General features: G+C 69.7%; 47 protein-coding genes, 1 tRNA gene and 1 riboswitch (2 of these 49 running past the window's edge). Of the genes, 26 read left to right on the top strand and 22 right to left on the bottom strand.

Features of this window, described 5'->3' with window-relative positions:
* On the top strand, nt 1-1,184 hold the 3' portion of the coding sequence (gene pcaF / locus ABDK56_RS12375; protein ID WP_349808610.1) for a 3-oxoadipyl-CoA thiolase. 19 nt of this gene lie to the left of the window's left edge; the window shows 1,184 of its 1,203 coding nt (coding positions 20-1,203); its start codon lies beyond the left edge, outside the window; its stop codon occupies nt 1,182-1,184.
* Entirely contained in the window at nt 1,181-1,624 is a 444-nt protein-coding gene (gene paaD / locus ABDK56_RS12370; RefSeq protein WP_349808589.1) for a 1,2-phenylacetyl-CoA epoxidase subunit PaaD, read from the top strand. The genes pcaF and paaD overlap by 4 nt, the downstream gene beginning before the upstream one ends.
* On the opposite strand, the gene ABDK56_RS12365 is transcribed toward paaD, so the two are convergent.
* The 5 genes from ABDK56_RS12365 to ABDK56_RS12345 all read right to left on the bottom strand — a co-directional run bounded on the left by ABDK56_RS12365 (nt 1,618) and on the right by ABDK56_RS12345 (nt 6,532).
* Nucleotides 1,618-2,070: a DUF2059 domain-containing protein gene (locus ABDK56_RS12365; protein WP_349808588.1), complete on the bottom strand. Its 453-nt coding sequence runs from the start codon at nt 2,068-2,070 to the stop codon at nt 1,618-1,620. The genes paaD and ABDK56_RS12365 overlap by 7 nt on opposite strands.
* A complete protein-coding gene (locus ABDK56_RS12360) occupies nt 2,067-3,065 on the bottom strand; it encodes a chorismate synthase (protein ID WP_349808587.1) in 999 nt (332 codons plus the stop codon). The genes ABDK56_RS12365 and ABDK56_RS12360 overlap by 4 nt, the downstream gene beginning before the upstream one ends.
* On the bottom strand, nt 3,062-4,354 hold the full coding sequence (gene aroA / locus ABDK56_RS12355; protein WP_349808586.1) for a 3-phosphoshikimate 1-carboxyvinyltransferase: 1,293 nt from the start codon (nt 4,352-4,354) through the stop codon (nt 3,062-3,064). The genes ABDK56_RS12360 and aroA overlap by 4 nt, the downstream gene beginning before the upstream one ends.
* An 84-nt stretch (nt 4,355-4,438) precedes the next feature.
* Nucleotides 4,439-6,079: an amino acid permease gene (locus ABDK56_RS12350; protein WP_349808585.1), complete on the bottom strand. Its 1,641-nt coding sequence runs from the start codon at nt 6,077-6,079 to the stop codon at nt 4,439-4,441.
* 75 nt (nt 6,080-6,154) lie between these two features.
* A complete protein-coding gene (locus ABDK56_RS12345; protein WP_349808584.1) occupies nt 6,155-6,532 on the bottom strand; it encodes an HIT domain-containing protein in 378 nt (125 codons plus the stop codon).
* Nucleotides 6,533-6,585: 53 nt separating this feature from the next.
* On the opposite strand from ABDK56_RS12345, the gene ABDK56_RS12340 reads away from it, so the two are divergent.
* The 3 genes from ABDK56_RS12340 (at nt 6,586) to ABDK56_RS12330 (ending at nt 9,074) form a co-directional block, all read left to right on the top strand.
* On the top strand, nt 6,586-7,074 hold the full coding sequence (locus tag ABDK56_RS12340) for an SspB family protein (RefSeq protein ID WP_349808583.1): 489 nt from the start codon (nt 6,586-6,588) through the stop codon (nt 7,072-7,074).
* Between the two features lie 73 nt (nt 7,075-7,147).
* A complete protein-coding gene (gene fumC / locus ABDK56_RS12335) occupies nt 7,148-8,542 on the top strand; it encodes a class II fumarate hydratase (RefSeq protein WP_349808582.1) in 1,395 nt (464 codons plus the stop codon).
* 16 nt (nt 8,543-8,558) lie between these two features.
* Complete coding sequence (locus ABDK56_RS12330; protein ID WP_349808581.1) at nt 8,559-9,074, top strand: DUF4142 domain-containing protein; 516 nt, start codon at nt 8,559-8,561, stop codon at nt 9,072-9,074.
* On the opposite strand, the gene ABDK56_RS12325 is transcribed toward ABDK56_RS12330, so the two are convergent.
* On the bottom strand, nt 9,071-9,580 hold the full coding sequence (locus tag ABDK56_RS12325; RefSeq protein ID WP_349808580.1) for an acyloxyacyl hydrolase: 510 nt from the start codon (nt 9,578-9,580) through the stop codon (nt 9,071-9,073). The genes ABDK56_RS12330 and ABDK56_RS12325 overlap by 4 nt on opposite strands.
* A 32-nt stretch (nt 9,581-9,612) precedes the next feature.
* Nucleotides 9,613-10,164, bottom strand: coding sequence for a DUF2585 family protein (locus tag ABDK56_RS12320; RefSeq protein WP_349808579.1), 552 nt, complete (start codon nt 10,162-10,164; stop codon nt 9,613-9,615).
* Between the two features lie 7 nt (nt 10,165-10,171).
* On the opposite strand from ABDK56_RS12320, the gene ABDK56_RS12315 reads away from it, so the two are divergent.
* Together ABDK56_RS12315 and acnA are read left to right on the top strand one after the other, a co-directional pair.
* The gene (locus tag ABDK56_RS12315; protein ID WP_349808578.1) at nt 10,172-11,218 is read left to right on the top strand and encodes a magnesium transporter CorA family protein; all 1,047 of its coding nucleotides are present in this window, start codon (nt 10,172-10,174) and stop codon (nt 11,216-11,218) included.
* Between the two features lie 90 nt (nt 11,219-11,308).
* Nucleotides 11,309-13,999 (top strand): aconitate hydratase AcnA, encoded by a 2,691-nt coding sequence (gene acnA, locus ABDK56_RS12310; RefSeq protein ID WP_349808577.1) that lies wholly within the window; start codon nt 11,309-11,311, stop codon nt 13,997-13,999.
* Here the strand turns inward: acnA and ygfZ are convergent.
* Nucleotides 13,996-14,703, bottom strand: a complete 708-nt coding sequence (gene ygfZ, locus ABDK56_RS12305; protein WP_349808576.1) for a CAF17-like 4Fe-4S cluster assembly/insertion protein YgfZ — start codon at nt 14,701-14,703, stop codon at nt 13,996-13,998. The genes acnA and ygfZ overlap by 4 nt on opposite strands.
* A gap of 22 nt (nt 14,704-14,725) precedes the next feature.
* Between ygfZ and pyrC the strand changes: the two genes are divergently transcribed.
* Complete coding sequence (gene pyrC, locus ABDK56_RS12300; protein WP_349808575.1) at nt 14,726-15,742, top strand: dihydroorotase; 1,017 nt, start codon at nt 14,726-14,728, stop codon at nt 15,740-15,742.
* Here pyrC and ABDK56_RS12295 read toward each other — a convergent pair.
* A complete protein-coding gene (locus tag ABDK56_RS12295) occupies nt 15,739-16,497 on the bottom strand; it encodes a Crp/Fnr family transcriptional regulator (RefSeq protein ID WP_349808574.1) in 759 nt (252 codons plus the stop codon). The two genes, pyrC and ABDK56_RS12295, sit on opposite strands and share 4 nt — an antisense overlap.
* Nucleotides 16,498-16,637: 140 nt before the next feature.
* Here ABDK56_RS12295 and ABDK56_RS12290 point away from each other — a divergent pair.
* Nucleotides 16,638-16,727: transfer RNA gene (locus tag ABDK56_RS12290), tRNA-Ser, on the top strand.
* 19 nt (nt 16,728-16,746) lie between these two features.
* On the opposite strand, the gene ppc is transcribed toward ABDK56_RS12290, so the two are convergent.
* From ppc to ABDK56_RS12240, 10 genes are all read right to left on the bottom strand, one after another.
* Entirely contained in the window at nt 16,747-19,443 is a 2,697-nt protein-coding gene (ppc, locus tag ABDK56_RS12285) for a phosphoenolpyruvate carboxylase (protein ID WP_502959308.1), read from the bottom strand.
* A gap of 85 nt (nt 19,444-19,528) precedes the next feature.
* A complete protein-coding gene (locus tag ABDK56_RS12280) occupies nt 19,529-20,953 on the bottom strand; it encodes an ammonium transporter (protein ID WP_349808573.1) in 1,425 nt (474 codons plus the stop codon).
* Nucleotides 20,954-20,966: 13 nt separating this feature from the next.
* Nucleotides 20,967-21,305 carry a P-II family nitrogen regulator gene (locus ABDK56_RS12275; protein WP_349808572.1) on the bottom strand — a complete coding sequence of 113 codons (339 nt, stop codon included), beginning with the start codon at nt 21,303-21,305 and terminating at the stop codon, nt 20,967-20,969.
* A 14-nt stretch (nt 21,306-21,319) separates the two neighbouring features.
* On the bottom strand, nt 21,320-22,069 hold the full coding sequence (locus ABDK56_RS12270; protein ID WP_349808571.1) for a TorF family putative porin: 750 nt from the start codon (nt 22,067-22,069) through the stop codon (nt 21,320-21,322).
* A 168-nt stretch (nt 22,070-22,237) separates the two neighbouring features.
* Nucleotides 22,238-23,392, bottom strand: coding sequence for a trans-sulfuration enzyme family protein (locus ABDK56_RS12265; RefSeq protein ID WP_349808570.1), 1,155 nt, complete (start codon nt 23,390-23,392; stop codon nt 22,238-22,240).
* Entirely contained in the window at nt 23,389-24,396 is a 1,008-nt protein-coding gene (locus tag ABDK56_RS12260) for an alpha/beta fold hydrolase (RefSeq protein ID WP_349808569.1), read from the bottom strand. The genes ABDK56_RS12265 and ABDK56_RS12260 overlap by 4 nt, the downstream gene beginning before the upstream one ends.
* A 39-nt stretch (nt 24,397-24,435) precedes the next feature.
* Nucleotides 24,436-24,554, bottom strand: a riboswitch (SAM-I-IV-variant riboswitch).
* A gap of 58 nt (nt 24,555-24,612) precedes the next feature.
* Complete coding sequence (locus ABDK56_RS12255; protein ID WP_349808568.1) at nt 24,613-25,311, bottom strand: GntR family transcriptional regulator; 699 nt, start codon at nt 25,309-25,311, stop codon at nt 24,613-24,615.
* Between the two features lie 64 nt (nt 25,312-25,375).
* Nucleotides 25,376-26,296 carry a prephenate/arogenate dehydrogenase family protein gene (locus ABDK56_RS12250; protein WP_349808567.1) on the bottom strand — a complete coding sequence of 307 codons (921 nt, stop codon included), beginning with the start codon at nt 26,294-26,296 and terminating at the stop codon, nt 25,376-25,378.
* The gene (gene phhA, locus ABDK56_RS12245; RefSeq protein WP_349808566.1) at nt 26,293-27,162 is read right to left on the bottom strand and encodes a phenylalanine 4-monooxygenase; all 870 of its coding nucleotides are present in this window, start codon (nt 27,160-27,162) and stop codon (nt 26,293-26,295) included. The genes ABDK56_RS12250 and phhA overlap by 4 nt, the downstream gene beginning before the upstream one ends.
* Complete coding sequence (locus ABDK56_RS12240; protein WP_502959307.1) at nt 27,159-29,003, bottom strand: 3-deoxy-7-phosphoheptulonate synthase; 1,845 nt, start codon at nt 29,001-29,003, stop codon at nt 27,159-27,161. Before ABDK56_RS12240 ends, phhA begins: the two co-directional genes overlap by 4 nt.
* A gap of 401 nt (nt 29,004-29,404) precedes the next feature.
* On the opposite strand from ABDK56_RS12240, the gene ABDK56_RS12230 reads away from it, so the two are divergent.
* From ABDK56_RS12230 to thrC, 4 genes are all read left to right on the top strand, one after another.
* Nucleotides 29,405-29,527 (top strand): hypothetical protein, encoded by a 123-nt coding sequence (locus ABDK56_RS12230; RefSeq protein ID WP_349808565.1) that lies wholly within the window; start codon nt 29,405-29,407, stop codon nt 29,525-29,527.
* Between the two features lie 101 nt (nt 29,528-29,628).
* Nucleotides 29,629-31,395, top strand: coding sequence for a homoserine dehydrogenase (locus ABDK56_RS12225; protein ID WP_349808564.1), 1,767 nt, complete (start codon nt 29,629-29,631; stop codon nt 31,393-31,395).
* A gap of 5 nt (nt 31,396-31,400) precedes the next feature.
* Entirely contained in the window at nt 31,401-32,357 is a 957-nt protein-coding gene (locus ABDK56_RS12220) for a homoserine kinase (RefSeq protein ID WP_349808563.1), read from the top strand.
* Nucleotides 32,354-33,652 carry a threonine synthase gene (gene thrC / locus ABDK56_RS12215; protein ID WP_349808562.1) on the top strand — a complete coding sequence of 433 codons (1,299 nt, stop codon included), beginning with the start codon at nt 32,354-32,356 and terminating at the stop codon, nt 33,650-33,652. The genes ABDK56_RS12220 and thrC overlap by 4 nt, the downstream gene beginning before the upstream one ends.
* 13 nt (nt 33,653-33,665) lie before the next feature.
* Here thrC and ilvD read toward each other — a convergent pair whose 3' ends face one another.
* On the bottom strand, nt 33,666-35,333 hold the full coding sequence (ilvD, locus tag ABDK56_RS12210) for a dihydroxy-acid dehydratase (protein ID WP_349808561.1): 1,668 nt from the start codon (nt 35,331-35,333) through the stop codon (nt 33,666-33,668).
* Nucleotides 35,334-35,715: 382 nt separating this feature from the next.
* On the opposite strand from ilvD, the gene ilvC reads away from it, so the two are divergent.
* The 11 genes from ilvC (at nt 35,716) to ABDK56_RS12155 (ending at nt 52,440) form a co-directional block, all read left to right on the top strand.
* Entirely contained in the window at nt 35,716-36,756 is a 1,041-nt protein-coding gene (gene ilvC, locus ABDK56_RS12205) for a ketol-acid reductoisomerase (protein ID WP_349808560.1), read from the top strand.
* Nucleotide 36,757: 1 nt separating this feature from the next.
* Nucleotides 36,758-38,449 (top strand): acetolactate synthase 2 catalytic subunit, encoded by a 1,692-nt coding sequence (ilvG, locus tag ABDK56_RS12200; RefSeq protein ID WP_349808559.1) that lies wholly within the window; start codon nt 36,758-36,760, stop codon nt 38,447-38,449.
* The gene (locus ABDK56_RS12195) at nt 38,446-38,700 is read left to right on the top strand and encodes an ACT domain-containing protein (RefSeq protein ID WP_349808558.1); all 255 of its coding nucleotides are present in this window, start codon (nt 38,446-38,448) and stop codon (nt 38,698-38,700) included. Before ilvG ends, ABDK56_RS12195 begins: the two co-directional genes overlap by 4 nt.
* Nucleotides 38,697-40,277 (top strand): 2-isopropylmalate synthase, encoded by a 1,581-nt coding sequence (locus tag ABDK56_RS12190; protein WP_349808557.1) that lies wholly within the window; start codon nt 38,697-38,699, stop codon nt 40,275-40,277. Before ABDK56_RS12195 ends, ABDK56_RS12190 begins: the two co-directional genes overlap by 4 nt.
* On the top strand, nt 40,274-41,371 hold the full coding sequence (gene leuB / locus ABDK56_RS12185) for a 3-isopropylmalate dehydrogenase (RefSeq protein ID WP_349808556.1): 1,098 nt from the start codon (nt 40,274-40,276) through the stop codon (nt 41,369-41,371). The genes ABDK56_RS12190 and leuB overlap by 4 nt, the downstream gene beginning before the upstream one ends.
* On the top strand, nt 41,368-42,813 hold the full coding sequence (leuC, locus tag ABDK56_RS12180; RefSeq protein ID WP_349808555.1) for a 3-isopropylmalate dehydratase large subunit: 1,446 nt from the start codon (nt 41,368-41,370) through the stop codon (nt 42,811-42,813). The genes leuB and leuC overlap by 4 nt, the downstream gene beginning before the upstream one ends.
* Nucleotides 42,810-43,373, top strand: coding sequence for a 3-isopropylmalate dehydratase small subunit (leuD, locus tag ABDK56_RS12175; protein WP_349808554.1), 564 nt, complete (start codon nt 42,810-42,812; stop codon nt 43,371-43,373). Before leuC ends, leuD begins: the two co-directional genes overlap by 4 nt.
* Nucleotides 43,370-47,992, top strand: a complete 4,623-nt coding sequence (gene gltB / locus ABDK56_RS12170) for a glutamate synthase large subunit (protein WP_349808553.1) — start codon at nt 43,370-43,372, stop codon at nt 47,990-47,992. Before leuD ends, gltB begins: the two co-directional genes overlap by 4 nt.
* Nucleotides 47,993-47,997: 5 nt before the next feature.
* On the top strand, nt 47,998-49,428 hold the full coding sequence (locus ABDK56_RS12165) for a glutamate synthase subunit beta (protein WP_349808552.1): 1,431 nt from the start codon (nt 47,998-48,000) through the stop codon (nt 49,426-49,428).
* Between the two features lie 89 nt (nt 49,429-49,517).
* On the top strand, nt 49,518-51,299 hold the full coding sequence (locus ABDK56_RS12160; RefSeq protein ID WP_349808551.1) for a tetratricopeptide repeat-containing protein: 1,782 nt from the start codon (nt 49,518-49,520) through the stop codon (nt 51,297-51,299).
* 157 nt (nt 51,300-51,456) lie between these two features.
* Complete coding sequence (locus tag ABDK56_RS12155) at nt 51,457-52,440, top strand: TIR domain-containing protein (RefSeq protein WP_349808550.1); 984 nt, start codon at nt 51,457-51,459, stop codon at nt 52,438-52,440.
* A 6-nt stretch (nt 52,441-52,446) separates the two neighbouring features.
* Here the strand turns inward: ABDK56_RS12155 and ABDK56_RS12150 are convergent, their stop codons facing one another.
* Entirely contained in the window at nt 52,447-54,699 is a 2,253-nt protein-coding gene (locus ABDK56_RS12150; RefSeq protein WP_349808549.1) for a serine/threonine protein kinase, read from the bottom strand.
* Between the two features lie 112 nt (nt 54,700-54,811).
* On the opposite strand from ABDK56_RS12150, the gene ABDK56_RS12145 reads away from it, so the two are divergent.
* Together ABDK56_RS12145 and ABDK56_RS12140 are read left to right on the top strand one after the other, a co-directional pair.
* Entirely contained in the window at nt 54,812-55,525 is a 714-nt protein-coding gene (locus tag ABDK56_RS12145; RefSeq protein ID WP_349808548.1) for a PP2C family protein-serine/threonine phosphatase, read from the top strand.
* Nucleotides 55,526-55,651: 126 nt separating this feature from the next.
* Entirely contained in the window at nt 55,652-56,317 is a 666-nt protein-coding gene (locus ABDK56_RS12140) for an ABC transporter ATP-binding protein (RefSeq protein ID WP_349808547.1), read from the top strand.
* 926 nt (nt 56,318-57,243) lie between these two features.
* Here the strand turns inward: ABDK56_RS12140 and ABDK56_RS12135 are convergent.
* Nucleotides 57,244-57,671, bottom strand: partial view of a hypothetical protein gene (locus tag ABDK56_RS12135; protein WP_349808546.1) — the 3' portion only. The gene runs 220 nt beyond the window's last position; 428 of the gene's 648 nt are visible here — the last part of the coding sequence; its start codon lies beyond the right edge, outside the window — the gene reads right to left on this strand; it ends in the stop codon at nt 57,244-57,246.

The following is a 57,671-nucleotide window of genomic DNA, read 5'->3' as shown; positions in this document are numbered from 1 at the left end:
GCGATGCCGTCCGCACCCCGATCGGCCGCTTCGGGGGCAGCCTCGCCGCCGTGCGCCCCGACGACCTCGCCGCCGTCCCTCTCGCCGCGCTCAAGGCGCGCAATCCGGGCCTCGACTGGGACGCGGTCGACGACGTCATCCTCGGCTGCGCCAACCAGGCGGGCGAGGATAATCGCAACGTCGCGCGGATGGCGGTGCTACTCGCCGGGCTCGGCGCGGCCGTCCCGGGCACCACCGTCAATCGGCTCTGCGGTTCGGGGCTCGACGCGGTGGGCATGGCGGCGCGCGCCTGTCGGGCGGGCGAGGCGGGGCTGGTCGTCGCCGGGGGGGTCGAGAGCATGACCCGCGCGCCGTTCGTGATGCCCAAGGCCGACGCCGCGTTCAGCCGCGCCAACGCGGTCTACGATACCACCATCGGCTGGCGTTTCGTCAACCGCCGGCTCAAGGACGACTATGGGATCGATTCGATGCCCGAGACCGCCGAGAACGTCGCCGAGCAGTTTGGCGTGTCGCGCGAGGACCAGGACCGCTTCGCCGCGGAAAGCCAGCGCCGCGCCGCCGCCGCGCAGGCGAGCGATCGCTTCGCCGCCGAGATCGTCCCGGTGACGATCCCGCAGCGCAAGGGCGACGCGCTCGTCGTCGATCGCGACGAACATCCGCGCGAGACCAGCGTCGAGAAGCTCGCCCAGTTGAAGCCGATCGTGAAACCCGGCGGCACCGTCACCGCCGGCAACGCCAGCGGGGTCAACGACGGGGCGGCGGCGCTGATCGTCGCCTCCGCCGACGCGGTCGAGCGCCACCGCCTCTCACCCCGCGCGCGCGTCCTCGGCGCGGCGGTGGCGGGGGTCGAGCCGCGGATCATGGGGATCGGCCCGGCCCCGGCGAGCGAGAGGTTGATGGCGCGGCTCGGCCTCACCATCGCCGACTTCGACCTGATCGAGCTCAACGAGGCTTTCGCCGCGCAGGGGCTCGCGGTGATGCGGATGCTCGGGCTTCCCGACGACGCCGCCCACGTCAACCCGAACGGCGGCGCGATCGCGCTCGGCCACCCGCTCGGCATGTCGGGCGCGCGGCTCGCGTTGACCGCGACCGAGGAGTTGCAGCGCAGCGGCGGCCGGCGCGCGCTTTGCACCATGTGCATCGGCGTCGGCCAGGGCATCGCGCTGGCCATCGAGCGCGTGTGACCCACGACGTCGACTCAATCCGCGCGGTGCTGGCGGGGGTGCCCGACCCCGAGATCCCCGCGGTCAGCGTGCTCGACCTCGGCATCGTCCGCGCGATCGCGCCCGAGCGGGTGACGATCACCCCGACCTATTCGGGCTGCCCCGCGACGCTGGCGATCGAGCAGTCGATCCGCGCCGCGCTCGACGCGGCGGGGATGCGCGGCGTCGCGCTCGACACGGTCCTGTCGCCGCCATGGTCGACCGACTGGATCACGCTCGAGGGCCGCGCGAAGCTGGCCACCTACGGGATCGCCCCGCCGAGCGAGGCGCGCGCCGCGCCCTGCCCGCGCTGCGGCTCGTCGGACACCGAGGAGGTCAGCCGCTTCGGCTCGACCCCGTGCAAGGCGCAGTGGCGCTGCCGCTCATGCCTCGAGCCGTTCGACCGGTTCAAATGTCACTGAGCCGGCTGGCACAGCTTCCCGCTCGACTTGCAGAAGGCGGCGGCGACCTCGCCCTTGAAGTCGACCGCGCCGATCGCGCTGGTGGTCTGGACGATGATCGCGGGCATCGCCGCGCGTAGCCGCGCCGCCGCCGGGGTATTCGACGCCGCGACCAGCACGCGAAGGTCCGCGACCGACAGATGGTCGGCGTAGGACCGGGCGTCGGCGGCGAGCAGCCGGTCGCGCCCGGCGGTGAACACCTGGTGCGCGGTGGTGGTGAGCGCCGCCTTGTCCGCCGCGCTGAGCTCGGGATGCGCCGCGATCATCGCCGCGGTCTCCTGCTGTTCGAGCACCGGCAGCATCGCCGCCAGCGTTCCCTTTTCGGCGAGGTCGCGGCCCAGCGCCAGCGCTTCGGCGGTCGGTTGGGCGCTTGATTGGGCGGCGAGTATCAGGGCAAGTGCGATCATCGTCTGTCTCCGTTCTGCGCCCGGTCGAGCAACTTATGGTCGGCGAGCACCAGCGCCATCATCGCCTCCATCACCGGCGCGCCGCGAATCCCGACGCACGGGTCGTGCCGCCCGCGGGTTGCCGCCATCCGCTCCTCGCCCGCCGCGTTGATGCTCGGCACCTCGATCCGGATCGAACTGGTCGGCTTGAACGCGGCGCGCACGACGATCGGCTGGCCGGTCGAAATGCCCCCCGCGATCCCGCCCGCGTGGTTCGCGTCGAACCGCGGGCCGGCGCGCATCGGGTCGGCATTCTCGCTGCCCTTGAGCCGCGCCGCGGCGAATCCGTCGCCGATCTCGACCCCCTTGACCGCGGGAATGCCCATCATCGCCGCGGCCAGCTCGGCGTCGAGCTTGGCATAGACCGGCGCGCCCCAGCCGGCGGGGACGCCGGTGGCGACGCATTCGACCACCGCGCCGAGGCTGTCGCCGTCGGTCCGCGCCTGGTCGAGCATCGCTTCCCAGCGCGCCGCGTCGGGCTCGCCACCGATCTCGATCACCCGCGCCTCGATCGTCACCTCGGGGATGACCAGCCGCGCAATCGCCCCGCCCGCGACCCGCATCGCGGTCTCGCGCGCCGACGACCGCCCACCGCCGCGCGGGTCGCGGAAGCCGTATTTGGCGTCATAGGAATAGTCGGCGTGGCCCGGCCGGTAGGCGGCGTCGACCGGATAATCCTTGCTCCGCGCGTCGACATTCTCGATCAGCATCCCGATCGCGGTGCCGGTGGTGCGCCCCTGGTAGACGCCCGACAGGATGCGGACCTCGTCGGGCTCCTGCCGCGGCGACACGTTTCGCCCGGTGCCGGGCCGGCGCAGGTCGAGGAAGCGCTGGATGTCGGGCTCGGCGAGCGCGAGCCCCGGCGGGCAGCCGTCGAGCACGCAGCCAATCGCCGGTCCGTGGCTTTCGCCCCAGGTCGTCAGGCGAAGGACATGGCCGGTGGCGTTGACGCTCATGCGATCTCCGCCCCAAGCGCGCGCATCAGATCGGCATAGCCGGGGAAGCTGGTCGCGATCATCTCGGGCTCGTCGACCGTCACCGGCGACTGCGCCGCCAGCCCGAGCGTCAGGAACGCCATCGCGATTCGGTGATCGCCGTGGGTGGTGACCGTGCCGCCGCCGCTCACGCTGCCCGGCCCGCGCCCGACGACGTAGAGCGTATCGCCCTCGGCACGCGCCTCGACCCCGCACGCGGTCAGCCCGGCGATCACCGCCGCCAGCCGGTCGCTTTCCTTGACGCGAAGCTCGGCCAGTCCGTCGATAACGCTCGTCCCGTCGGCGAACGCCGCAGCGACGCCCAGGATCGGGATTTCGTCGATCATCGCCGGCACCGCCTCGGCCGCGACGTTGCACGGACGAAGCGCCGAGCCGCGCACGGTGACGTCGGCGACCCGCTCGCCCGACTGGCTGCGCTCGTTGCTAAAGACGATCTGCGCGCCCATCGCCTCGAGCACCTCGTAAAGCCCGGTCCGCGACGGGTTGACCAGCATGCCGTGGACGGTGACCTCGGACCCCGGGACGATCGCCGCCGCGACCAGCGGGAACCCCGCCGAGGAGGGATCACGGCCGACGCTGACCGAAGTCCCGGTGAGCGCGCGCTGCGCGCCCAGCGTGACGGCGCGTGCGCCTTCTTCCTCGGTTACCGCGACCTCGACCCCGAACGCGCCGAGCATGATCTCGCTATGGTCGCGGCTGGGGACCGGCTCGATCACCCGGACCGGCGCGTCGGTGCCGAGCCCCGCCAGCAGGATCGCCGACTTGACCTGCGCCGAGGCGGGAACGTTGACATGGTCGATCCCGCCAAGCTTCGCGCCGTGGATGGTGAGCGGCAGCCGGTCGCCCCCCTCGATCCGCGTGCCCATCGCCGCCAGCGGCGCGGCGACCCGCCGCATCGGCCTGCTCGACAGCGAAGCGTCGCCGGTCAGCGTCGCGACCACCCCCTCGCGCCCGGCAATCGCGCCGAGCAGCAGCCGCGCCGCGGTCCCGCTGTTGCCGCAGTCGATCGCGCCCTCAGGCGTGCCCCACGGCCGTCCGCGAACGACCCAGGCCGACCCGTCGCGCCCGACCTCGGCACCGAGCGCGGCCACCGCGCGCGCGGTCGCCAGCACGTCGTCGCTTTCGAGCAATCCCTCGATCCGCGTCTCCCCCGTCGCCATCGCGCCAAAGATCAGGGAACGGTGCGAACAGCTCTTGTCGCCAGGCACCGCGGCCACGCCGGATAGCGGGCCGCCAGGGGTCGCGGTCATCGTCATCATGCTGCAGTAGCGAAGCGAAACGGAAAAGGGGAGACGTCTCCGCCTCCCCTTTTCCGTCTTTCGCTGGAAATTCGCCTATTCGTTCGGCGATCCCGGCGCGGGCGCCCCCGGCATCGGCGCGACCGAAGAAGGCGGAACCCCCTCGTCTAGCTCGCCGACATCGGTAATCCCGCGCGCCACGTGGCTGTGGCGATAGCCGTAGGAGAAATAGAGCACGAGCCCGATCGCCGCCCAGGTCACGAACAGCAGCTGCGACTGGACGTTGAGGCTGAGGAACAGCACCGCGCAGCCCGCGATCGACAGCGGCGCGATCAGGAACAGCGCCGGGGTGCGGAACGGGCGCTGCCGGTTCGGGTCGGTCCTGCGCAGGATCATCACCCCGACCGACACCGCGGCGAAGGCGAACAAAGTGCCCGCGTTCGAATAGTCGGCCAGCGTCCCGACCGGCAGGAACGCCGCGGCGATCGCCACGAACACGCCGGTGACGATCGTCACCACGTGGGGGGTGCGGAACTTGGGGTGGACCGCCGACAGCCGCTCGGGGAGCAGGCCGTCGCGCGCCATCACGAAGAAGACGCGGGTCTGGCCGTACATCATCAGCAGCACGACCGAAGGCAGCGCGATCGTCGCCGCCAGCCCGATGATCGTGCCAAAGGTCGGATTCGACACCTGCCGCATGACATAGGCCAGCGCTTCCTTCGAGCAGACCAGCGGCGCGTTCGCCGCCTGGCAGGCCGAGGAGGCGTAAAGCTCGGGCGAGCCTTCGATGAACGCCTTGCCGGTGGCCGGGTCGATCAGCGGCTGCGCGCCGTAGCTTCCGATCACCCCACCCGCGACGAGCAGGTAGAAGATGGTGCAGATGCCGAGGCTGGCGATCAGCCCGATCGGGACGTTGCGCTGCGGGTTCTTGGTTTCCTCGGCCGCGGTCGAGACCGCGTCGAAGCCGACATAGGCGAAGAAGATCGACGCCGCCGCACCGAGCACGCCGGTGCCGTCGCCGCCAAGCACGCTGCCCCAGCCGCGCGGGGTGAAGGGGTGGAAGTTGGGGGTATGGCCCGCGATCATCGGCACGGTGACGAGCACGAACAGGGTCAGCGCCGACACCTTGATCAGCACCAGCACCGCGTTGAAGGTCGCGCTTTCCTTGGTGCCGATCACCAGCAGGGTCGTCACCAGCGCGGTCACCAGCACGGCGGGCAGGTTGATGATCCCGCCCGCTTCGCCGCCCTTGAGGAAGCCGAGCTCGATCTGCGGGCCGACGGTGAGCGCATGGGGGATGTGGATGCCGATGCTGTCGAGCACCGGCACGACGTGGCCCGACCAGCCGACCGCGACCGCCGAGGCGCCGAGCGCATATTCGAGGATCAGCGCCCAACCGACCAGCCACGCCATCAGCTCGCCCATCACGGCGTAGCTGTAGGTGTAGGCCGACCCGGCGACCGGGACCATCGAGGCCAGTTCCGAATAGCACAGCGCCGCCAGCGCGCAGACGATGCCGGCGATGATGAAGCTGACCATCATGCCCGGCCCGGCCTTTTGCGCGGCGGTGGCGGTCAGCACGAAAATGCCGGTGCCGATCACCGCGCCAATGCCGAGCAGGGTCAGCTGGAACGCGCCGAGCGACCTTTTGAGCGACTTCTTCTCGGCGGTGGCCAGGATCGCGTCGAGCGACTTGACCCGGCCTACGCCGCCTTGCGGCGGTGCTTGGGTTGCCATTGAAATTTCCTCTCCGATGGGACTTTGTCGCGAAGCCTAGCGGCCAAAATCCATTCGGCAAGCGTCGAAAGCCGATTAGCGCGCCAGCATCGGCCCCAGCGGTTGCCCGCCGAACAGGTGGAAATGGAGGTGCGGCACCTCCTGCCCGGCGCGCTTGCCGGTGTTGGCGAGGATCCGGTAGCCCTGCTGGTCGGCCCCGGTTTCCTTCGCGGTCCGGCCGATCAGCCGCACCAGGTCGACGATCTCGGCGTCGCTCGCCTTCTCGGCGAAGTCGGCGAACGAGACATAGTCGCCCTTGGGGATCACCAGCGCGTGGATCGGGGCGAGCGGGTTGATGTCGTGGAGCGCCAGCGCCTGATCGCTTTCGGCGATCGGCGTGCTCGGCAGTTCGCCGCGCAGGATGCGGGCGAAAATATTCTGGTCGTCGTAGGGCTGCTGGTGATCGATCGGCATGGGGTGAATGACTCCGCTTGACCCGCTTGCCGCCATCGCTACCACGAAAATCGATGGCCGAGGAAACCCCAGAGTCCCTCATTCCGTACGACGAGATCGTGCAGGAGGCGCTGCGCGACGTGGTCGGGCGGGTGCTCAGCGAGGTCGAGGCCGAGGGCGCGCTACCCGGCGGACACCATTTCTACATCACCTTCCGCACCCGTCATCCCGGCGTGTCAATCCCCAAGCACCTGATCGAGCGGTTCCCCGAGGAGATGACGATCGTCATCCAGCATCGCTTCTGGGACCTCAAGGTCGGCGACGATCTGTTCAGCGTCGGCCTGTCGTTCGGCGGGGTGCCCTCGACGCTGACCGTGCCGTTCGCGGCGGTGACCGAGTTCGTCGACCCGGCGGTCGATTTCTCGCTCCGCTTCCAGGCCAACGGCGCCGACGGCGAGCATGAGGAGCATGAAGAGGCCGAGAACGACGCCCCCGCCGCCGCGGCCGAACCGGTCGAGGACGGCTCGAACGTCGTGTCGGTCGATTTCACCCGCAAGAAGTAGCGCGTCTCGACAGGCCCCGGCGTGCAGGCTAGCGGCCTCGCGACCCTGCCCGCCAACGAAGAGGACCGAGACGATGGCCCGCACGACCCGCACCGAAACCGACAGCTTCGGCCCCATCGAGGTCCCTGGCGACAGTTACTGGGGCGCGCAGACCGAACGGTCGATCGCCAACTTCCCGTTCGGCGCGACCGAGCGGATGCCCGCCGAGATCGTCCATGCGCTTGGCTATGTGAAGCAGGCGGCGGCGCGCGCCAACGCCAAGGCCGGCAACCTCGACCCGGCGCTGGCCGAGGCGATCCAACAGGCGGCGGCCGAGGTCGCGCGCGGCGACCTCGACGACCAGTTCCCGCTGGTGATCTGGCAGACCGGCAGCGGCACCCAGTCGAACATGAACGCCAACGAGGTGATCGCCGGACGCGCCAACGAAGCGCTGTCGGGAACGCGCGGCGGCAAGGAGCCGGTCCACCCCAACGACCATGTCAACAAGGGCCAGTCGTCGAACGACAGCTTCCCGACCGCGATGCACATCGCCGCGGGGATCGCGGTCTATCGCCGGCTGCTCCCAGCGCTCGACCGCATCCATCGCCGCCTCGCCGAGCAGGCGAGCCGCTGGGACGCGATCGTCAAGATCGGCCGCACCCACCTCCAGGACGCCACCCCGCTGACCCTAGGGCAGGAATTCTCGGGCTATGCGGCGATGATCGAGGCCGATGTCGAGCGAGTCAAATCGGCGCTTCCCCGCGTGATGAAGCTGGCGCAGGGCGGCACCGCGGTCGGCACCGGGCTCAACGCGCCCAAGGGCTTCGCCGAGGCCTTCGCGAAGGAAGTCGCCAACCTCACCCAGCTCCCCTTCACCTCGGCCCCGAACAAGTTCGCCGAGCTGGCGGCGCACGACACGCTGGTCGAGCTGTCGGGGGTGCTCAACACCATCGCCGTGTCGCTGACCAAGATCGCCAACGACATCCGCCTGCTCGGCAGCGGGCCGCGCTGCGGACTAGGCGAGCTCAAGCTTCCGGAGAACGAGCCGGGCAGCTCGATCATGCCGGGCAAGGTCAACCCCACCCAGTGCGAGATGCTGACGATGGTCGCCGCGCAGGTGATGGGCAACCATGTCGCGGTCACCGTCGGCGGGCTCCAGGGGCACATGGAGCTCAACGTGTTCAAGCCGCTGATCGGCGCGAACGTCATTCGCTCGATCAACCTGCTGTCGGTCGGAATGGAGAGCTTCACCGAGCGCACGCTCGACGGGCTCGAGCCCGACGAGGCGCGGATTTCGGAGTTGATGGCCAAGTCGCTGATGCTGGTCACCGCGCTCGCGCCCGAGATCGGCTACGACAATGCCGCGACGATTGCCAAGCACGCGCACAAGAAGGGGCTGACGCTGAAGGAAGCCGGCCTCGACCTCGCGCTGGTCGACGAGGCGACGTTCGACCGGGTGGTCAAGCCGGAGAAGATGCTGGGACGCTGACGAACAGGAGGGGCAGGTGAACGCAAGACGGCTCGTAATCGGACTCACCGTGATGATGCTGGCGGGCTGCGCCGGGCAGCGCGAACAGCCATCCGCCCCGCCGCCGACGGTGCTGCCGAGCGCGCTCGGCGCCGACCGCTATCTCGAACAGGCTGCCTCGGCCTCGCTGTTCATGATCCGCGCCTCCGACCTCGCCGCGACCCGCAGCCGAAGCGCGGCGGTTCGCGCCTTCGCCGCGAGCGCGCGGGCGGACCATGAGGGAATCGGCGCGCAACTGTCGTTCGCGGGACGCCGGCTCGACCTGCTGCCCTCGGCGACGCTGCTTCCCGCGCACCAGGCGATGCTGTCGGCGCTCGCGGCAAGTCCGGCCTTTGATGGCGACTATCGCCGGACGGTCGAGCGGGTACTGGGCGACGATTATGCGCTCCACGCGGCGTTCGCCCGGTCGGGCTCGAGCCCGACGCTCCGCCCGGTAGCGACGATGGCGACGCCGATCGTCGGGCGCGAGCTCGCCGCCGCGCGCCGCCTCTAGAAGCGGACCCCGAAGCGAAGCCCGATATTGTCGATGCCCGGATTCTCGTGGGAGAAGAGCTGGGCGTGGCTCATGTGCACCCAGCTCGCCTCGATGCTGGTGCGCGGGGTGATCGCATAGCCGACCCCGATCTCGGGCTCGAACAGCACGCGGCTGCCGAAGGCGATCCGGTCGGGCAGCTGATATTGCGCCGACGAGCCGGTGTGGATCGCGAGGCCGACTCCCGGGCGAACGAACAGCCGGTGGCCGAACTTCATCGACAGGCCCGCGGCGGCGTAGCTGGTCTCGCCTTTCGAATTGAGCGCGCCGAACACATAGGGCTGGAGCGGCGTCCCCGCGATCCGATCGAACCGGTAGCCGAGCTGGACGTCGACCCCGCTCTCGCGATCGGCGTCGAGGCTCAACGGGGTCTTCACCGCATGGGCGTAAAGCCCGCCGATCAATTCGCCCGCGGCGGCGGGGGTGGCGGCGAGGAGGGCGGACGCGAACAGGACGAATCGGGTCATTTCAACGGTTTGCGGGACCCCGTCGCGCTTGTCTAGGCACCCGCCTGCCACGCCACGATCGCCGGGCTTGGGGCCAGCAGCATCCAGACGTTAAGCGTCAGATTGTCGCGAATCACCGCCAGCGGGAGCAGTTCGCACCCGACCGCCAGAAGCACCGCCGTCCACACCGGCAACCGCCGCGCGGCAAGGAAGCCCACCGCCATCATCAGTATGTCGCTCATCGAGTTGAGCACGCTGTCGCCGGTATAGCCGAGCGAGGCGGTCGCCGCGCGGTAGCGGTCGATCGTCATCGGGGTGTTCTCGACGATCTCCCACGCGCACTCGACCAGCAGCGCGACGAGGAAGCGGATGCCCACCGGCCACCGCCGCGCGACCAGCCACAGCAGGGCGAAGAACAGGAGCCCGTGGACGATATGACTGAAGCTGTACCAGTCGGCGAGCATCTGGCTCTGCGTCGGCCCGACCGGCCCCCACAGCGCGATCCGTCCGCAAGGGCAGATCGGCGGACGGCCCATCGCCAGCAGGACGATCGCGCTTCCCGCGACGATCGACGCGGCGATCAGCGGCCAACGGCGCTTGTACATTCCCCCCATGACGGATGGGCTAGGCGGGCGCGCGGACCTTGCCAAGCCCGGCCGAAGCCGCCACCACCCGCCGATGCTCCACCTGTTCGGTCCCGGCTGTTCCACCGATCCGGTCGATCCGTCGAAGATCCGCTCGGTCCCCGACGGGGCGGTGTGGCTCGACCTGTTCGAGCCGACCCGGCAGGAAGAGGCGCTCGCCGAAAAGGTCCTCGGCGGCAATATCCCGACCCGCGACGAGATGGTCGAGATCGAGCCGTCGAGCCGGCTCTACGAGCGCGGCGGCGCGGTGTTCATGACCATGTCGGTGCTTCACGGCATCGACGAGAACGACCCCGCCTCGGACCCGGTCAGCTTCATCCTGACCGACAAGCACCTCGTCACCATTCGCTACGTCGATCCCAAGCCGTTCAAGCTGTTCGGCGACCATTGCCGGGCCGAGCCCGAGCTGGTCAGCAGCTCGACCGGCGCCTTCATCCGGCTGGTCGACGCGATCGTCAGCCGCCAGGCCGACGTGATCGAATCGGTCGGCCGGACGATCGAGAACGTGTCGACCCACGTCTTTCGCCGCCGCCAGCCGGGGACCGACCGCCGCTCGACCGACCGGCTCGAGGCGCTGATCCTCAAGATCGGGCGGATCCAGACCTTGCTCGCGCGCATCCGCGAAACCTCGGTCAGCACGACCCGGCTGTTGAGCTTCCTCGACAGCACCGACCTCGCCGACCACGACCGGTCGAAGGCGCACGTCCACCTCCACAGCCTCATCGCCGACTCGGCCGCGCTCAGCGACCAGGCCAATTTCCTCAGCGACAACCTCACCTTTTTGCTCGACGCCGCGCTCGGCCTGATCGGGGTCGAGCAGAATATGGTGATGAAGATCTGGTCGGTGGTGGCGGTGGTGCTGATGCCGCCGACGCTGGTGGCGGGCATCTACGGGATGAATTTCGAACATATTCCCGAGCTCAAGTGGCTCTACGGCTACCCCTATGCGCTGGTGGTCATGCTGGTGAGCGCGGTGCTGCCCTACTGGATCGCGCGAAAGAAGGGCTGGCTCTAGCCCCCTTTGCCCTGACCCGGCTTCCTTGCTAGGGCGCCGCCGAACGCCGCGCCGTCTTGGCGCGCTCCATGACAGCAACGAGGAAAATCGATGATCGCTACCGGCCACGACAGCCTGAACACCCGTTCGACGCTGGAGGCCGGGGGCAAGCGATACGCCTATTATTCGCTCGAAAAGGCGAGCGCCGCGCTCGGCGACGTGTCGCGGCTGCCCTTCTCGATGAAAGTGCTGCTCGAAAACCTGCTGCGCTTCGACGATGGGGTGACGGTCACCCGCGACGACCTCCAGGCGATGGCCGACTGGCTGAAGGACCGGCGGATCAACCGGGAGATCCAGTATCGCCCGGCGCGCGTGCTGATGCAGGACTTCACCGGCGTCCCCGCCGTCGTCGACCTCGCCGCCATGCGTGACGCGATGAAGGCGCTCGGCGGCGACCCGCAGAAGATCAATCCGCTGGTCCCGGTCCACCTCGTCATCGACCATTCGGTGATGGTCGACGAGTTCGGCACCCCCAAGGCGTTCGAGGATAACGTCGCACTCGAATATGCGCGCAACGCCGAACGCTACCAGTTCCTCAAATGGGGCAGCCAGAGCTTCGACAATTTCAAGGTGGTCCCGCCGGGGACCGGCATCTGCCACCAGGTCAATCTCGAGAACCTCGCGCAGACGGTGTGGACCGACGAGGACGCGTCGGGCGAGACCGTCGCCTATCCCGACACGCTGGTCGGCACCGACAGCCACACCACCATGGTCAACGGACTCGGCGTGCTCGGCTGGGGCGTCGGCGGGATCGAGGCCGAGGCGGCGATGCTCGGCCAGCCGGTCAGCATGCTGATCCCCGAGGTCGTCGGCTTCCGCCTAGACGGTAAGCTCAAGGAAGGAATCACCGCCACCGACCTCGTGCTGACCGTCACCCAGATGCTGCGCGCCAAGGGCGTGGTCGGGCGGTTCGTCGAGTTCTTCGGACCCGGTCTCGACGCGCTCAGCCTCGCCGACCGCGCGACGATCGCCAACATGGCGCCCGAATATGGCGCGACCTGCGGTTTCTTCCCGATCGACGAGCGCACCATCGACTATCTCCGCCTTACCGGGCGCGACGAGGACCGCATCGCGCTGGTCGAGGCCTATGCGAAGGCGCAGGGCATGTGGCGCGACGCCTCGGCGCCCGAGCCGCTGTTCACCGACACCCTCGAACTCGACATGGGCAGCGTCGAGCCCTCGCTCGCCGGCCCCAAGCGCCCGCAGGACCGGGTGCGCCTCAGCGAGGTCGACGAGCTGTTCAACGCCGAGCTCGACGCCACCTACAAGAAGCAGGGCGGCGAGCGCGTCGCGGTCGAGGGCGAGGATTTCACCATCGGCCATGGCGACGTGATGATTGCCGCGATCACCAGCTGCACCAACACCTCCAACCCCAGCGTGCTGATCGCCGCCGGGCTGGTCGCCCGCAAGGCCCGCGCGCTCGGCCTCACCCGCCAGCCGTGGGTCAAGACCAGCCTCGCGCCGGGGAGCCAGGTCGTTACCGAATATCTCGACGCGGCGGGGCTTACCGAGGACCTGAACGCGATCGGCTTCAACCTCGTCGGCTACGGCTGCACCACCTGCATCGGCAACTCGGGCCCGCTCGCCCCGGCGATCTCGAAGTCGATCAACGACAACGACCTCGTCGCCGCCTCGGTGCTGTCGGGCAACCGCAACTTCGAAGGGCGCGTGTCGCCCGACTGCCGCGCCAACTATCTCGCCAGCCCGCCGCTGGTGGTCGCCTATGCGCTGTTCGGCACGGTGACCAGGGACATCACCAAGTGCGCGATCGGGCAGGACAAGGACGGCAACGACGTTTTCCTCAAGGAAATCTGGCCGTCGAACGACGAGGTCCGCGCGCTGATCGACGCGCACGTCTCGCGTCAGATGTTCCAGTCGCGCTACGCCGACGTCTTCCACGGCGACGACAAGTGGCGCGGGATCGCGGTGACCGGCGGTGATACCTACGCCTGGCCGTCGGCGTCGACCTACATCCAGAACCCTCCCTATTTCGAGGGCATGACGATGACCCCCAAGCCGCTGACCGACGTCGACGGTGCGCGGGCGCTGGCGCTGTTCGGCGATTCGATCACCACCGACCACATTTCGCCCGCGGGCTCGATCAAGCTCGACAGCCCGGCCGGCGAGTATCTTACCGAGCACCAGGTCCCGCGCGCCGAGTTCAACAGCTATGGCGCGCGCCGCGGCAACCATCAGGTGATGATGCGCGGCACCTTCGCCAACATCCGCATCCGCAACAAGATGCTCGCCAATGAACATGGGGGCGTGGAAGGCGGAATGACCCGCTACGCCCCCACCAACGAAACCGTGCCGATCTACGACGCGGCGATGCAATATGCCGACGACAGGACCCCGCTGGTCGTCATCGCCGGCAAGGAATATGGCACCGGCAGCTCGCGCGACTGGGCGGCGAAGGGGACCGTCCTGCTCGGCGTCCGCGCGGTGATCGCCGAAAGCTTCGAGCGGATCCACCGCTCGAACCTCGTCGGCATGGGCGTTCTCCCGCTCCAGTTCGTCGACGGCGAAAGCGCCGCGAGCCACGGCCTCGACGGCAGCGAGACCTATTCGATCGACGGGGTGGCCAGCATCGAGCCGCGCCAGGACGTGACGGTCAAGGTCACGCGCGCCAATGGTGAGGCGTTCGACATCGTCGCGCGGTGCCGGATCGACACCTACAACGAGCTCGAATATTTCCGCTCGGGCGGAATCCTCCACTACGTCCTGCGCAAGCTCGCCGCCTAGGCGAGCGCGGCGGCCAGCCAGTCGGGGATGATCGCGCGCGCGGGCACCGCGTCGATCCGCGCGTGGACCACGCTGAGCCCCAGCTCGGGATAGGTCGCGCGCGCGCCCTCGACGAGGTCGTCGACCACGAACAGGCGGCGGTTGACCTTCTGCCGCCAGTTCATCCGCGCGGTATTTTCCTGCCCGACGAAGCAGCCCTTGGTGAAGCTGACCCCGTTCAGCTCGGCGGCGTTGGCCTCGAGCCACAGCAGGTCCTTGACCTCGTCGCCCTCGCACACGCCGTGGCGAAGGCGATGCTCGCGCCAGCCTGACGCGGGTGCAGCCGGCGGCGCGAGCCAGCGGCGGCCGAGCGCGGGAAGCCGCGGGTCGACCGTGCCGTCATCGCCCGCCGGCGACCAGTGGACCGCGAGGCTGTCGTCGCGCGCGATCGCGATCGCACGACGTAGTCGATAGATCGACAGCCGCTTGGCGAGCGCCTCGGCATCCGCCGCGGCGCAGTCGAGCAGCAAATCGTCACCGTCCGCCCAGACCAAAAAGTCGAACAGCGCCTTGCCCTGCGGCGTCAGCAGCCCGGTCCAAACCGGCAGGTCGCCGCCGACCTCCTGTGTCACCAGCCCGTTGAGGAAGCCGCGGACGTCCTCGCCGCTCATTCGGATGACGGCACAGTCGGCAAGGGTCGTCGATTGGGGTGTGGTGGCGGCCATGGGCTTCAGTTAGGGAGCGGGGGTGACCGACACAATCACCATCCGCCGCCCCGACGACTGGCACGTCCACCTGCGCGACGGCGACATGCTCGCGCGCGTCGCGCCCTATTCCGCCCGGCAGTTCGCCCGCGCCATCGTCATGCCCAACCTCAAACCGCCAGTGACGACGGTCGTCGCCGCCAGCGCCTATCGCGAGCGCATCCGCGCCGCTGCCGGCTCGGGCTTCGAGCCGCTGATGACCGCCTACCTCACCGACAGCATCGATCCCGACGAACTGGCGCGCGGCCATGCCGAGGGCGTGTGGGTCGCGGCCAAGCTCTACCCCGCGGGCGCGACCACCAACAGCGACAGCGGCGTCACCGATATCGCCAACATCCGCCCCGCGCTCCAACGGATGCAGGACATCGGCATGGTCCTGTGCGTCCACGGCGAGGTCACCGGCGAGGAGGTCGATGTGTTCGACCGCGAGGCGGTGTTCATCGACCGAATCCTCGCCCCGCTGGTCCGCGATTATCCCGACCTCAGGATCGTGCTCGAACACATCACCACCCGCGACGCCGCGCAGTTCGTCGCCGCGGCCCCCGCCACGGTCGCTGCGACGATCACCCCGCAGCACATGATGCTCGGCCGCAACGCGCTGTTCGCGGGGGGCCTGAGGCCGCATCATTATTGCCTGCCGGTGCTAAAGCGCGAGGAACATCGCGCCGCGGTCCGCGCCGCCGCCACCTCGGGCAGCGCGAAATTTTTCCTCGGCACCGACAGCGCCCCTCATGCCCGCGCCGACAAGGAAAGCGACTGCGGCTGCGCGGGGGTGTTCAACGCCCCCTTCGCGCTCGAAGCCTATCTCCAGATGTTCGACGAAGACGGCGCGATCGATCGGTTCGAGGCGTTCGCCAGCCTCAACGGCCCGGCCTTTTACGGCCTGCCGCCGAACGAGGCGCGGATCACCCTCGCGCGCCGACCGACCGGGGTGCCGCCAGAGGTCGACGGGCTGGTTCCGTTCCTTGCCGGCGGGATGCTCGACTGGGCGCTCGCCTAGTCGCCGCAGCTTTCCGAGGGGTGGGCGCCAAGCCCGCCTTCGCCGATGACGTCGCCGAAATGCCGCTCGACCGCCTCGTAGCAGTAGCAGCTCCGGCGAAGCAGCTGCGCGCGATCGCGAAGCTCGATCGACCCGCGCCGGATGGTGATCGCGCCGTCGTCCTGGAGCGAGCGAACCACCGCGTTGAGCGTCGTCCGCTGGACACCGAGCAGCCGGGCGAGCTGTTCCTGAGTCAGCTGGAGCCGCGGGCCGGCGCGGTCGATCGCGGTAAGCAACCAGCGCGCCGCCCGCTGCTCGATCGAATGGAAGCTGTTGCACCCGACCGACTGCATGATCTGGGCGAGCAGATAGTCCGAATAGCGGCAGAAGATGTTGCGCAGGTGCCCGCTACCGGCCTTGGCCTCCTCGACCTTGTCGCGCGCGACGACGATCGCCGGACCCGCGACGATCACCTCGGCACGGGCGAACGCCGGGTAGTGGCCGCAACTGACGATCCCCCCGATCGCTCCCTCGCTGCCGATCGAGGCGACCTCGATGCTCCGCCCGCCGTCGATCTCGGCATTGAGCGACACGGTCGTCTCGCCCAGCGGGAAATAGGTCCGGAGGAGGTTGACGCCGGTCCGCACGACGATCTCGCCCTCGGGCATCGCCACCAGCTCGGAATCGGCCAGCAGCCGCGCGCGCAGGGCGTCGGAAAAGGTGCGAAGCAGGCGATTCTCGGCGAACCGGCCTTCAAGATCGGAGCTGTTCGGCATCAACTGGCCCTTTGATTGACGACGCGCCGCGGTCGCGGCGCAATCGTTATGGCGGCACAACAACTAATGATTCAAGGGGGCAATTCCGGCGGTTGAACCCGCGCCAAGCCTTCGCTAAGGCCGCGCGACAAGCCGATCCCGGAGACGTGGGTGAGTGGCTGAAACCAACGCTTTGCTAAAGCGTCATACGGGAAACTGTATCGAGGGTTCGAATCCCTCCGTCTCCGCCACCGATCGACGAAAGCCCGGTCAGCCCGAATTGCGCAGCGCGGTGGCGATGGCGTTGATCGACAGCTGGATGCCCGCCGAAATGCGCGGATCGCGTTCGCCCGACCGATGGCGCTTGAGCAGCTGGATCTGGAGCAGGTTGAGCGGCTCGATATAGGGCAGCCGAAGCTTGATCGACGCGTCGAGCGCGGGGCTGTTTTCCAGAAGGCGCGGCTGGCCGGTAACCGCGAGTAGCCCGTCATGCGCGCGGTGCCACTCGGCGCCGATCCGCCCGAACAGTGCGTCGCGCAGCGCCCGGTCCTCGACCAGCTCGGCATAGCGCGCGGCGATGGCGAGGTCGGACTTGGCCAGCACCATTTCGAGGTTGGCGAGCGTCACGCGGAAGAAGGGCCAGCGCTCGTGCATCTCCTGCAGCAGCGGCAGGTCGCCGAACCCGGCGAGCGCGCTCCCGACCCCGTACCAGCCGGGCAGCATCACCCGCGCCTGCGACCAGCTGAAGACCCAGGGGATCGCGCGCAAGTCCTCGATCTGCGCACTCGCGGTCCGGCTTGCAGGGCGCGACCCGATCTTCAGGTCGGCGATCTCGGCGATCGGGGTCAGCTGGCGGAAAAAGCCGTTGAAGCCCTCGGTCTCGTAGACCAGCGCGCGATAGGCGGCGAAGGCGGTGTCGGACAGGCTCGACGCCGCTGCCGAATATTTCTCGCGGGTCGCGAGCGAGCGAGGCTTGAGGCTGGCGAGGAGCGTCGCCGAGGCCATCGCCTCGAGGTTCGCCAGCGCGCTGTCGCGGGTGCCGTACTTGGCGGCGATGACTTCGCCCTGCTCGGTGATCCGGATCCGTCCCTGCACCGTTCCCGCCGGCTGCGCGGTGATCGCCGACGAGGCCGACCCGCCGCCGCGCCCGACCGCGCCGCCGCGCCCGTGAAACAGCTGCATCCCGACCTCGGCCTCGCGGAACGTTTCGGCCAGCTGCTGGCTTGCCTTGTGGAGCGTCCACACGCTGGTCAGGTAGCCGCCGTCCTTGTTGCTGTCCGAATAGCCGACCATCACTTCCTGGTGCCCGCGCGCCCGCGCGCCCGCGCCGCCTTCGGGAAGCGCGAACCAGTCGCGCATGATCGCCGCCGCGCCGTGAAGATCGGCGATCGTCTCGAACAGCGGGATGACCGCGACCGGCCCCTCGCCATCGCGCCACAGCCCGGCTTCCTTGAGCAGGATCGCGACCTCCAAGAGGTCGGAAATGCTCTCGGCCTTGGAGATGATGTAGGCGTTGATCGCCGCCGGCCCGTAGCGCGCGTGCGCCTCGGCGACTTCGCGAACCACCGCCAGCTCGCTCGCGGTTTCGTCGCTGTAGATCGCGAACGGCGAGGCGAGCGGGCGCGGCCCGGCAAGCTCGCGGCGAAGGAGCGCGATCCGCCCGGTCTCGGACAAGGCGAGATAATCCTCCTCGACCCCCGCGGTCCGCAGCAGCTCGGCGACCACGCGCTCGTGCACCGCCGCGTTCTGACGGAGGTCGATCGTCGCGAGGTGGAAGCCGAACACGTCGAGCGCGCGGACCAGCCCGGTCAGCGTGCCCGCGGCAAGCTCGCGATGCCCGCCCTGCCCCAGCGAGTCGGCGATGACCGCGAGATCGGCCGAGAATTCTTCGGGCGCGGCGTAGCGCGGCGCGTCGATCGCCGCGGCGCGAAGCGGGGGCCGGCCGGCGATCGCCTCGAAGGTCGCCGCGAGCCGCGCGTAGATCCAGGTCAGCGCACGGCGATAGGGCTCGTCGGCGCGCGCGCGACCGCCGTCGCCCTTGGCCGCGAGGTCGAGCAGCGCGGGCGACACCGCGGCGAGGTCGCTCGAGATCGACAGCTCGGCGCCGAGCGCGTGGACCTCGGCGAGGTAATGCGACAGCAGCGCCTCGGCGTTGCGCGCCAGCGCGAGGCGCAGGCTGTCGGCGGTGACGAACGGGTTGCCGTCGCGGTCCCCGCCGATCCAGCTTCCCAGCCGGACGAAGCTTTCCGGCCGCTCGCCGAGCGCGCGTTCGAGCCGCGCGTAAAGCGCGGGCATCGCGTCGAGGAAGACGTCGCGGAAATAGGACAGCGCATTGTCGACCTCGTCGGCGACATGGAGCCGCTCGTGGCGAAGCGCGCGGGTTTCCCACAACAGCGCGATCTCGCGGCGGATGGCGGCGTCGACCGGCTCGCCCGACGGGGTCTCGTCGATCCCGCGATCGCGCAGCCGCATCAGCCGCGCGATCTGGTTGCGCCGGTCGATGATGCTCTTGCGCCGGACCTCGGTCGGGTGCGCGGTCAGCACCGGCACCGCCAGCGCGCGCGCGGTAAACTCGCGCACCGCATGGCGGTCGATCCCGGCAGCGGCGAGCTCGTCGAGCGCGTCGCCGAAGCTCGAGCTCGCCTCGCTCGCCGCGCCCTGCCGGTCCTCGGCGAGGTTGGCGAGCAGGGTGAACAGCATGAAGCCGCGGGTGAAGGCGAGCGTCTCGTCGAGGCTGAGCCGGTCGAGCCCGGGGTCGAGCGCCTCGTGGTGGCCGCCGTCGCGGTGACGCGCGACCGAGGCGGCGCGGATCTGCTCGATCCGCTCGAACAGCGGCTGCCCGCCATAATCGCGGATGACGTCGCCGAGCAGGCGACCGAGGAACCTGATGTCGGGGTTCATTTCGACCCGGCGGCCCTCGCCGCTTGCCTCGCGCTTGGCCGTCCCGTTCGCGTCGCTTGCCGTCATCGTCGCTTCGTTTTCCCGTTTGGCCGCAAAAGAGGACGGGCCGGCTATACGCGCCGACCCGTCCCCTTTCGACTCCCGACTGTCGTCAGGCGTTGTAGGCGCGTTCTCCATGCTCGGTGATGTCGAGGCCTTCGCGCTCCGCATCCGCCGCCGGGCGAAGCCCGACCAGCTTGTCGATGCCGAAGAACAGCACGAACGAGACGCCGCCCGACCACAGCAGCGTGACGCCGATCGCCCACAGCTGCGCGACGATCTGCGTGCTGAGGTCGAACGTCCCCGCCTTGGCGACCGCGCTGCTGTAGTCGATGATGCCCTGCCCGCCCCACGCCGGGTTGGCGCAGAAGGCGGTGCCGAGCGCCCCGACGATCCCGCCGACGCAGTGGACCCCGAACACGTCGAGCGCGTCGTCGTAGCCGAGCTTGTTCTTCACCTTGGTGACGAACAGGAAGCAGACCAGCGAGGCGACCGCGCCGAGGATGATCGAGGTGACCGGCGAGGCATAGCCCGACGCCGGGGTGATCGCGACCAGCCCGACCACCGCGCCCGACACCGCGCCGAGCAGCGAGGGCTTCTTGTGGACGACCTGTTCGACCAGGATCCACGCCATCGCCGCCGCCGCGGTCGCGACATAGGTGTTGATGAACGCGACCCCGGTGACGCCGTTCGCCTCGAGGTTGGAGCCGGCGTTGAAGCCGAACCAGCCGACCCACAGCAGGCAGGCGCCGATATAGGTCATCGGCAGCGAGTGCGGCGCCATCAGCTCATGCTTGTAGCCGAGCCGCTTGCCGAGCACGAGGCAGCCGACCAGCCCGGCGATGCCCGAGTTGATGTGGACCACCGTCCCGCCCGCGAAATCGAGCGCGCCCTTGCCGAACAGGAAGCCGTGATCGTTGGGGTTGGCCGGGGTGAAGTCCGGGCCGCCCCAGTACCAGACCATGTGCGCGATCGGGTAGTAGACGATGGTCGACCACAGCACGATGAACAGCATCAGCGGCCAGAACCGAACCCGCTCCGCCAGCCCGCCGACGATCAGCGCCGGGGTGATGCAGGCGAAGGTCATCTGGAAGATGACGTAGACATATTCGGGCAGGTAGACCTTGTTCGAGAAGGTCGCCGCGAAGGTGGTCGCGTCGACCCCCTTGAGGAACGCCTTGTCGAGCCCGCCGACGAACTCGCCGCCGCCGGTGAACGCCATCGAATAGCCCCAGCCGACCCACATCAGCGTGGTGATGCAGACGATCGCGATCACCTGCATCAGCACCGACAGCATGTTCTTCGACCGGACGAGGCCGCCGTAGAACAGCGCGAGGCCGGGCACCGACATCATCAGCACCAGCGCCGAGCTGACCAGCATCCACGCCGTGTCGCCCTTGTTGACCATGTCGGCGGTCGGCGTGAACGGCGCTGGCGCCGCGGCCGGCGCGCCCTGCGCCAGCGCCGGCGCGGCGGCGAGCAGCGCCACCGCCCCCGCCGCCGCCACCGGCCAGTATTTCGAGAGTGTCTTGGTCATGTCAGCAGGCCCCCTACAGAGCGTCATTGTCTTTATCGCCGGTCCGGATGCGGACCGCCTGTTCGACGTCGATCACGAAGATCTTGCCGTCGCCGATCGAGCCGGTGCGCGCCGCCCCCTCGATCGCCTCGACCACGCGGTCGGCATAGTCCGAAGCGACCACCACCTCGACCCGCGTCTTGGGGACGAGGTTGGTGTCATATTCGGCGCCGCGGTAGATCTCGGTATGGCCCTTCTGCCGGCCGTAGCCGTGGGCATCGCTGACGGTCAGCCCCTGGACGTCGATCCCGCCCAGCGCCTCGCGCACCTCGTCGAGCTTGTGCGGCTTGATGATGGCAAGCACTAGTTTCATGAACCCCCCTCCCGTCAGAAGGCGACGCCGACCGAGCCGACGATGCCTCCCTTGCTGATGTTGCGGCCGCTCGGGCTGTAGAGCGACTTGTTGGTGTCGACGTAGGACAGGCCGACGGTCAGCGCCTTGCGCGTGAACGTCCCGCCGACGCTCCAGTCGGTGTAGCCCTTGCCGATGGTCAGATAGCTCGGCCCGTAGCTGTGGCCGATATGCGCGGCGAGCCCGAACGGCGTCTTGGCGATCGGATAGGCGAGGTCGGCGGCAAGGTAGAGGTTATCCTCCTTGTGGATCCCGTCGACGGTCAGCGCCTTCTGCTTGGGGGCATAGGCGAGAGTCCCGGTCAGCGACGCGGTGCCGAATGCCTGGGTGAGCTTGACGTAGGGCTCGGCGAAGTCGGTGTTCGCCCCGCCCGAGCCGGGATAATAATAGTAGAGCACGCCGACATCGACCGTGGTCGACTTGTACGCCTTCTTGTAGCCCGCGATCAGGTCGATCTCGTTGTTGCTGCCGTTGGCGACATAGTCGCTGATCGACGACCCCCACACCGAGGCGTAGAAGCCCGAGCTGTGACTGAGGGTGAAGGTGCCCTGGATCGCGATATTCTTGTCGGTCTGCGAAATGCCGCGAAAGCGATAGTCCGACACGACGGTCGCGCCGCCGTTGATGGTGAACCCGCCGCCGAGATCGTCGGCGAGCGCGGGGGTCGCGCCAGCGGCGACGGCGAGGAACGCAACGACAGGCAATGCCCCAAAAACTCTGTTCATCGAGGACCTCCGAATCATGACCGGATCCTCTCCCCTGTTTCGCCCTGCCCTCTTGTCGCGGGGCCTCGGCTGGCGAAATGGGATACAATTTTGCTGCACTGCGCAATGCGAAGATTTCACGCGTCGCGCGTTCGTCATGATGCTGTCGCTTTTCGGCGACGCCGGGCCTCAGATCGCGGCGAATCCGCGCGTCAGGTCGGCGATCAAATCGTCGGCATCCTCGAGCCCGACCGACAGGCGCAGCAGGTCTTCGGCGATCCCCGCCGCGCGCTGCGCCTCGGGCGGCATGCCGCGATGGGTCATCGTCGCCGGCACGCAGATCAGTGTCGAAAAACCGCCGAGCGAGGAGGCGAGGCTGACGAGGTCGAGCGCGGCGAGGAAGCGCCGGGTCGCCTCGCCTCCGCCCGCCAGTTCGAACCCGAGCATGAACCCCGGACCCGACTGCTGCCTGGCGGCGAGCGCGTGGCCCGGCGCCGATTCGAGCCCCGGATAATGCACCGCCCGTACCGCCTCCTGGCCTTCCAGCCAGCGCGCGATACGCAGCGCCGACTGTTCCTGCCGGTCGATCCGCAGCGGGAGCGTGCGCAGCCCGCGCATGATCTGCGCGCAGTCGTGCGCCGCGCCGTTGAGCCCGCCCGCGTTCGACCACCACGCCAGCTCCTCGGCCAGCGCCGCATCCTTCGCCAGCAGCGCCCCGCCGAACAGGTCGCCGTGGCCGTTGAGCGCCTTGGTCGTCGAGTGAAGCACGAGGTCGCAGCCGAGATCGAGCGGGCGCTGGCGGCACGGGGTGAGAAAGGTGTTGTCGGCGATCGCCAGCCCGCACGCGGCGTGCGCCGCCGCGGCCAGCCGGCCAACGTCGACGATCCGGAACAGCGGGTTGCTCGGAGTCTCGATCCACAGCAGGTCGACCCCGTCGGAGAGCGCGGCATCGAGCGCCGCCGGGTCGTTCTGGTCGACGAAGGTGCAGCCGATCTTGCCCTGCCGGCGGAAAGCATCGAGCAGGCGGTAGGTGCCGCCATAGCAGTCGTGCGGCGCGACCACCCGCGCCCCGAGCGGAAGCCGGAGCAGCGCGAGCAGCGCCGCCGCCTGCCCGCTTCCGGTCACCGCGCCCCCGGTCGCGCCCTCGAGCGCGGCGAGCGTATCGACCAGCAGCGCGCGGTTCGGATTGACCGTCCGCGAATAGTCGAAGTCGGGCTTGTCGTCGGGATTGGGCCAGCGGAACGTGTCCGACGACCACAGCGGCGGCGAGATCGACCCGTAGGCGGGGTCGAGGTCGGGCCGCGCGCCCGCGACGATCGTCGCGATCCTGTCCTTCCGGCTCACGCCGCGCCGTCCACGAACGGGGCGACCAGCGCGCCGATACGGTCGGTTTCCTTCAGGAACATGTCGTGCCCGAACAGCGAATCGAGCAGCTGCAATTGGCTCGGCCCGGCGAGCCGCGCGGCAAGGTCGCGAAGCTGGCCGGGCGGGACCAGCTGGTCGGTATCGGCGCCAATGACGAGGCACGGCACGGCGACGCGTTCGGGCGCGACGCGGTGGCGGTCGATCGACGCCGACAGGCTGAGGAATCGCTCGGGGGACATCACCTTGCGGAAGGCGAGCCCGCGCGCCCGGAGGTAGGACCCGGGCGCCGACGGGCAGAGCGGGTCGTCCTGCCCGATCCCGCCGTCGAACCGCTCGGCGAACTCGTCGGCGGTGCGATAGGTCGTCATCGCCATCCCGCGCGCGATCGCGAGGCCTTCCTCGCCGCGGCCCGAGGCGAGGCCGAGCGCGACCACGCGGCGCTGCAGTTCGCGCGCGGCGGTGCTCGCCGGGTGCGGCTCGGCGGGGGCCGACACGAGCACCAGCCGCTCGACGAGGTCGGGCCGCACCTGGGCGAGCGCGAGCGCGACCATCCCGCCATAGGAAGCGCCGACGATCGTCACCCGGCCGGCAAGCCCGATCGCGTCGAGCCCGGCGGCGAGGATCGACGCCTGGTCGACGGTCGACGGCGCACACACCCCGCTCTCGTCGGCGGCGAAGTCGAAGCCGATGACATGGCGGCCGCGCGGGTCGATCGCCCGCCCGTGGCCAACCAGCCCCGACCACCAGCCCGGCGCGCCATCGTCACGCACCGCCGGGAAACGGTCGGCCGAGATCCCGCCGAGCACCAGCAGCGGCGGATCGCGCGGGTCGCCGAGGCTCGACAGCCGGAGACGCCGCCCGAACCGCGCGAGGTCGGCGGGGATCGCGATCTCGACCAGCCGCGGGCGCGCCGACGCGCCCTGCCGACATCGCTCGTCGGGCGCGCTTTCGGCGGACGGGGGCGGGACGAACGACAGCTCCATCTTCCTTCCTTCACGAAGCAAGCGGAACGACACTGCCTAGCTGGCCCGAATAATTGCCCTCTTGGCCGCATCGCCCCGCGATCGGGACCGCCACCTTGCCCGGGAGGGGCAGGTTGGCGTGGGTCGGCGAACGGGCCGTCCCACTCTTGATGCTAACGAGTCCGTTGCGCGAACTCATTGGATCCCGATTATGCTGCGCTGCGGTCGTCGGTCAAGTCAAAGTTGCGGACGCGGGCCCGACGTCGGCGCGGCTTGCCCCCCTTCGAGCCCGAGGCTCCGCCGCGCGGGGCTCGAATGGCCGCGCATCAGCGTCTCGGCGACATCGGGCTGGCCGGCGTCGATCGCGTCGACGATCGCGTGGTGCTGATGGTTGCCGGTCATCAGGATCGGGTAGATGTCGTCGAGCGACATGTGGTTGAACGCGACGACGTTGGGCGCGACGAACGGCACGGTATAGACGCGGTGGATGAGGTCGGCGAGCAGCGAGCCCTGCGCGCCGCCGACGATGAGGTCGTGAAAGCGTCCGTTCATCGCCGCATAGGCGCTTTCGTCGGCCTTCACGACATGCCCCTTGGCGAAAATCGCGTCGCCTTCGGCCAGCACCTTGCGCAGTTCGGCGACGATCGGCCCGCGGTCTGCGCGCGCGGCGAGTTCGCGCGCGGCATAGCCTTCGAGCAGGCAGCGGATCTCGGTCGCGCGGTAGCTGTCCTCGACGGTGAAGTTGCGCACCGCGTAGCCGCGCTTGCCCGCGGGTTCGAGCAGCCCCTCGCTGGCGAGCGCGGGGAGCGCGTTGCGAACCGGGGTACGCGACACGCCGAGCCGTTCGGCGATCGTCGCCTCGGCGACGCGCGCGCCCGGCGGCAGCGCGCCTTCGACGATCAGCTCGCGGATGCGCTGGGCTACGCGATTGTCCACGCTCTGGCCTGCAACATACTTCCTCTCTCTCCACCGCTCCTTAGGCGGCCCGGCACGGTCCCGTCTATGCCGCCGGGGCGCGGCCGAAGTCGGGCGCGGCGGTGTCCTGTCCTTCGTAGACGATCGCCCGGCGGATCGCGCGGGTGCGGCTGAACCAGTCGAACAGCGCCTCGCCGTCGCCCGCGCGGATCGCGCGTTCGAGCCCGGCGAGATCGCCGAGGAAGCGGTCGAGCACCTCGAGCACGCCCTCGCGGTTGGCGAGGAACACGTCGCGCCACATCGTCGGGTCCGACGCCGCCAGCCGGGTGAAATCGCGGAAGCCCCCGGCCGAATATTTGATCACCTCGCCCTCGGTCACCGCCTCGAGGTGCGAGGCGGTGCCGACCATGGTGAAGGCAATCAGGTGCGGCAGGTGGCTGGTCGCGGCGAGCACCAGGTCGTGTCGCGCGGCATCCATCACCTCGACCTTCGCGCCGATCCCAGACCAGAAGGCGGCCACCCGCGCCGTCGCTTCCCCGGGCGCGTCGGCGGCGGGGGTCAGGATGCACCAGCGCCCGCGAAACAGCGTCGCGAAACCCGCCTCGGGGCCGCTGTTCTCGGTCCCGGCGATCGGGTGCGCGGGGACCAGCGTCACGCCGGGCAGCGCGGCGCGAAGCGCCTCGGCGACCGGGGCCTTGGCCGAGCCGACGTCGCTGACGATCGCCCCGGCGGCAAGGTGCGGCGCGATTGCCGCCGCCGCCGCCGCCATCGCCCCGACCGGCACGCACAGGATCACGAGGTCGGCCCCGGCCATCGCGTCGCCGATGTCGGCGGGCAGGGCATCGACGATCCCGAGCGCGGCGGCGCGGGCGCGCACGTCGGCGTCGAGGTCGAACCCGGCGAGCGCGATGCCCGGATAGGCCGCCCTTGCCGCGCGCGCGATCGACGAGCCGATCAGCCCGAGCCCGACCAGCGCGACCCGCGCGAAGGGCACGCCCTCGCTCAAGACGAAATCAGTTCCTCGGGCCGAGCGACCTTGGGGTCGATGTCGGTCCGGTCCTCGACCGCCGCGCACAGCGCGTCGAAGTCGATTCCGCGAAGCACCTCGGCGAGCGCGTCGAACCGGTCGATGACGAAATAGCTCTTCTGGAACCCGTCGGGGCGATAGCGGGTGCGGATCACCCGCTCGAGGTCGAAGGCGAGCCGGTGCGGGCGCGGGCTTTCGAGGCAGTAATGCGTCTCGCCGAGGCTCGATGCGATGCCCGCGCCGTAAATCCGCGTCTGCCCCGCCTCGCGCGCCAGCCCGACCTCGATCGTGTACCAGTAGAGCCGCGCGACCCGCTCGACCTCGCCGATCGCGATCGCGCGCTGGCCGAGCCGGCCGAGCTCGACCATGTAATCGGCCACCGCCGGCTGGGCGAGCAGCGGCACGTGGCCGAAAACGTCGTGAAACACGTCGGGCTCGTCGATATAGTCCATCTGCCGCGGCGGGCGCATGAAATTGCCCGCGGGAAAGCGGCGGTTGGCGAGATGGTCGAAGAACACCGCGTCGGGAATCAGGCCCGGCACCGCGACCACCGACCAGCCGGTGCGCGCACCGAGCCTGTCGCTGAGCTCGTCGAAATTGGGCACCCCGGGACGCGACAGGCTGAGGATGTCGAGCCCGCGCTCGAATTCGCTCACCACCCGGTCGTGAAGCAGGGTCTTCTGCCGCGCGAACAGCGTGTCCCACACCCAATGGTCCTCGGCGGTCAGCTCGTCCCAATGCTGCGGGACGGTCCAGTCGGCGGCCGCGCCGGGCGGCGGCTCGGCATCGTCGGGCGCGCGGTGGCGGTGAGTCGCGGGCTCGAGCAGGGTCGAGGGATGGCTCATGCCGCCCTCGCCCGGCTGGCCGAGGCGTGCGCGATCAGCCCGGCGACCTCGTGCGCGACATCGAGCGCCTGCCGCTCGTTGAGCCGCGGGTCGCAGCCGGTGAGGTAACGCCGTTCGAGGTCGGCGCGCGCCAGCCGACCGCTGCCGCCGAGGCATTCGGTGACGTCGGACCCGGTCATTTCGAGGTGGATCCCGCCGGGGTGGACGCCCTCGGCCTCGGCGACCGCGAAAAAGGTCGAGATCTCGCGGATGATGTCCGACACCATCCGCGTCTTGAGCCCCTGCACGGTGCAGGTGTTGCCGTGCATCGGGTCGATCGTCCACACCACGTTGCGCCCCGACCGCTTCACCGCGCGCATCAGCGGCGGCAGATGCTCGTCGACCAGCTTCGCCCCGAACCGCCCGATCAGCACCAGCTTGCCCGCCCGGTCGTGCGGGTCGAGCCGGTCGATCAGCCGCAGCAGGTCGTCGGCGGCGATGCTCGGCCCGCACTTCAGCCCGACCGGGTTGCCGATTCCGCGCGCATATTCGACGTGCGCGCCGTCGAGCTGGCGGGTGCGGTCGCCGATCCACAGCATGTGGCCCGAGGTCGCCCAATATTGCTCGCTCGCCTCGTCGAACCGGGTCAGCGCCTGCTCGTAGTTGAGCAGCAGCGCCTCGTGGCTGGTGAACATCGTCACCGCGTGCGGCGGCGCCTGCAGCCCGACCTCGGCGGCGACCCGGGGCAGGTCGGCGTAGGAGGCCGAGGCGAAGGCATGGAGCAGCTCGATCGTCACCTGCGCCTGCCGATGCGCGTCGAGCAACCGCTTCGGGTCGTGGACCCGGGCCCGGGCATTGAACGCCGGCCCGTTGACCGCGTCGCCGCGATAGCTGGGCAGCGTCACCTCGCCGATCGTCTCGGTCGCCGACGAGCGCGGCTTGGCGAACTGCCCGGCGATCCGCGCGAGGTGGACGACGTCGATCGGGCTCGCCGCGCGCAGCTCGGCGCCCATCCGCAGCAGCAAATTGTAGGTCGCGCGGACCTTGTCGGCGTTGAACTCGGCGAAGCTCTCGGCGCAGTCGCCGCCCTGCAGGATGAACGCCTCGCCCGCCGCGACCCGCGACAGCGCGGCGCGAAGATGGATGATGTCGGCGATCTCGACCAGCGGCTCCGATCCCGCCAGCCGCCGCTCGACCCGCTCGACCGCCAGCGGGTCGGGATAGTCGGCGAGTTGCTTCGCCGGGCGACTGCGCCAGCTGTCGGGCGACCAGTCGCCGCTGTCGTTTTCCTCAGTGGGCGCGGGCGGCGCGGGCGCCTCGATCGCGATGTCGGCGGTGTCGATCCGGCCGATCGCGTGGGCGACCACCGCCCCGTCGTCGCCGCGGATGACGTCGAACAGCCGCAGTTCGCCGTCCATCGCGGGAAGCTCGCCGGGAACGATCGCGATCGCCTCGTTGCGCGCCGCCGCGCGAAGCGCGTGCGCCGCGCTCGCCGCCCAGCGCACCGGGACCGCCGAACCGAAGTGCGCTCGGACCTGCGCCTCGAGCAGTTCGGGCTGGTCGGCTGGGGCGAGCACCATCTCGGTCCGCGCCTGCGACTGGAGGCTGTGCGCCATGATCTCGCGCCACACTTTTTCGACCAGCTCGGGCCGCGCGCTGTCGGCGCGCGCGGTCAGCCGCTCAAGGATCTCGGCCTGCCGGCGCGGCCTCAGCTTGAGGTGGCGGTCGCCTTCGGCATCCTTTTGCGCAGCGATCGCCGCCGAGGCAGACAGCCGCTGCTCGATCAGCGCGAGGATCTGGTCGTCGATCCGGTCGAGGCCGGCGCGGAGCGCGGCGAGCCCTTCGGAAGCAATATCGGTCACTGGTCGGGTTCTCGTTCCTGGGCCGCCCCGTGGTACTGAAGGGGAAGGGCGGCAACGTTATCGGGTCATGGTCGCGTCTCTATCCGGCCGCCCTCAGGCGAACCGGCCGGTAAAATAGAGGCCGACGGTATAGAGAAAGGCCCCGCGCGCGGTCAGGCGGATCGATCCGGTGCTGCGGCCCTTGGTCATTTCTCGGCTCCGTTAACCCCTTAAGGCTGGCGAAGCCGCGCCCGGCTGTCAACACGGGACACATTCGGCCCATGCCGTGACCGGAATCGCGCCGAATAGCGCCTCGTACGCGCTGCGATTGTATCCCATTTGCCACGCCCTCGACGCGATTCCACCTTTTCGTTGTCCGGCGGGTTGACCTGGCGGGTCGGTCCATGCATTTTTGGGATCCCATGACCAATGACCTCGCCCTTACCGACCTTCGCGCGCCCCGCGGCGCCGCGATCGCGCGCGGCGTCATGATGATGACCATTATTACATCGATGACCACGCGCATGCGGGGAGCAGTCGGCTGATAGCGGTCTAACCAGGATCCAGTGTCACCCAACCCGCTCTCCCCCTCGGCGAGCGGGTTTTTTCATGCCTTTTTATCCAGTTGACGAAAGCGAGCAGACCAATGGCGAATGTAGCGGACAACAACGGCGGCCATGACGCCGTGGCCCACCCGAAACGGCTGTGCGTGCTGAAATTCGGCAGTTCGGTGCTCGAGCGGGAGGAGGATTATCCGCGCGTCGTCCAGGAAATCTTCCGCCACGTCCGCGACGGGGAAAAGGTGGTCGCGGTGGTCTCGGCGCTCGCCGGGCAGACCGACGCGCTCCTCGCGCAGGGCGAGCGGGTCGGCGGAGCGGGCGCGCCCGAGACGCTGGTCGCGCGGCTGGCGCGGGTCGGCGAGCTTCACTCGGCCGCGCTGCTCGCGCTCGCGCTTAGCAAGGCCGGGCTTCGCGCGGTGACGCTCGACCCGCACGAAATGGGGCTGGTGGCGAAGGGCTCGCCGCTCGATTCGGACCTGTCCGACGTCGACTCGGACGCGGTCTGGCGGCAGATCGCGGCCAACGACGTGGTCGTCGTCCCCGGCTTCTTCGCCGACCATGCCGATCATGGCGTGGTGCTGCTCGGTCGCGGCGGCACCGACCTCAGCGCGGTATTCTTCGCCGACCGGCTTGGCGCGCACCGCGTCCGCCTCATCAAGGACGTCGACGGGGTCTACGAGGCCGACCCCGCGCGCGACGCCCGCGCGCTGCGCTATTCGTCGATGAGCTATGCCGAGGCCGAACGCGCGAGCAGCGGGCTGATCCAGCCCAAGGCGATCCGCGCCGCCGACGAAAAGGACGTGCTGGTCGAAATCGCCGCGCTGGGATCGAGCGAGGCGACGACCATCGCCCGCCTGCCCGCCGAGCTGAGCCAGCCGGTCAAGCCGGCCAAGCTCAAGGTCGCGCTGCTCGGCTGCGGCGCGGTCGGCGCGGGGGTGCTCGCGCTGCTTCGCGACCGGCCCGACCTGTTCGACGTCGGCCCGGTGCTGGTGCGCGATCCCGCCAAGCACGACGAGAACGCCGTGTTCACCGACCGCTTCGAAGAGGCGGTCGCCGACAGCCCCGACATCCTCGTCGAGCTGATCGGCGGGGTCGACCTCGCCGCCGAGGCGCTTCACCAGAGCCTCGTCCAGGGCGCGCAGGTCGTCACCGCCAACAAGGCGGCGGTCGCCAAGCACTGGGATTCGCTCCACGCCTCGGCCGCGCGCCACGGCGGCGAGCTTCGCTTCTCGGGCGCGGTCGGCGGCGGCGCGCCCGTCCTCGAAACCGTGCGCAGGCTGCCGGGCCGGGTGGTCGCGGTCGAGGGGGTGATGAACGGCACCTGCAACTATCTGCTCAGCCGGCTGGCCGAGGGCGAGGCGTTCGACGCGGCGGTGGCCGAGGCGCAGCGGCTCGGCTTCGCCGAGGCCGATCCCAGCGCCGACGTCGACGGCCACGACGCCGCCGACAAGCTGTCGATCCTCGTTCGTGAAGCGTTCGGGGTCGCGCTGTCGCCGCAGTGGATCGACAAGGACTCGCTGCGCGACCTCGCGCCCGGCGCGGCGGCCGAGGCGCTGGCGCGGGGCGAAGTGCTCAAGCAGGTCGGCAGCTGTTGCCTGCGGCCCGACGGCAGCGTCGATGCCGAGGTGCGGATCGTGTCGCTCCCCGCCGCGCACCCGCTCGCGGCCGCGCGCAACGAGGAAAATCGCTTCCTTGTCACCGATGCCGACGGCAAGGTGCACGACGTGTTCGGCAAGGGAGCGGGACGGTGGCCGACGGCGACGGCGGTGTTCGCGGACATCATGGACGCCCAGCGCGCGCTGCTGGGCAGCGAGCCGGCGCCCGCCGCCGACGCCGCCAAGATGCGGGCCTGACCGCGATGCCGCGCCAGTCCGCCACCGCCAGCGCCCCCGCCAGCATCGGCAATGTCGGGGTCGGCTTCGACATCCTCGGCCAGGCGTTCGACGCCGCGCGCGACACGGTGACCGCGGTCCGCGACGCGCAGCCCGGGGTCCGGCTGATGCAGGTCAGCGGACTGGTGGCCTCGCTGCCCGATTCGCCCGCCAGCAACACCGCGCTGGCCGCGGCGAAGGCGGTGCTCGATGCGGCCGGCGCGCGGTTCGGGGCGCGGCTGTCGATCGTCAAGGGCGTGCCGCTCGCCGCCGGCATGGGCGGCTCGGCGGCCTCGGCGGTGGCCGGGGCGGCGGCCGCCAACGCACTGCTCGATTCGCCCTTCCCGCTCGACGCGCTGCTCCCGTTCGCGCTCGAGGGCGAGCGGATCGCCGCCGACCCGCCCCACTGGGACAATGTCATGGCCAGCCTCCACGGCGGGCTGGTGCTCGCGGCGAGCGAGTCGCCCGCGCTGGTCCGGCGGCTTCCCGCGCCGAAGGGCGTGGTCGCCGTCCTGTTCCACCCCGACACGCGGGTCGAGACGCGGATGGCACGATCGATCCTCGCGGCGCAGGTGCCGATGAAGCTGGCGGTCGAACATAGCCGGCGCGTCGCCGCCTTCGTCGCGGGCTGCGCGTGCGGCGACCTCGCGCTGGTCCGCGCGGGGCTCGAGGACTTGCTGGTCGAACCGCAGCGCGCGCACCTGCTCGCGCCGCTCCCCGCGGTGAAGGCGGCGGCGCTGGCGGCGGGCGCGCTCGGCTGCTCCTTTTCGGGGTCGGGCCCGTCGGTGTTCGCCTGGGCCGCCGAGCGCGAGGCCGACGCGGTCGAGTCGGCGATGGCCGGCGCATTCGCGGCGGCGGGACTCGGCGCGCGTGCCTATCGCGCGCCGGTCGAATCCGACGGGGTGCGCCTGCTCGACGCCGACGACCGGCTGGTCGCGGCATGAGGTTCGTCAGCTCGCGCGGCGGGGGCGAGCCGGTCTCGCTGTCCGATGCGCTCAGGCGGGGAATCGCGCCCGACGGCGGGCTCTACCTGCCCGAGGCTATCCCCGCCGCGCCGCTCGACCGGCTCGGCCCCGACCTGCCGCTCCCCGAGTTCGCCGCCGCGCTGTTCGCGCCCTTCGCCGCGGGCGACGCGCTGGCCGGCGAACTCGTTTCGATCTGCGCAGCGGCGCTCGATTCGCCGGTTCCGACCGTCGCGGTCGGGGCGGCGCGCCCGGGGCTCCACGCGCTCGAGCTGTTCCACGGGCCGACCGGCGCGTTCAAGGATTATGGCGCGCGCTTCCTGATGGGCTGCTTCGACCGCCTCGCAGAGGGCGAGCGGCTGACCGTGCTTGCCGCCACCTCGGGCGATACCGGGGGCGCGGTCGGCTGCGCCGCCGAGGGCCGGCGCTCGGTCGGCGCGGCGATCCTGTTCCCGCGCGGGCGCGTCTCGGCATTCCAGGAACAGCAGCTCTGCTGCTGGGGCGACAATGTGCTCGCGATCGAGGTCGACGGCGACTTCGACGATTGCCAGCGGCTGGTGAAAGCCGCCTTCGCCGACGCGCCGCTGTCGATCGGTCACCGGCTGACCTCGGCCAACTCGATCAATCTTGGGCGGTTGCTGCCGCAGGTCGCCTACATGGCGCGCGCCGCGGTCGAGCTTCACGCGGCGAGCGGGGTGCGCCCGGGCTTCATCGTGCCGAGCGGCAACCTCGGTCACGGCTATGCGCTGCTGCTCGCGCGGGCGATGGGGCTGCCGGTCGGGCCGGTGGTGCTGGCGACCAACGCCAATGCGACGCTCAAGGAATGGGCCGACACCGGCCATTATCGCCCGCGCCCGTCGGTGGCGACGCTCGCCAACGCGATGGACGTCGGCGACCCGAGCAATTTCGAGCGGCTTCGCGCGCTCCCTTCTGCGGATCGCGCGGTGCGGGTCGAGCGGGTCGACGACGACGCCATCCGCGCCCGGATCGTCGCCGACGAGCGCGCCACCGGCTACGTCTGGTGCCCGCATTCGGCGACCGCCGCCGAGGCGTGGGCGCGGCTGCCCGAGGCCGAGCGCGCCGAGCGGCCGTGGATCGCGGCGGCGACCGCGCACCCGTACAAGTTCGCCGAAGTGGTCGAACCGCTGATCGAGCGCGCGCTCGCCCCGAGCCCGCCGCTTGCCGCGATCCTCGACCGCCAGGCGCGCAAGGTCAGGATAGGGGCGAGCCTCGACCGGCTCGCCGACGTCCTCGAGGAGCGCGCGCTGGCGGCGTGATCGGGCCTGCCGGCTAGGGCAGCGTCACCGCGCCGTGCGACGCCGATCCGACCAGCGCGGCATATTTGGCGAATGCGCCGGTCGCCTCGGCCGACACCGGCCAGTCGCACGCCGGGCGCGAAGCGAGGTCGGCATCGGTCTCGATCACGCGCCGGTCGACGTCGATCACGATCCGGTCGCCGTCCTGGAGCTTGGCGACCGGCCCGCCGCGCGCCGCCTCGGGCGACACGTGGCCGACCATGAAGCCGTAGGTGGCGCCCGAAAAGCGCCCGTCGGTGACCAGTGCGACGCTGTCGCCCAGCCCGCGCCCCTGGATCGCCGCGGTGACGCCGAGCATCTCGCGCATCCCCGGCCCGCCGACCGGGCCTTCGCCGCGGATGACGACCACGTCGCCCGCCTCGATCCGCCCGTGGGTGACCGCGTCGAACGCCGCCTCCTCGCCGTCGAACACCTTGGCCGGGCCTTCGAACCGCAGCACGCCATGGCCGGCGAGCTTCACCACCCCGCCCTCGGGGGCGATGTTGCCATAGCAGATGCCGAACCCGCCGCGCGCCTTGACCGGCGCGTCGGCGGTGACGATCACTTCCTGCCCCGGGGTTTCCTTCGCCTCGGCGAAATGCTCGAACAGCGACCGGCCGGTGACGGTCGGCGCATCGGCGATCAGCCCCGCCTCCATCAACCGCCGCCCGAGCAGCGCGGTGCCCCCGGCAGCGCTCATGTCGGGCGCCATGAACCGTCCGCCGGGCTTCAGGTCGGCAATCACCGGCGTGTCGCGCGACACGTGGTCGAAATGGTCGATGTTGAATTCATCGTCCCCAATCCCCGCCTCCCGCGCGATCGCGAGGAGGTGGAGAATGAGGTTGGTCGAGCCGGCGGTCGCGGTCCCGGCGATCGCGGCGTTGGTCAGGCTGGTCGCGGTGATGAAGCTGCGGGCATTGCGCCCTTCGCGGAGCGCATCGAGCAGCAGCCGTCCCGCCTGCGCCGCCGCCTCGCGCTTGGCGGGGTGGACCGCGGGAATGTCGTTGAGCCCCATCGGCGAGAGGCCGAGGAAGCTCAGCGCGAGCGCCATGGTATTGGCGGTGAACTGACCCCCGCACGCCCCCGCGCCGGGGCAGGCGACAGCCTCGACCTCGCCGAGCGCGGCGTCGTCGATCGTCCCCGCGCTGTGCGCGCCGACCGCCTCGAACACGTCCTGGATGGTGATCGCCTTGTCGCCCAGCCGCCCGGGCATGATCGAGCCGCCGTAGAGAATGACCGAGGGCAGGTCGAGCCGCGCGGCCGCCATCGCCGCGGCGGGGAGCGTCTTGTCGCAGCCGACGATGAACAGCACCGCGTCGAGCGAATGGCCGCGCACCGCGAGCTCGGCCGAATCGGCGATCACCTCTCGGCTCATCAGCGACGCACGCATCCCGCGCGTTCCCATCGCGATCCCGTCGGTGACGACGATGGTGTTGAACTCGATCGGGGTGCCGCCCGCCTCGCTGATCCCGCGCGCGGCGTGCTGGGCGAGGTCGCGCAGGTGCATGTTGCACGGGGTGACGGTCGAGAAGCTGTGGACGATAGCGACCAGCGGCCTGGCGAGCGCGTCGCGGTCGAAGCCGGCGGCGTGGAGCATCGCGCGCGCCGGGGCGCGGGCGGGGCCGTCGACCATTTCGCGGGACGGGAGGCGGCGGTCGTTCATCGGGGACACCTTGTCGCTTTTTGGATACAATCGCTTTCCAAAAGCACGGGCGGCTTCGCTTTTAAAGGCGAAATTCCTTCCACGTGCGTCGATTTGGGGTTGCGCATCATAGTGCGACGCAGCATAAACGATCGCGAATGGGATCCCAAACGGGGTTTCGCCGAGCAGGAACAGACTCCGGTGTCATCGCTGACCAAACAGCTGAACAACGGTTTTGCCGCGACGCCGACAGGCGGCCGCATTCTCATGCTCGTACTTATTAACCTTATCGATCCCCTCGAGGGAGCGGCCTAGAGATCAAGGTCCATCACCGGACCGAAGCTCAAGACCCCCGCTCCCCAGCCGGAGCGGGGGTTTTCTTTTGCGCGAAAGGAAGACCCACGTGGAACGCATCTACACCAATGCCGACGCCGACCCCGCCGCCCTGGAGGGCGCGACGATCGCGGTCATCGGCTATGGCAGCCAGGGCCGGGCCCACGCCCGAAACCTGCGCGACAGCGGCCATTCGGTGATCGTCGGCGCGCGCGCCGGGGGCGGCGCGGCCAACCGCGCGAGCGCCGACGGGTTCGAGGTGGTTTCTCCCGCCGAGGCTGCTGTGCACGCCGCGCTGGTCTGCCTGCTGACCCCCGACATGAGCCACCGCGACGTCTATGCGAACGACATCGCGCCGAACCTTGCCGAAGGGGCGGCGCTGCTCGTCGCGCACGGCTTCAGCGTGCTTTATGGCGAAGTCGCGCCGCGCGCCGACCTCGACGTCATCCTCGTCGCGCCCAAGGGACCGGGCGACCTCGTCCGCCGCGAATATGAAATCGGGCGCGGCGTCCCCTGCCTGTTCGCGGTCCACCAGGACGCGACCGGGGCTGCGCGGGCCAAGGCGCTGGCCTATGCCCGCGGCATCGGCGGCACCCGCGCCGGGGCGATCGAGACGAGTTTCCGCGAAGAGACCGAGACTGACCTGTTCGGCGAGCAGGCGGTGCTGTGCGGCGGCGCGACCGAGCTGGTCGCCTCGGGTTTCAAGACGCTGGTCGACGCTGGCTACAAGCCCGAGGTCGCCTATTTCGAATGCCTCCACGAGCTCAAGTTGATCGTCGACCTGATGTACGAGGGCGGCTTCAAGAAGATGCTCCACTTCGTTTCCGAAACCGCCAAGTACGGCGACTTCGTCTCGGGCCCGCGCGTGATCAACGACGAGACCCGCGCGCGGATGAAGGAAGTGCTGGGCGACATCCAGAGCGGCGCCTTCGCCCGCCAGTGGATCGCCGAGAACGAGGCCGGCAAGCCCGAATATCAGCGGATGTGGGACGCCGACCTGGCCCAGCCGGTCGAGCAGGTCGGCGCCGAGCTGCGCAAGCATATGGCGTGGCTCGAGGCCGAGCGCGCCGCCGCGCCGTCGCAACCGCAACCCCAACCGCAAGCCGCCTGACATGAGCAGCGCCGCCCATCGCCAGCCCGACGCCGAGCCCGGCCCCGTCAGCGGGGCGCGGCTGGTGGTCGAGGCGCTCGAGCGCGAGGGCGTCACCCACGTCTTCGGCTATCCGGGCGGCGCGATCATGCCGGTCTACGACGCGCTGACCGGATCGAGCCTGAAGCATATCCTCGTTCGCCACGAACAGGCGGCGGCGCTGGCGGCCGACGCCTACGGCCGGGTCACCGGGCGTCCCGGGGTGTGCATCGCGACCTCGGGACCCGGCGCGACCAACCTCGTCACCGGGATCGCCAACGCCTTTCTCGACAGCGTGCCGCTGGTCGCGATCACCGGGCAGGTCGCCTCCCCGCTGATGGGCACCGACGCCTTCCAGGAAGTCGACATTTTCGGCATCACCCTGCCGATCGTGAAGCACAGCTTCCTGGTCCGCCGCACCGCCGACATCCCGCGCATCTTCGCCGAGGCGTTCCGGATCGCGAGTTCGGGGCGGCCGGGGCCGGTGCTGATCGACCTGCCGAAGGACGTCGGCGTGCTCGCCGCGGTGCCCGAGCCGTTCGCGCTTCCCGACGAGACGATCGACCCCGCCCCCGAGGCGGCGATCGCGCTGGCCAACGCGCTGATCGGCGAGGCGCGCCAGCCCGTGATCTATGCCGGCGGCGGAGTCGCGATTGCAAAGGCCGAACGCGCGCTTCGCGACTTCGCGCGCCGAAGCGGCATCCCCGCGGTCGCGACGTTGAAGGCGCTCGGCGCAATCCCGACCGACGATCCGCGCTTCCTCGGGATGCTCGGGATGCACGGCAGCCGCGCGGCCAATGTCGCGATCGACAATTGCGACCTGCTGATCTGCGTCGGCGCGCGGTTCGACGACCGCGCGACCGGCAAGCTCGCCAGCTTCGCCCCGAATGCCAAGGTCATCCACCTCGACGCCGACCCGGCCGAGATCGGCAAGCTGCGCCGCGCCGAGGTGGCGATCGCGGGCGATCTTGGCGAAATGCTCGACCGGCTCGACGCGCGCCCGGCGTGCGACGGCTGGACCAGCCAGTGCGCCGCGCAGAAGAGCCTGTGGGCGCCGCGCTACGACGCGCCCGGCGCCGGCATCTACGCGCCCGCGCTGCTCAAGCAATTGTCGGAGGCCGCGGGCGACAAGGCGATCTTCACCTGCGACGTCGGCCAGCACCAGATGTGGGTCGCGCAGCACTGCCGCTTCGTCCGCCCGCAGGCGCACCTCACCAGCGGCGGGCTGGGGACGATGGGCTATGGCATTCCCGCCGGGGTCGGGGCGCTGCTGGCCGAGCCCGACGCCACCGTCATCACCGTGTCGGGCGACGGGTCGTTCATGATGAACGTGCAGGAACTGGCGACCGTCCGGCGCTATTCGCTGCCGCTCAAGATCGTGCTGATCGACAACAGCCAGCTCGGCATGGTGCGCCAGTGGCAGGAACTGTTCTTCGAGGAGAATTTCTCGGAGATCGACCTCAGCGACAATCCCGATTTCGCCGAGGTCGGCCACGCCTTCGGGATCGAGGCGTTCACCATCGACCGCCGCGACCAGGTCGACGGCGCGATCCGGCGGCTGCTCGGCACCCGCGGGGCGATCCTGTGCCACGTCCGCATCGACCCGCGCGAAAATGTCTGGCCGCTCGTTCCGCCCAACAGCTCGAACGTCGAGATGATGGAGAAGCGCTGGTGACCGAGCGGCTCCACATCGCCTTCACCCCCGCCGAGGGCGCGCTGCTGCGCGTGCTCGGGACGGTCGAGCGGCGCGGCTATGCCGTCCGCGCGATCGACATGGCCGAGCGCGCCGACGGCGGCGCGATGACGATCGAACTCGAGCCGCGCGATTCGAGCCGCCAGGTCGAGATCGTCGCGCGCCAGCTCGACCGGCTGGTCGACGTCCGTTCGGTTTCCATCCTCCAGCAACCCCAAGGATCGCCCCGATGACCCAGATCCGCATTTTCGACACCACGCTGCGCGACGGCGAGCAGGCCCCCGGCTTCTCGATGACGCCCGAGAGCAAGCTGAGGATGGCGCGCGCGCTTGCCGCGCTGAAGGTCGACGTGATCGAGGCGGGGTTCGCCGCCTCCTCGCCCAAGGACGCGCAGTCGATCATGGAAATCGCCGCAGCGGTCGAGGGGCCGATCATCTGCTCGCTGTCGCGCGCGACGCGGGGCGACATCCTCGCCTCGGCCAGCGCGCTGGCGCCGGCGACGCGCAAGCGCTGCCACATCTTCATCGGCACCAGCCCGCTCCACCGCGAGGCGAAGCTGCACATGAGCCGCGAGCAGGTGCTCGAGGCGATCCGCGCCTCGGTCGCCTTCGCGCGCGAGCATTTCGAGGATATCGAATTCTCCGCCGAGGACGCGATCCGCACCGAGCGCGACTATCTGGTCGAAGCGCTGAGCGTCGCCGCGGCGGAGGGGGCGACCACGCTCAACGTTCCCGACACGGTCGGCTACACCACGCCCGAGGAAATCTACGAGCTGTTCTGCCATCTCGACCGGCACGTCGCGCGGAACGGCGACACGATCCTGTCGACCCACTGCCACGACGACCTCGGCATGGCGGTCGCCAATTCGCTGGCGGCGGTGCGCGGCGGGGCGCGACAGGTCGAGTGCGCGATGAACGGGATCGGCGAGCGCGCGGGCAATTGCGCGCTCGAGGACGTGGTCATGGCGCTGCGCACCCGCGCCGCGGTGTACGAGGCGACCACCGGGGTCGACACCACCAAGATCATCGCCGCCAGCCGGACGCTCGCGCAGATCACCAACACCCCGCCCCCGCGCAACAAGTCGATCGTCGGCGCCAACGCCTTCGCGCACGAATCGGGCATCCACCAGCACGGCGTGCTGCAGAACCGCGCGACCTACGAGATCATCAAGCCCGAGGACATCGGCCTGTCGACCGACGGCATCGTGCTTGGCAAGCACAGCGGGCGGCACGCGCTGGCAGCCAAGGCCAAGGCGCTCGGCCACGTGCTCGAGGGCGAGACGCTCGACCATGTGTTCGCCAGCTTCAAGGCGCTCGCCGACGAGATCGGCATCGTCGATACCGCGCGGCTGGTCGCGCTGCTGTCCGAGGCGAAGACCCATCGCCCGCGCGCGCTGTGGAAGCTGTCGAAGCTCGACATCCGCGCGCCGGTCGCGGCCAACGCGTGGCCGGTAGCGCGGGTCGAGCTCGAACATGGCGAGCGCGGCCGCGTGACCGACGTCGCCAGCGCGCCGGGCGCGCTCGACGGCGCGTTCGCCGCGGTCAGCCAGATGATCGGGGTCGACGCGCGGGTCGACAGCATCGACATGCAATATATCGCCGCCGACCGCGACGAAGCCCCCGCCGACGGGCAGGGCGCGAGCGTGCTGGTCGACATGACGGTCGAGGTCGACGGCGAGATCTTCGCCGGGCGGGCGCGGGCGCGCGACATCCTGCCGTGCTGCGTCTCGGCCTATATCGACGCGGTCAGCAACGCGCAGGCGGTTCGCGAGCTTCGCCAGCGCAACGAGCAGAAGGTGGCCGCGGCATGACGCGGATCACCATCCTTCCCGGCGACGGGATCGGGCCCGAGGTCATTGCCGAGGCGGTCGCTTCCCTCCGACAGCTGTCCGTCCAATACGACCTCGGGCTCGAATATGTCAGCCACGACTTCGGCGGGGTCGCGATCGACCGCCACGGCGACCCGCTTCCGCCCGAGACGCTCGCGGCGTGCCGTCGCGGCGACGCGGTGCTGCTCGGCGCGGTCGGCGGCCCGCAGTGGGCGGGGCTGGCGCGAACCCCCGAAACCGGGCTGCTCGAGCTTCGCGCCGCGCTCGGCCTGTTCGCCAACCTGCGCCCGGCCAAGCTGCTCGACGGGCTCGCGCATTTCTCCCCGCTGCGCGCCGATATCGCCCATGGCGCCGACGTGCTGGTGGTGCGCGAGCTGACCGGCGGAATCTATTTCGGCGCGCGCCGGTCGGACGCCAATTCGGCCTCCGACCTGTGCGAATATAGCCGCGGCGAGATCGAGCGGATCGCGCATGTCGCGTTCCAGGCGGCGCGCGAGCGGCGCGGCAAGCTGACCTCGGTCGACAAGGCCAACGTCCTCGCGACCTCGCGACTGTGGCGGCAGACGGTGATCGAGGTCGCGGCGCATTATCCCGACGTCGCGCTCGACCATATGTATGTCGACGCCTGCGCCATGGCGCTGGTCACCGGGCCGCGCCAGTTCGACGTGATCCTGACCGAAAACCTGTTCGGCGACATATTGTCGGACGAGCTGTCGGTGATCGGCGGGTCGATCGGGCTGCTCGGCTCGGCGAGCGTCGGCAGCGAGGGACCGGGCATGTTCGAGCCGATCCACGGCTCGGCCCCGCAGATCGCCGGGATGGACATTGCCAACCCCGCCGGCACGCTCGCCAGCGCGGCGATGATGCTCGATCGGCTGGGCTTCGGCGATGCGGCGCAGGCGCTGACCTCGGCGCTCGAATATACGCTGCTCGAAGGATGCCGGACCCGCGACCTCGGCGGCGAAGCGAGCTGCTCGGGCTTCGGCGCCCGGGTGCGCGAGAATCTGCGCGCCGGCGCCGGGCGGATGACCGCGCACCGCGAGTTGATCGCGATGAACCGCGGATGCTGCGGATGAGCGCGCTGCCCCGCACTCTCTACCAGAAGATCTGGGACGCGCACGTGGTCGAGCGGCGCGACGACGGCCATTGCCTGATCTACATCGATCGTCACCTGGTCCACGAAGTCACTTCGCCGCAGGCGTTCGAAGGGCTTCGCGCGGCGGGTCGGCGGGTGCGCCGTCCCGACCTCACGCTCGCGGTCGCCGACCATAATGTGCCGACCACCCGTGCCGCCGACGGGACGATCGTCCTCGACGACCCGGCGAGCCGCGCGCAGCTCTCCGCGCTCGACGCCAACGTCCGAGAATTCGAGGTCCCGCACATCGACCTGCTCGCCCCCGAACAGGGCATCGTCCACGTCGTCGGGCCCGAGCAGGGGTTCACCCTGCCGGGCACGACGCTGGTGTGCGGCGACAGCCACACCGCCGCGCACGGCGCGCTCGGCGCGCTCGCCTTCGGCATCGGCACTAGCGAGGTCGAGCATGTGCTGGCGACCCAGACACTGTGGATGAAGCCGTCGCGAACGCTCGAAGTGCGGGTCGACGGCGCGCTCGGCTTCGGGGTCACGCCCAAGGACCTGATCCTCGCGATCATCGCCCGGCTCGGCGTCGGCGGCGGCGCGGGCCACGTCATCGAATATCGCGGCGACACGTTCGAGGCGATGAGCGTCGAGGGGCGGCTGACCGTCGCCAACATGTCGATCGAGGCGGGCGCGCGGTCGGGGCTGTTCGCCCCCGACGACAAGACCTTCGCCTATCTCCACGGCCGCCCGCTGGCGCCTGCCGGCGCGGCGTGGGAGCAGGCGACCGAGCGCTGGCGCGGCCTCGCCACCGACCCTGGCGCGCGGTTCGACAGAAGCGTGCGGCTCGCCGCGAGCGAGGTCGCGCCGACCGTCACCTGGGGAACCTCGCCCGACGAATCGGCGCCGGTCACCGGGTCGGTCCCCTTCCCCGACGGGATGACCGACCCCGGCAAGCGGCAGGCGGCGCAGCGCGCGCTCGCCTACATGGGGCTCGAACCCGGGCAGGCGATCCAGGACATTGGCATCGACCGGGTGTTCATCGGCAGCTGCACCAACAGCCGGATCGAGGATTTGCGCGCCGCCGCCGCGGTGGTCCGCGGCCGCCGCCGCGACGAACGAGTGAAACAGGCGCTGGTCGTTCCCGGGTCGGGGCTGGTCAAGCGGCAGGCCGAGCGCGAGGGGCTCGACCGGATCTTCACCGAGGCCGGGTTCGAATGGCGCTCGCCCGGCTGTTCGATGTGTCTCGCGATGAACCCCGACAAGGTCCCCGCGGGCGAGCGCTGCGCATCGACCTCGAACCGCAACTTCGTCGGTCGCCAGGGGCCCGGCGCGCGGACCCACCTGATGAGCCCGGCGATGGCGGCGGCGGCGGCGGTGACCGGCCGGCTGACCGACGTTCGCGACCTCGTCGGCGACAGCGGGGAGCTGGCCGCATGACCCCGCTCCGCCGGGTCGAGGGCCGGGTCCTGCCGCTGCCGATCGACAATATCGACACCGACCTCATCATCCCCGCCGCGCATCTCAAGACGGTCGCGCGCGCCGGGCTCGGCGCGCACGCGTTCGAGGCGCTGCGTTCGCGGCCGGGCAACCCGTTCGACGATCCCGCCACCAGGGGCGCCAAGATCATCGTCGCGCTCGACAATTTTGGCTGCGGGTCGAGCCGCGAGCATGCCGCCTGGGCGCTGAAGGACATGGGGATCGAGGCGGTCATCGCCACCGGCTTTTCCGACATCTTCGCGGGGAACGCCTTCAAGAACGGGATCGCGACCGTGACGCTCGGTCGGAGCGCGGTCGAGACGTTGCTCGAGGCCGGGCACAACCAGAGCGTCGTGGTCGATCTCGAGACGATGACCGTCCGCACCTCGGCGGGCGAAATTTTCACCTTCACGCTGGACCCGTTCCGTCGTGAATGCCTGATCGGGGGGCTCGACGAAATCGCGCTGACGCTGATTCGCGAGCCCCAGATCGCCGCCTACGAACAAAGGGTTGGAATTTGACGCATCGACCGGCGCCCCTTGCCCAGGGCCTCTACGATCCGGCCAACGAACATGATTCGTGCGGGGTCGGCTTCGTCGCCAACATCAGGGGCGAGAAGTCGAACGCGATCATCGCCGACGGGCTCGCGATGCTCGCCAACCTCGACCATCGCGGCGCCAAGGGTGCCGACCCGCTGGTCGGCGACGGCGCGGGCTGCCTGATCCAGCTCCCCGACGCGCTGCTTCGCGACTGGGCGCGCGACAAGGCGATCAACCTGCCCCCCGAGGGCGATTACGCGGGTGCGATGTGCTTCCTTCCGCAGGAGCGCGAGGCGCGCCACGCGGCGGTCCAGCGGCTCGAGCGGTTCGTGACGGTCGAGGGGCAGATCATGCTCGGCTGGCGCGACGTCCCGGTCGACACGACGGGGCTCGGTCAGGCGGTGCTCGATTCGATGCCGGTGATCCGCCAGGCGATCGTCGCGCGCGGCCCGCGCGTCGCCGACCAAGACGCCTTCGAGCGCAAGCTGCTGGCGATCCGCAAGCAGACCCAGAACCCGCTCGCCCGGCTCGCCGACGAGCGTAACCTGCCCGGGCTGACCGATTTCTACATGCCGTCCTTTTCGAGCCGGACGGTGGTCTACAAGGGGCTGCTGCTCGCCAACCAGGTCGGCAGCTTCTACAAGGACCTGACCGATCCGCGCACCGTCTCGGCGCTGGCGCTGATCCACCAGCGTTTCTCGACCAACACCTTTCCGAGCTGGCGGTTGGCGCACCCCTACCGGTTCATCGCCCACAACGGCGAGATCAACACGGTGCGCGGCAACGTCAACTGGATGAACGCGCGGCGCCGGACGCTCGAATCGCCCTTGCTCGGGGCCGACCTCGACAAGATGTGGCCGCTGATCCCGCACGGCCAGTCGGACACCGCCTGTCTCGACAATGCGCTCGAGCTGCTCGTCGCGGGGGGCTATTCGCTCGCCCACGCGATGATGCTGCTGATCCCCGAGGCGTGGGCCGGCGACGCGCACATGGACCCGGCGCGGCGCGCCTTTTACGAATATCATGCCGCGCTGATGGAGCCGTGGGACGGGCCGGCGGCGATCGCCTTCACCGACGGGCGGCAGATCGGCGCGACGCTCGACCGCAACGGATTGCGTCCCGCGCGCTTCTGCGTGACCGACGACGACCGGGTCATCATGGCTTCTGAAAGCGGGACGCTCCCGGTCGCCGAGGAAAATATTGTCCGCAAGTGGCGGCTCCAGCCGGGCAAGATGCTGCTGATCGACCTCGAACAGGGGCGGATCGTCGAGGATGGCGAGATCAAGGCGGCGCTGTCGGCCGAATATCCCTATGCCGACTGGCTCCAGCAGACCCAGTACAAGCTCGAGGAGCTGCCGCCCGCCGAGGGCGCGTCGCCCGCGCCGCGCGAGGAGGCCGAGCGGACCCGCGTCCAGCAGGCATTCGGCTATACCGACGAGGACCTCAAATTCTTCCTCGCACCGATGGGCAGCAACGGCGACGACCCGGTCGGGTCGATGGGGACCGACACGCCGCTGGCGGTGCTGTCGGACCGGCCGCGGCTGCTCTACGACTATTTCAAGCAGAACTTCGCGCAGGTCACCAATCCGCCGATCGACCCGATCCGCGAGGCGATGGTGATGAGCCTGGTGTCGATGATCGGCCCGCGCCCGAACCTGCTCGGCCACCACGCCGGGACGCACAAGCGGCTCGAAGTGTCGCAGCCGATCCTGACCGACGACGAACTCGCCAAGGTGCGCGACATCCACGACATGCTCGACGGCGCATTCCGCACGATGACGCTCGACGCGACCTGGGCGGGTGGGACCGGCAAGGCGCTCGAAGCGGCCTTGAAGCGGCTGTGCTGGGAAGCGACCGAGGCGGTGCTGGCCGACATCAACCTGCTCGTCATCTCCGACCGCGCGGTCGGCAAGGACCGGTTGCCGATCCCCGCCGCGCTGGCCACCGCGGCGGTCCACCATCACCTGATCCGCCAGGGGCTGAGGATGCAGACCGGGCTGGTGGTCGAGACCGGCGAGGCGCGCGAGGTCCACCATTTCTGCGTGCTCGCGGGTTACGGCGCCGAGGCGATCAACCCCTATCTGGCGTTCGAGACGATCGAGGCGCTTCGCGCCGCTGGCGAAATCCGGCTGCCCGCCGAAAAGGCGCGCGCCAATTACGTCAAGGCGGTCGGCAAGGGGATGCTGAAGGTGATGTCCAAGATGGGCATCTCGACCTTCCAATCCTATTGCGGGGCGCAGATTTTCGACGCGGTCGGCCTGTCGTCGGCGCTGGTCGACCAATATTTCACCGGCACCGCGACGATGATCGAAGGCGCCGGACTCGACGAGATCGCCGCCGAGAGCTGCCGCCGCCACCAGCGCGCCTATGCCGGCCCGCGCCCCGACGTCGCGGTCGGCGGCGTCTATGCATGGCGCGTCGGGGGCGAGGCGCACGCCTGGTCGCCAGCCAGCGTCGCCGACCTGCAGCACGCGGTGCGCGGCAACCTGCCCGACAAGTATCGCGCGTTCGCGGCGGCGATCAACGAGCAGAACCGGCGATTGCTGACCATCCGCGGGCTGCTCGACTTCAAGCCCGCCGGTCCCGCGGTTCCGCTCGACGAGGTCGAACCGGCGAGCGAGATCGTCAAAAAATTCGCGACCGGGGCGATGAGCTTCGGCTCGATCAGCCGCGAGGCGCACACCACGCTGGCGATCGCGATGAACCGGATCGGCGGCAAGTCGAACACCGGCGAGGGCGGCGAGGAGCGCGATCGTTTCGTGCCGCTGCCCAACGGCGATTCGATGCGCTCGAAGATCAAGCAGGTCGCGTCGGGCCGGTTCGGGGTCACCGCCGACTATCTGGTCAACGCCGACGAGATTCAGATCAAGATCGCGCAGGGCGCCAAGCCCGGCGAGGGCGGCCAGCTGCCCGGGCACAAGGTCGACAAGCATATCGCCGCGGTCCGCCATTCGACCCCGGGGGTCGGGCTGATCTCACCCCCGCCGCACCACGACATCTATTCGATCGAGGACCTCGCGCAGCTGATCTTCGACCTGAAGAACGTCAACGAGGCGGCGCGGGTGTCGGTCAAGCTGGTGTCCGAAGTCGGGGTCGGCACGGTCGCCGCCGGGGTCGCCAAGGCGCGCGCCGACCATGTCACCATTTCGGGCTACGACGGCGGCACCGGCGCCTCGCCGCTGACCTCGCTGACCCACGCCGGGTTGCCGTGGGAGATCGGGCTCGCCGAGACCCAACAGACGCTCCAGCTCAACGGGCTGCGCGGGCGGATCGCGGTGCAGGCCGACGGCGGGCTTCGCACCGGTCGCGACGTGGCGATCGCCGCGCTGCTCGGCGCCGACGAGTTCGGCTTCGCCACCGCCCCGCTGATCGCCGCGGGCTGCATCATGATGCGCAAGTGCCACCTCAACACCTGCCCGGTCGGGGTCGCGACGCAGGACCCGGTGCTTCGCGCGCGGTTCACCGGCACCCCCGAGCATGTCATCAACTATTTCTTCTTTGTCGCCGAGGAGCTTCGCGCGCTCATGGCGAGCCTCGGGGTCCGCACGCTCGCCGAGATGACTGGGCGCAGCGAGATGATCGAGCCGGCGGCGGCGATCGACCATTGGAAGGCGCACGGGCTCGACCTGTCGCGGCTGCTCCACCGTCCCGACGCGGTCGCCGACCCGAGCCGCCGCCACGTCGGCGCGCAGGACCACGGCCTCGACCACTTGCTCGACCGGCGGCTGATCGCCGATGCCGCCGCCGCGCTCGACCGGCGCGAGGCGGTCGTGATCGAACGCCCCGTCGGCAACGTCGACCGCAGCGTCGGAACGATGCTGTCGGGCGAGGTCGCGCGCCGCTTCGGGCACGAGGGATTGCCCGCCGGGACGATCACGATCCGCCTGACCGGGACCGCGGGGCAGAGCTTCGGCGCCTTCCTCGCGCACGGCGTCTCGCTCGAGCTGATCGGCGACGGCAACGACTATGTCGGCAAGGGGCTGTCGGGCGGTCGCCTCGTCATCCGCCCGCCGGCCGGGACCGGTCGCGACCCCGGCGCCAACATTATCGTCGGCAACACTGTGCTCTACGGCGCGATCGCGGGCGAGGCCTATTTCGAAGGCGTCGCGGGCGAGCGCTTCGCGGTGCGCAACTCGGGCGCGGTCGCGGTGGTCGAGGGCGCGGGCGACCATGGCTGCGAATATATGACCGGCGGGGTGGTCGTGGTGCTCGGCCCGGTCGGGCGCAATTTCGCCGCGGGGATGTCAGGCGGGATCGCTTACATTCTCGACGCCGACGGCGCGTTCGAACGGCAGTGCAACCGCGACAGCGTGACGATCGAGCCGCTCGCCCCGGCGGGAAGCTCGTGGGGCGACGACGGGCCCGAGCCGCGCGCGCGCTCGGTGAGCGATAGCGGCATGGGCAATTTGCTGCGCTTCGACGCCGAGCGGGTGCGCATCCTGCTCGAGCGGCACCACGCCGCGACCGGCAGCGCCAAGGCCGCCGCGCTGCTCGCCGACTGGCCGAACGCGCTCCGGCAGTTCGTGAAGGTGATGCCCAACGATTTCCGGCGGGCGCTGATCGACCTCGAACCCGGCGCCGACGCCGTGGCCGCGGAGTAGTAGAGATGGGACGACCGACCGGCTTCATCGAGATCGACCGCAAGGACCGCGCCTACGCGCCGGTCGCCGAGCGCACCAGCCACTGGCGCGAATTCGTGGTCGATCCGGGCCCCGAGGCGGTCGCCGAACAGGCGAGCCGCTGCATGGATTGTGGAATTCCGTTCTGCCATTCGGGCTGCCCGGTGAACAACCTGATCCCCGACTGGAACGACCTCGTGTCGAACCAGGAGTGGAAGGCCGCCAGCGAACGACTTCACGAGACCAACAATTTCCCCGAGATCACCGGCCGCATCTGCCCCGCCCCGTGCGAGGCGGCGTGCACGCTCAACATCGGCGACGCGCCGGTCACGATCAAGTCGATCGAGGCGGCGATCGCCGACCGCGCCTGGGGCGAGGGCTGGGTCGGCAACCGGCTCGCGCCACGCGGCAGCGGCAAGCGGATCGCGATCGTCGGCTCGGGCCCCGCGGGGCTCGCCTGCGCACAGCAATTGGCGCGGATGGGCCATTCGCCGACGGTGTTCGAAAAGGCCGACCGGATCGGCGGGCTGCTGCGCTACGGCATCCCCGACTTCAAGCTCGACAAGGCGATCATCGATCGCCGCGTCCGGCAGATGGAGGCCGAAGGCGTCATCTTCCGCACCAGCATGAACATCGGCGTCGACGTGTCGGTCGACCGGCTGCTCGACGATTACCACGTGCTGGTGCTGGCCGGCGGGGCCGAGCTCCCGCGCGACCTCGCGGTGCCGGGGCGCGAGCTCGACGGCGTTCACTTCGCGATGGACTTCCTCGGCCAGCAGAACCGCCGCAACGCGGGCGACGAGGAAGGCGATCGCCCGATCAGCGCGCACGGCAAGCATGTCGTGGTGATCGGCGGGGGCGATACCGGCTCCGACTGCATCGGCACCTCGATCCGCCAGGGCGCGGCGTCGGTCACCCAGCTCGAGATCATGCCCGAGCCGCCGGCGCGCGAGAACAAGGCACTGAGCTGGCCGCACTGGCCGTTGAAGCTGCGCACATCCTCGTCGCAGGAGGAAGGCGCGGCGCGCGATTTCGCGGTGATGACCACCGCGCTGACCGGCGAGAATGGCCGCGTCCGGGCGCTGCAATGCGCGCGGGTCGGCGAGGGATTCCAGCCCGCGCCCGACACGGCGTTCGAGCTTCGCGCCGACCTCGTCCTGCTCGCAATGGGCTTCACCGGCTCGCCCGGCGCGGGGCTGCTCGAACAGGCGGCAATCGAGCTCACTCCCGCGGGCAATGCCAAGGCGTCGGTCGACGATTATCGCACCAGCCGCGATGCCGTGTTCGCCTGCGGCGACATGCGGCGCGGCCAGTCGCTGGTCGTCTGGGCGATTCGCGAAGGCCGCGAATGCGCCGCGGCAGTCGATGCGTATCTGGTCGCCGGACGGCAGGACCGGGCGATGGCCGCCGCGCGCTAGGCGCCGTCGGGCGACCCTCTTTTCCGACCGCGACGGAAGCTGGCGCGGGGCGCGCTCGGCCGCTATGCTTGCGTCGGGGGCATAAGCCGATGGAATCGATCGACGAGAGGGTCCGCCTCAAGCTCGCGCATGCCTTGCGCGCGGGCGACATGTTCGCGCTGTTCGAAACCAGCCGCGAGGCGCTGCGCATCGACCCCGACGACCCCGAGGCTCGCTATCTCCAGGCGCTGGCAATGGCGCGGCTCGGCGAGCCGCTCGCGGCGCGCCGTCTTTACGAGCGGAACCGGGTCGAGGCGATCGGCGGCGAGGACGCGGTCGCGCTCAAGGGTCGGATCCTCAAGGACCTCGCGATCCGCGCCGAGAGCGAAGCGCAGGCCGCGCTGTTCCGCGAGGCGAGCGACGCCTATTCGCAGGCCAACGCGCTGTCCGACGGCTATTTCTCGGCGATCAACGCCGCGACCACCGCCTTTCTCGCCGGCGACCGGAAGCGCGCCGCGTTGATTGCGTCGGCGGTCGGCGAGCGAGCCGACATCCGCGATCCCCAAAGCTATTATGCGGCGGCCTCGGCGGCGGAGGCGGCGCTGGTGCGCGGCGAGGTCGAGCGGGCGATCGACCTGCTCCACGCGGCGCGGGCGCGGGCCGATGCGAACCCCGGGATGATGGCCTCGACCTGCCGCCAGGTCGGGCTGATCGCCGACCGGCTCGGCGACGCGGGCCAGGCCGGCGCGCTTCGCGACGCGATCCGCCCCGCCCCGCTGCTCCACTTCTGCGGCCACATGCTCGCCGCCGGGTGGAGCGGTGAAGCGGCGGTCGCCGCGGGGATCGCCGCGGTGCTCGACGGGACCGGCGCGACCATCGGCTATGGCGCGCTTGCCTGCGGCGGCGACATAATGGTGGCCGAGGCGCTGCTCGCACGCGGCGGCGAGGTGCATGTCGTCCTGCCGTTCGCCGAAGAGGATTTCCTGCGCGAGTCGGTCGCGGTCGGGGGCGGCGACTGGGTCGAGCGCTACCAGGCGGTGAAGGCCGCCGCCGAGACGGTGACGCTGGCGACGCAGATGCGCAGCGTCCACGACGACGAGCAGTTCGCTTATTGCTCGCAGCTGGTGATGGGCCTCGCCCGGCTGCGCGCAGCCGTCATGTACGCGCGGATCTTCCAGCTCGCAGTGTGGGACGGCTCGCCGCCGCGCGGCCCCGCCGGCACCGCCGCCGATTGTGCCGAGTGGGCGCGGCAGGGAGGCGAGACGCGGATCGTCCCGGTCCCGCGCGAACGCCCGCCGCTCGCCCGCGCGCTCGCCGCCCCGCGCCAAGAGGCGAGCGTCAACTGGCAGCTGCGGTCGATCCTGTTCGCCGATTTCGCCGGATTCTCGACGCTCGACGAGGACAATCTGTCGCGCTTCCTCGAGGTCGTCATGGCGCGGCTGGCGCGCGTGCTCGACCGACACGAGGCCGACGTGTTGTGCCGGAACAGCTGGGGCGATGCGATCTACGTCGTCGTCCGCGGCCCGGCCGAGGCGGCGGCGCTAGCGCTCGAGATCCAGGCGGCGCTCGACACCGAAACGCTGGCGCGGATCGGGCTTCCCGCCGACGGGGGGATGCGGATCAGCCTCCACCACGGGCCAATCTTCGAGCATTTCGACGCGGTCCAGCGCGGTCCGACCTTCTACGGCACCGAGGTCACCGTCGCCGCGCGGATCGAGCCGCGGGTCCCGGTCGGCGCGATCTACGCCACCCAGCCGTTCGCCGCGCTGAGCGGGGTGGCGAGCGACGCCTATCATTTCGAGCTGGTCGGCAAGATGGACCTCGCCAAGAATTACGGGATGCGCACGCTCTACCGCCTGGTCGCGGACCGTCCGCAGCCGGCGACCGCCTAACCGCCCAGCATGGCCCCGACCCGTTCCGGGACTGCCCGGCCGGCGGCTCTCGACTCTTCGCGGCGGTTAAGGGAGAATAATCCATGTTAAGGCGAGTCGATTCTTCAGCCTGACAGCCGCGAAATCATGGTCCGCCGCGCGGGAGAGGAACGCGGCGGTGCCTGTGGGGGGAAACGAGCCAGTGGTCGGGCACGACATCTTCATCTCGTACAGCCGCGAGGAGCGCGCCGCCGCGCGTCATTTCGCCGACTGCTTCGCGAAGGAAGGGCTGAGCGTCTGGTGGGACGCGGTGCTCCGCCCCGGCCAGACGTTCGACGAGGTGATCGAGCGCGAACTTCGCGCGGCAAAGGCGGTGGTCGTGCTCTGGTCGCCGCGATCGGTCGCCTCGCGCTGGGTGCGCGCAGAGGCCAACCTCGCCGACCGGCTGGAGAAGCTGGTGCCGGTGAAGATCGCGGCCTGTTCGCTGCCGATCATCTTCGAGCTGACCCAGACCACCGACCTCAGCGAATGGGCCGGCGATACCGGCGAGGCCGAATGGCGCGCGCTGATCGAGGACATCCGGCGGCTGGTCGACCCGGCCGGCGGCGCGGTTGAGGCGGCCGCCTCGCCCGCCCCGGTCAATGAGGTGGCGCGAAAGGTCGACGCGCTGATCGCCACCGTCTCGTCGCTCGGCAGCGACCATGACCTCAGCAAGCCGACGCCCGAGGAAGAGGAAGCGACGCGCTTTTTCCAGCGGTCCGACGACTATCGTCGACGCGAGCGCGCGGCGGCGTTCCACGTCATGATCCAGCTCGACCTCGACGGTCACCAGACGCGCCACGTGGTGCCGCCCGCAGGCCTGTTGATCGGCCGCTCGCCGCCGGCCGACGTGCTGGTCGACGCGCCGGGCGTGTCACGCGCGCACTGCCGGGTCGACTTCGTCGGGGGCAAGCTGTGCGTGTCCGATCTCAATTCGACCAACGGCAGCTTCGTCGACGGCAAGCGAGTCAAGGGAAGCGCGCCGCTTGCGCCCGGCGCCCTGCTCCGGATCGGCGGCGCGGCGTTTCGCTACGAGGTCGTCGGAGCCGACGACCCTGCCGCAATCGAACCCCTTACCAGCACGACAAGCGACAACCCCGGGGTCCGCGCGACCGCGCACTGACGCTCCTTACGGCTTCGACTTGTGGAGCAGGAATACCAGATAGTTGCGCGCGAGGTTGGCCTGCTTGATCAGCGCCTGCGCCTCGGCGTCGCTCTTCGCACCGCGGATCGACGAGCCCGAGCGAGCGAGATAATTGTCGTAGCTCTTGGCGAGATCGACGTTCGCCTTCGCCTGCGGGCTGGCCCCGCTCGCCCTGCCGAGCGCGAAGATCTGCCGCGCGGCAGCACGTCCGCTATTCACGATCGCGTCCATCTGTTCGATCCGCGACCCCGGCGCAGACGAGGCGACGACATCGCTGACCTGGCCGTTGCTGATCGCGCTCGCCTTGACCGGCTCGGTCTTCGGCGTGCGCGGCTGTCCCGGCTTGGCGGCGGCGATTTCGACGGCGTCGGGCTTGCCGGGCTTGGCGCGCGCGGCCGTCGCGATCGCGGTCCCCGCCGCGCCGCTTTTCGCCAGCGCGTCGCGGGCAATCGTAAGCGAGGCGGCCGGGTCGGTCGGCGCGGTTGCCGGAACGGCCGCAGCGCGGAGCTGGGCAAGCGACGCCTTCATCGCCTGGACCGACGGATCGCTGGCGGGAACGGCAATCCGCTGCCGCTGCGCGCTTGTGTCGGCATTGTCGGCGAGTGCCTTGGCGAAGGCGAGGTTGGCGGCGATCGCCGCGTTTGAAATCGCTTCGGTCTGTTGGGCGAGGGCGTCGGCTTTCGCCGGCTGTCCGGCCAGCCGCTGGGCAGCGGCGACCTGGCGATCGATCTCGGCGCTCGCCGCCTGGAGCGCGGCGACCGCCGCTTCCGGGGCGTTCGCCGCCTGCGCCTCGCCGATCAGTGCCTGCTCGCCCTTGGCTACCGCCGCGACGTCGGTCGGGGACGATGAGGGGATCGCCGCGTCGCTGATCGCGATGTTGCTCACGGCGGCGCCGCCGCCGGCCTGGCCGCGATGGCCGACGAAATAGGCACCGCTAACCCCCGCCAGCACGACGGCCGCCGCGCCGAGCGCCAGCTGGCCGGGGCGCGTGGCGAGGAAGCCGGGCTTGGCGGAAGCCGCGCTCGGCGTCGTTGCCGCCGCCGGTTTCGACTTCGGTGGCGCGGTGTCGGTCGAAGCGACCGGTTCGGGCTCGGGAGGCAGCGGGGCGCTCGCCTCGGCATCGCCCTCGACCGGCACGATCGCCTCGGGCGCCAACTTGCGGCCCGCGACCGTGTCCTGCCCCGCCCGCTTGAACTCGGCGTCGGCCGGCGAGGCGGGGACCTGCGTCGGCGGAGTCGCGACCTCCTCCGGCCCGTCGGCGGGCAGCGCGACCGGGACGATCTCGGCCGCCTCGACCTCGTGCGCGAAAAAACGAGTCGGCGCATCGCCCTCGTCGACCGCTGGTACCGTTTCCCGCTTCCCGAACATCGGCAGCCATTCGCTGATCGATTGCGGCCGTTCGGCCGGCTTGATCGTCATCCCGGCATCGACCGCGGCCAGGAATTGCGGGCTGTAGCCAGGCCAATGTCCCTCGGCGAGCGGCTTGCCCAGCCCGCCATGAAGCCGTTCGAGAACCTCGGGCGGCTTTTCCCCGGTCACGCATTCGTGGAGCATCACGGCGAGCGCGTAAATGTCGGTCCACGGCCCCTGCTCGTAGGTTTTCACATATTGTTCGATCGCCGCGTAGGGCGGGGTGTGAAAGGTGACCGAGGTGCTGGTCGCTTCCGCCGCCTCGAACCGCGCCGAGCCGAAATCGATCAGCACCGGGCGCCCGTCCTCGTTTATCAGGACGTTGGGCGGCTTGATGTCGCGGTGGAGCACCCCGACCCGGTGGGCGCGTGCCAGCCCTTCGGCGATCGGCTGGAAAATGCCCCACAGGCTTCGTTCGTTGAACCGCCGGCCGTCGCGAAGCAGCTTGGACAGCGATACCCCGTCCTCGAAATCCATCACCATGTAGGCGGTGCCGTGCACCTCGAACAGCGCGCGGACGCTGACGATGTTGGGGTGGCGCGAAGGGGTAGAGAGATTCCACAGCAGCTTGGCTTCTTCGACGAACTTCTTGAGCCCGAGCGCGTGAACTTCCTCGACGTCGGATCCGATCGGGACGACCGTCGCCTCGGCGTCACGGTCGGCGATCGACGAGGGGAAATATTCCTTGATGGCGACGAGCTCGCCGAAATAAATGCCGCGTCCTTTGTAGACGATCCCGAACCCGCCGACGCCGAGCACTTCCTCCAGCCGCCATTCGCGGATGACCGTGCCCGCCGGAAGCGCCTTGTTGCTGTAAGCCTTGCTCACCCCCGACTCCCCCTTTTGTTAATCCTGGCGTATACGCGAAGTTAACCAATCGGCCTATGCCCTTTGACGGGGCCGGCCGACGACACTCGAGCGAGACAGGGGATCGACGGTCGTGGCCAGGTTCGACACCGCCGCCCGGACGCATGTCGGGCTGCGACGCAAGCTCAACGAGGACGGCATCCTGTCCTGCCCGGGCCGTGGCTACTGGGCGGTCGCCGACGGAATGGGCGGTCACGACGCCGGCGAAGTCGCGAGCGCGCGGGCGCTCGACGCGCTGCGCACGCTACCGACCTCCTATCGTCTCGACGACCTGATGGACGCGATCCGCACCGCCCTCATGCGCGCCAACCGCGACCTCATCGCGCTCGCCGGCGGCGGCGAGGAGCGCGTGATCGGGTCGACGCTCGCCGGTGTCGCCATCGCCCGCGACGAGGCACGATGCTTCTGGGTCGGGGACAGCAGGGTGTATCGGCGGCGGGGGGGAAATATCGACCAGATCAGCCACGATCACAGCCTGGTCCAGCAGCTGGTCGACGGCGGGCTGATCGCCGCCGAGGAGGCCGAGAGTCATCCTAACGCCAACGTCATCACCCGTGCAATCGGCGTATCGGATAAATTCGCCGTCGACACCGTCAGCGTCGAGGTTCGCAGCGGCGATCGCTTCCTGCTGGCGACCGATGGCCTGACCCGGCTGGCGACAGCGGGCGAACTGGCGCGCATGGCGGGAATGTCGTCGATCGAGGAGGCGTGCGACGCCATGCTCGCCCTCGCGCTCGAGCGCGGCGCGCCGGACAATGTCTCGCTGATCCTGGTCGAGGTCGGCTGAAAGGACGGCTGTCGCCCCCCGCATCCTTTCGGTAGGCTGGCGCAAATTGTCCGGTCGAGCTTCGAAAGAATCCCTTTGTACAGCGTCGAACTAGCGCAGGTCGCGAAAAGCTTTCGGGGGGTGGAGGTGCTGAGGCCCACCTCGATCGCGATCGAGGACGGCGAATTCCTCGTCATCGTCGGCCCGTCGGGATGCGGCAAGTCGACGATCCTCCGGTTGATCGCCGGGCTCGAGCAGCCCGACGGAGGCGCGATCCGGATCGCGGGGCGCAACGTCGCTGGGATTCCGCCCGCCAGTCGCGGCGTCGCGATGGTGTTCCAGTCTTACGCGCTCTACCCGCACCTCACCGTTCGCGGAAACATCGGCTTCCCGCTGAAAGTCGCGCGGCGGCCGAGGGTCGAGATCGACGCAACGGTCGAACGGGTCGCGGAAACGCTCGGCCTGACGAGCCTGCTCGACCGGCGTCCGGCGGCGCTGTCGGGCGGCCAGCGCCAGCGCGTGTCGATCGCCCGCGCGATCGTTCGCGACCCGTCGATCCTGCTGCTCGACGAGCCCTTGTCCAACCTCGACAGCGAATTGCGTGTCCGGATGCGGCACGAATTCGCGACGCTCCACGCGCGGCTGGGATCGACGATGATCTACGTCACCCACGACCAGGTCGAGGCGATGACGCTGGCCAACCGCATCGTCGGCGGAGATGACCTTAACAGCGTTGCAGCTAACGAGAATTTAAAAATTTCGCTCATGGCTTGGGCATGCTCATCCGGCATTTTTCGGCGAAAGCTACAGTAACCTCGGAGCCCCGCCACGTACTGGAGACCCGTGCTGCCGGCGTCGAAGCGAACCAGGTCGCAGGACATTTGCAGGCGCTTGGGCGGCCTCCATCGGGCACGCGCGGGGAGAATGGGTCGAAGTTGCGCTTCAAAATATCAAGTGCCTTCAGGGTTTCCTTCGAATGGACCAGATTAACGCCGATGCGCTCGTGACGAGCGCTGCCAGTGCCACAATGACGGAAGGATCGAGAATCACCATTCCTCAATGTTCTGCTTTTGTTCTCGTGTAGGAAAGCGATTTTTATGACCGCCGCCGAATGAGCGCGATGATATAGTCAGAGGACGCTTTCAGACTGGGTTACCTAGGCGATCGAAGGGCTTATGACAGGCATGGGGTTCGAATCCATGTCCTTAGCGGAGCATGACGAGGGGCTGAGACCAGGACCGTCGCGGCTCTGTGATGCCCTGGCCGGCCTGCTGAGCCCCACGCTTTGCGACTGCCATAGCGTGGACGCCGCGACGATAAGGCGCATCTGCCGGCCTTAACCAGGAAATGGCAGGACCTTATCGACACACAACTCGTCAGCATGTTCTCTGGCCTCAGTCATCTCATGCGCCACCTTCATCCGCATAAGTGTGTCGGCGTTCAAATGCCTTTTCGAAACGCAACGCCATTCCAGACGAGCGACTAGCTTGCCCGTTGAAAAGCCTGCTGAGCATAGGACGGCGACAGGGCGATCGCCCATCAAGCGCAAGGTCAGCCGCCAGTTGCGAGTAGCGGACGTTGCACGTGTTGCGGCCCGATCGCCAGCCATCACATGGAAGCCGAAATTCGGCGGGGCTTAGAGCTCCTCGCCCCCCCCCGGCCTTTAGACGAGAAGCGAACATCAACTGGACCCGCCGCGGTAGCGACGATCTCCAAAAGCCAACGGAGTCGCGTGGACGTCAAAGTGTGACCGACTGAACGTACGCGCGCGTGCGCAGATCGACCGCTGCCACCGCGAGGATGGACGAGAGTCGGGCAGCGCCATTCGCCAGCCCAAGGAGGTCTTCGAGCTCCCCCGGCACGTCCTTGATGATGTCCAGATGGTAGTCACGCACCTTGATCATCCAGTCAGCCATCCGCGAAAGGCAAGAAGCCATGTCGTCTCGCTCAGCACCGGTCGCCGCTCGAGCGAGCGCCAAATCCGCGCAAAGACGCGCGATAATGCCGCCGTTGCAGATGGAAGCGTCCCAGTCCTTATCCCAATCGTCTTCGGTCTCGCCGAACGAGAGAACATGCTCGGCGGCGCCGACGATGGCCCAGAAGAGAAGATTCACGAACTCACCGACTTTTGCCGAGCGAATCCGTGGATCATCAAGCGCAATGCGGT

The organism is Sphingomonas sp. ASV193 (genome assembly GCF_040203355.1).
In the GTDB taxonomy this organism is placed as follows: domain Bacteria; phylum Pseudomonadota; class Alphaproteobacteria; order Sphingomonadales; family Sphingomonadaceae; genus Sphingomicrobium.
This window is presented reverse-complemented; position numbering and strand designations above follow the sequence as displayed.

Coding starts and splice junctions, on each gene's coding strand:
- ABDK56_RS12365 (WP_349808588.1), bottom strand. CDS start 2,070: ATGATCGCACTTGCCCTGATACTCGCCGCCCAATCAAGCGCCCAACCG.
- ABDK56_RS12360 (WP_349808587.1), bottom strand. CDS start 3,065: ATGAGCGTCAACGCCACCGGCCATGTCCTTCGCCTGACGACCTGGGGC.
- aroA (WP_349808586.1), bottom strand. CDS start 4,354: ATGACCGCGACCCCTGGCGGCCCGCTATCCGGCGTGGCCGCGGTGCCT.
- ABDK56_RS12350 (WP_349808585.1), bottom strand. CDS start 6,079: ATGGCAACCCAAGCACCGCCGCAAGGCGGCGTAGGCCGGGTCAAGTCG.
- ABDK56_RS12345 (WP_349808584.1), bottom strand. CDS start 6,532: ATGCCGATCGATCACCAGCAGCCCTACGACGACCAGAATATTTTCGCC.
- ABDK56_RS12340 (WP_349808583.1), top strand. CDS start 6,586: ATGGCCGAGGAAACCCCAGAGTCCCTCATTCCGTACGACGAGATCGTG.
- fumC (WP_349808582.1), top strand. CDS start 7,148: ATGGCCCGCACGACCCGCACCGAAACCGACAGCTTCGGCCCCATCGAG.
- ABDK56_RS12325 (WP_349808580.1), bottom strand. CDS start 9,580: ATGACCCGATTCGTCCTGTTCGCGTCCGCCCTCCTCGCCGCCACCCCC.
- ABDK56_RS12320 (WP_349808579.1), bottom strand. CDS start 10,164: ATGTACAAGCGCCGTTGGCCGCTGATCGCCGCGTCGATCGTCGCGGGA.
- ABDK56_RS12315 (WP_349808578.1), top strand. CDS start 10,172: ATGACGGATGGGCTAGGCGGGCGCGCGGACCTTGCCAAGCCCGGCCGA.
- acnA (WP_349808577.1), top strand. CDS start 11,309: ATGATCGCTACCGGCCACGACAGCCTGAACACCCGTTCGACGCTGGAG.
- ygfZ (WP_349808576.1), bottom strand. CDS start 14,703: ATGGCCGCCACCACACCCCAATCGACGACCCTTGCCGACTGTGCCGTC.
- ABDK56_RS12295 (WP_349808574.1), bottom strand. CDS start 16,497: ATGCCGAACAGCTCCGATCTTGAAGGCCGGTTCGCCGAGAATCGCCTG.
- ppc (WP_502959308.1), bottom strand. CDS start 19,443: ATGACGGCAAGCGACGCGAACGGGACGGCCAAGCGCGAGGCAAGCGGC.
- ABDK56_RS12280 (WP_349808573.1), bottom strand. CDS start 20,953: ATGACCAAGACACTCTCGAAATACTGGCCGGTGGCGGCGGCGGGGGCG.
- ABDK56_RS12275 (WP_349808572.1), bottom strand. CDS start 21,305: ATGAAACTAGTGCTTGCCATCATCAAGCCGCACAAGCTCGACGAGGTG.
- ABDK56_RS12270 (WP_349808571.1), bottom strand. CDS start 22,069: ATGAACAGAGTTTTTGGGGCATTGCCTGTCGTTGCGTTCCTCGCCGTC.
- ABDK56_RS12260 (WP_349808569.1), bottom strand. CDS start 24,396: ATGGAGCTGTCGTTCGTCCCGCCCCCGTCCGCCGAAAGCGCGCCCGAC.
- phhA (WP_349808566.1), bottom strand. CDS start 27,162: ATGAGCCATCCCTCGACCCTGCTCGAGCCCGCGACTCACCGCCACCGC.
- ABDK56_RS12230 (WP_349808565.1), top strand. CDS start 29,405: ATGACCAATGACCTCGCCCTTACCGACCTTCGCGCGCCCCGCGGCGCC.
- ABDK56_RS12225 (WP_349808564.1), top strand. CDS start 29,629: ATGGCGAATGTAGCGGACAACAACGGCGGCCATGACGCCGTGGCCCAC.
- ABDK56_RS12220 (WP_349808563.1), top strand. CDS start 31,401: ATGCCGCGCCAGTCCGCCACCGCCAGCGCCCCCGCCAGCATCGGCAAT.
- thrC (WP_349808562.1), top strand. CDS start 32,354: ATGAGGTTCGTCAGCTCGCGCGGCGGGGGCGAGCCGGTCTCGCTGTCC.
- ilvD (WP_349808561.1), bottom strand. CDS start 35,333: ATGAACGACCGCCGCCTCCCGTCCCGCGAAATGGTCGACGGCCCCGCC.
- ilvG (WP_349808559.1), top strand. CDS start 36,758: ATGAGCAGCGCCGCCCATCGCCAGCCCGACGCCGAGCCCGGCCCCGTC.
- ABDK56_RS12190 (WP_349808557.1), top strand. CDS start 38,697: ATGACCCAGATCCGCATTTTCGACACCACGCTGCGCGACGGCGAGCAG.
- leuB (WP_349808556.1), top strand. CDS start 40,274: ATGACGCGGATCACCATCCTTCCCGGCGACGGGATCGGGCCCGAGGTC.
- leuC (WP_349808555.1), top strand. CDS start 41,368: ATGAGCGCGCTGCCCCGCACTCTCTACCAGAAGATCTGGGACGCGCAC.
- leuD (WP_349808554.1), top strand. CDS start 42,810: ATGACCCCGCTCCGCCGGGTCGAGGGCCGGGTCCTGCCGCTGCCGATC.
- ABDK56_RS12165 (WP_349808552.1), top strand. CDS start 47,998: ATGGGACGACCGACCGGCTTCATCGAGATCGACCGCAAGGACCGCGCC.
- ABDK56_RS12160 (WP_349808551.1), top strand. CDS start 49,518: ATGGAATCGATCGACGAGAGGGTCCGCCTCAAGCTCGCGCATGCCTTG.